Source organism: Pseudonocardia sp. KRD291 (assembly GCF_019263595.1).
GTDB lineage: Bacteria > Actinomycetota > Actinomycetes > Mycobacteriales > Pseudonocardiaceae > Pseudonocardia.
The window spans coordinates 1-55,882 of record NZ_JADQDD010000007.1 but is presented as its reverse complement, the minus strand read 5'-3'; the positions used below and the strand labels follow the sequence as shown (position 1 = coordinate 55,882).

Annotated in this window: 38 protein-coding genes; 17 read left to right on the top strand and 21 right to left on the bottom strand. The window is 73.9% G+C overall.

Translation table 11 applies throughout. From position 1 onward, the window contains the following. On the bottom strand, positions 1-349 hold a 349-nt coding region (locus tag I4I78_RS02485; protein WP_218609516.1), incomplete at its 3' end, for a type II toxin-antitoxin system VapC family toxin. Then, positions 346-600 (bottom strand): type II toxin-antitoxin system Phd/YefM family antitoxin, encoded by a 255-nt coding sequence (locus tag I4I78_RS02480; RefSeq protein WP_218609515.1) that lies wholly within the window; start codon positions 598-600, stop codon positions 346-348. The genes I4I78_RS02480 and I4I78_RS02485, both read right to left, overlap by 4 nt. A gap of 70 nt (positions 601-670) precedes the next feature. On the opposite strand from I4I78_RS02480, the gene I4I78_RS02475 reads away from it, so the two are divergent. The 6 genes from I4I78_RS02475 (at position 671) to I4I78_RS02450 (ending at position 8,047) form a co-directional block, all read left to right on the top strand. Continuing rightward, positions 671-2,110: a pyridoxal-dependent decarboxylase gene (locus I4I78_RS02475; protein ID WP_218609520.1), complete on the top strand. Its 1,440-nt coding sequence runs from the start codon at positions 671-673 to the stop codon at positions 2,108-2,110. Between the two features lie 38 nt (positions 2,111-2,148). Further along, on the top strand, positions 2,149-3,126 hold the full coding sequence (locus I4I78_RS02470) for an iron-siderophore ABC transporter substrate-binding protein (protein ID WP_218609514.1): 978 nt from the start codon (positions 2,149-2,151) through the stop codon (positions 3,124-3,126). A gap of 135 nt (positions 3,127-3,261) precedes the next feature. Next, positions 3,262-4,674 carry a uracil-xanthine permease family protein gene (locus I4I78_RS02465; protein WP_218609513.1) on the top strand — a complete coding sequence of 471 codons (1,413 nt, stop codon included), beginning with the start codon at positions 3,262-3,264 and terminating at the stop codon, positions 4,672-4,674. 106 nt (positions 4,675-4,780) lie between these two features. Further along, on the top strand, positions 4,781-5,626 hold the full coding sequence (locus tag I4I78_RS02460) for a nitrilase-related carbon-nitrogen hydrolase (protein ID WP_218609512.1): 846 nt from the start codon (positions 4,781-4,783) through the stop codon (positions 5,624-5,626). Next, positions 5,623-7,026, top strand: coding sequence for a dihydropyrimidinase (gene hydA, locus I4I78_RS02455; RefSeq protein WP_308251859.1), 1,404 nt, complete (start codon positions 5,623-5,625; stop codon positions 7,024-7,026). The genes I4I78_RS02460 and hydA overlap by 4 nt, the downstream gene beginning before the upstream one ends. A 16-nt stretch (positions 7,027-7,042) precedes the next feature. Then, complete coding sequence (locus I4I78_RS02450) at positions 7,043-8,047, top strand: TIGR03842 family LLM class F420-dependent oxidoreductase (RefSeq protein WP_218609518.1); 1,005 nt, start codon at positions 7,043-7,045, stop codon at positions 8,045-8,047. Here I4I78_RS02450 and I4I78_RS02445 read toward each other — a convergent pair. After that, a complete protein-coding gene (locus I4I78_RS02445; RefSeq protein WP_218609511.1) occupies positions 8,023-8,985 on the bottom strand; it encodes a methionyl-tRNA formyltransferase in 963 nt (320 codons plus the stop codon). The two genes, I4I78_RS02450 and I4I78_RS02445, sit on opposite strands and share 25 nt — an antisense overlap. Before the next feature lie 148 nt (positions 8,986-9,133). On the opposite strand from I4I78_RS02445, the gene I4I78_RS02440 reads away from it, so the two are divergent. From I4I78_RS02440 to I4I78_RS02430, 3 genes are all read left to right on the top strand, one after another. Continuing rightward, a complete protein-coding gene (locus I4I78_RS02440) occupies positions 9,134-10,840 on the top strand; it encodes an ABC transporter ATP-binding protein (RefSeq protein WP_218609510.1) in 1,707 nt (568 codons plus the stop codon). A gap of 47 nt (positions 10,841-10,887) precedes the next feature. After that, a complete protein-coding gene (locus I4I78_RS02435) occupies positions 10,888-12,621 on the top strand; it encodes an ABC transporter ATP-binding protein (protein WP_218609517.1) in 1,734 nt (577 codons plus the stop codon). Between the two features lie 83 nt (positions 12,622-12,704). Continuing rightward, positions 12,705-13,322 carry a GNAT family N-acetyltransferase gene (locus I4I78_RS02430; RefSeq protein ID WP_218609509.1) on the top strand — a complete coding sequence of 206 codons (618 nt, stop codon included), beginning with the start codon at positions 12,705-12,707 and terminating at the stop codon, positions 13,320-13,322. Between the two features lie 34 nt (positions 13,323-13,356). On the opposite strand, the gene I4I78_RS02425 is transcribed toward I4I78_RS02430, so the two are convergent. After that, on the bottom strand, positions 13,357-14,031 hold the full coding sequence (locus I4I78_RS02425) for a formyltransferase family protein (protein WP_218609508.1): 675 nt from the start codon (positions 14,029-14,031) through the stop codon (positions 13,357-13,359). 111 nt (positions 14,032-14,142) lie between these two features. Here I4I78_RS02425 and I4I78_RS02420 point away from each other — a divergent pair, with 111 nt between their 5' ends. The 3 genes from I4I78_RS02420 (at position 14,143) to I4I78_RS02410 (ending at position 18,943) form a co-directional block, all read left to right on the top strand. Next, entirely contained in the window at positions 14,143-15,903 is a 1,761-nt protein-coding gene (locus I4I78_RS02420) for an ABC transporter ATP-binding protein (RefSeq protein WP_218609507.1), read from the top strand. Further along, positions 15,900-17,729: an ABC transporter ATP-binding protein gene (locus I4I78_RS02415; RefSeq protein WP_218609506.1), complete on the top strand. Its 1,830-nt coding sequence runs from the start codon at positions 15,900-15,902 to the stop codon at positions 17,727-17,729. Before I4I78_RS02420 ends, I4I78_RS02415 begins: the two co-directional genes overlap by 4 nt. A 221-nt stretch (positions 17,730-17,950) precedes the next feature. Next, the gene (locus tag I4I78_RS02410; RefSeq protein ID WP_218609505.1) at positions 17,951-18,943 is read left to right on the top strand and encodes an iron-siderophore ABC transporter substrate-binding protein; all 993 of its coding nucleotides are present in this window, start codon (positions 17,951-17,953) and stop codon (positions 18,941-18,943) included. A gap of 94 nt (positions 18,944-19,037) precedes the next feature. Here the strand turns inward: I4I78_RS02410 and I4I78_RS33545 are convergent, their stop codons facing one another. The 8 genes from I4I78_RS33545 to I4I78_RS02370 form a co-directional block, all read right to left on the bottom strand. Continuing rightward, entirely contained in the window at positions 19,038-32,204 is a 13,167-nt protein-coding gene (locus I4I78_RS33545; RefSeq protein WP_218609504.1) for a non-ribosomal peptide synthetase, read from the bottom strand. 45 nt (positions 32,205-32,249) lie between these two features. Then, entirely contained in the window at positions 32,250-32,477 is a 228-nt protein-coding gene (locus I4I78_RS02400) for an MbtH family protein (RefSeq protein ID WP_218609503.1), read from the bottom strand. Positions 32,478-32,531: 54 nt separating this feature from the next. Further along, positions 32,532-33,938, bottom strand: a complete 1,407-nt coding sequence (locus tag I4I78_RS02395) for a lysine N(6)-hydroxylase/L-ornithine N(5)-oxygenase family protein (RefSeq protein WP_218609502.1) — start codon at positions 33,936-33,938, stop codon at positions 32,532-32,534. 201 nt (positions 33,939-34,139) lie between these two features. Next, positions 34,140-34,778, bottom strand: a complete 639-nt coding sequence (locus I4I78_RS02390; protein WP_218609501.1) for a TetR/AcrR family transcriptional regulator — start codon at positions 34,776-34,778, stop codon at positions 34,140-34,142. Between the two features lie 12 nt (positions 34,779-34,790). Then, positions 34,791-35,942, bottom strand: a complete 1,152-nt coding sequence (locus I4I78_RS02385) for an acyl-CoA dehydrogenase family protein (protein WP_218609500.1) — start codon at positions 35,940-35,942, stop codon at positions 34,791-34,793. Between the two features lie 10 nt (positions 35,943-35,952). After that, positions 35,953-36,714 carry a 3-hydroxyacyl-CoA dehydrogenase gene (locus tag I4I78_RS02380; RefSeq protein WP_218609499.1) on the bottom strand — a complete coding sequence of 254 codons (762 nt, stop codon included), beginning with the start codon at positions 36,712-36,714 and terminating at the stop codon, positions 35,953-35,955. Between the two features lie 35 nt (positions 36,715-36,749). Further along, positions 36,750-37,886, bottom strand: coding sequence for an acetyl-CoA C-acyltransferase (locus I4I78_RS02375; RefSeq protein ID WP_218609498.1), 1,137 nt, complete (start codon positions 37,884-37,886; stop codon positions 36,750-36,752). Positions 37,887-38,034: 148 nt separating this feature from the next. Then, on the bottom strand, positions 38,035-38,883 hold the full coding sequence (locus I4I78_RS02370; protein ID WP_218609497.1) for an oxidoreductase: 849 nt from the start codon (positions 38,881-38,883) through the stop codon (positions 38,035-38,037). Between the two features lie 175 nt (positions 38,884-39,058). Here I4I78_RS02370 and I4I78_RS02365 point away from each other — a divergent pair, with 175 nt between their 5' ends. Beyond that, positions 39,059-39,970, top strand: a complete 912-nt coding sequence (locus tag I4I78_RS02365) for an SAM-dependent methyltransferase (protein WP_218609496.1) — start codon at positions 39,059-39,061, stop codon at positions 39,968-39,970. Between the two features lie 67 nt (positions 39,971-40,037). On the opposite strand, the gene I4I78_RS02360 is transcribed toward I4I78_RS02365, so the two are convergent. Beyond that, entirely contained in the window at positions 40,038-41,390 is a 1,353-nt protein-coding gene (locus tag I4I78_RS02360) for a dicarboxylate/amino acid:cation symporter (RefSeq protein ID WP_218609495.1), read from the bottom strand. A gap of 286 nt (positions 41,391-41,676) precedes the next feature. Further along, entirely contained in the window at positions 41,677-42,429 is a 753-nt protein-coding gene (locus I4I78_RS02355; protein ID WP_218609494.1) for an SDR family NAD(P)-dependent oxidoreductase, read from the bottom strand. Positions 42,430-42,642: 213 nt separating this feature from the next. Between I4I78_RS02355 and I4I78_RS02350 the strand changes: the two genes are divergently transcribed. The 3 genes from I4I78_RS02350 (at position 42,643) to I4I78_RS02340 (ending at position 46,065) form a co-directional block, all read left to right on the top strand. Beyond that, a complete protein-coding gene (locus tag I4I78_RS02350; protein WP_218609493.1) occupies positions 42,643-43,776 on the top strand; it encodes an inorganic phosphate transporter in 1,134 nt (377 codons plus the stop codon). A 15-nt stretch (positions 43,777-43,791) separates the two neighbouring features. Next, the gene (locus I4I78_RS02345; RefSeq protein WP_218609492.1) at positions 43,792-44,040 is read left to right on the top strand and encodes a hypothetical protein; all 249 of its coding nucleotides are present in this window, start codon (positions 43,792-43,794) and stop codon (positions 44,038-44,040) included. A gap of 216 nt (positions 44,041-44,256) precedes the next feature. Further along, the gene (locus tag I4I78_RS02340; RefSeq protein ID WP_218609491.1) at positions 44,257-46,065 is read left to right on the top strand and encodes an MFS transporter; all 1,809 of its coding nucleotides are present in this window, start codon (positions 44,257-44,259) and stop codon (positions 46,063-46,065) included. Between the two features lie 98 nt (positions 46,066-46,163). Here I4I78_RS02340 and I4I78_RS02335 read toward each other — a convergent pair whose 3' ends face one another. The 5 genes from I4I78_RS02335 to I4I78_RS02315 form a co-directional block, all read right to left on the bottom strand. Beyond that, positions 46,164-47,945 carry an acyl-CoA dehydrogenase gene (locus I4I78_RS02335; protein WP_218609490.1) on the bottom strand — a complete coding sequence of 594 codons (1,782 nt, stop codon included), beginning with the start codon at positions 47,943-47,945 and terminating at the stop codon, positions 46,164-46,166. Between the two features lie 12 nt (positions 47,946-47,957). After that, positions 47,958-48,098 carry a hypothetical protein gene (locus I4I78_RS02330; RefSeq protein WP_218609489.1) on the bottom strand — a complete coding sequence of 47 codons (141 nt, stop codon included), beginning with the start codon at positions 48,096-48,098 and terminating at the stop codon, positions 47,958-47,960. Between the two features lie 78 nt (positions 48,099-48,176). Continuing rightward, positions 48,177-49,658, bottom strand: a complete 1,482-nt coding sequence (locus I4I78_RS02325; RefSeq protein ID WP_218609488.1) for an alkaline phosphatase PhoX — start codon at positions 49,656-49,658, stop codon at positions 48,177-48,179. A 207-nt stretch (positions 49,659-49,865) separates the two neighbouring features. Next, positions 49,866-51,188 carry an MFS transporter gene (locus tag I4I78_RS02320; RefSeq protein WP_218609487.1) on the bottom strand — a complete coding sequence of 441 codons (1,323 nt, stop codon included), beginning with the start codon at positions 51,186-51,188 and terminating at the stop codon, positions 49,866-49,868. Then, the gene (locus tag I4I78_RS02315; RefSeq protein WP_218609486.1) at positions 51,185-52,402 is read right to left on the bottom strand and encodes a M20 family metallopeptidase; all 1,218 of its coding nucleotides are present in this window, start codon (positions 52,400-52,402) and stop codon (positions 51,185-51,187) included. Before I4I78_RS02315 ends, I4I78_RS02320 begins: the two co-directional genes overlap by 4 nt. A gap of 131 nt (positions 52,403-52,533) precedes the next feature. On the opposite strand from I4I78_RS02315, the gene I4I78_RS02310 reads away from it, so the two are divergent. After that, positions 52,534-53,559 carry an Lrp/AsnC family transcriptional regulator gene (locus tag I4I78_RS02310; protein ID WP_218609485.1) on the top strand — a complete coding sequence of 342 codons (1,026 nt, stop codon included), beginning with the start codon at positions 52,534-52,536 and terminating at the stop codon, positions 53,557-53,559. A 10-nt stretch (positions 53,560-53,569) separates the two neighbouring features. Here the strand turns inward: I4I78_RS02310 and I4I78_RS33655 are convergent, their stop codons facing one another. Beyond that, the gene (locus I4I78_RS33655) at positions 53,570-54,745 is read right to left on the bottom strand and encodes an acyl-CoA dehydrogenase family protein (protein WP_218609484.1); all 1,176 of its coding nucleotides are present in this window, start codon (positions 54,743-54,745) and stop codon (positions 53,570-53,572) included. Beyond that, positions 54,738-55,882 (bottom strand): acyl-CoA dehydrogenase family protein (locus I4I78_RS02300; protein ID WP_218609483.1); only part of this gene is annotated, 1,145 nt, incomplete at its 5' end. The genes I4I78_RS02300 and I4I78_RS33655, both read right to left, overlap by 8 nt.

Below are 55,882 nucleotides of genomic sequence, written 5' to 3'. Positions count from 1 at the left end.
CGGCCCGGCGCGCGTCATAGGTGACCATCGTGTCCGCGTCCGCACGCAGCGCGACCGCGAGGTGCAGCGCGTCGAGGCTGCGCAGGTGCCGTCCGGGCAGCAGGCCGGCCTCGCGGTACACCGAGCGGTCGGGTTCGACGATGTCGAACCGGCCCAGCAGCTCGGTGACCGCGGACTGGTCGAGGTCCAGACGGACCGCCAGCCGACGCAGCTCCGTCTCCAGGAGCGTGCTCGACACGAGGGAGTCACCCGCGGACACCGACTCGTCCAACCGACCGGCCAGGCGGGAGGACGCGTCCTCGTCGACGACGAGCTTCGCCGCCGCGGACGTCTCGACATAGACGATCACCGCTCGGCGCGCAGCTCGTCCAGGACGTCCTGCACCGGACGGTCCATGCGGACACGGGCGAGCCCCGCGAAACCACCTCGAACGGTGGCCGGTCGGACGCGCAGCGACGCCACGCCCGCCCGCGGTGGCGGGACGAGCACGGCCACGACCTCACCGTTGTTCGTCACGTGGACGGTCTCCCCCGCCGCGACGTCGCGCAGCACCGCACTGCTGTTGTTGCGCAGCTCCCGGTGCGGGATCGTTCTCGCCATGTCGGCACCTCCGTAGCAATCGTAGCAACGCCTCTCCGGGGCCGGGGTAGCGTCAGTTTCCGTGCCCGACCTGGATCCCGAACAGTTCCGCCTGCTCGCCCACCGCTACGTCGACTGGGTCGCCGACCACCGGGCCGGGCTGGAGTCACGCCCGGTCCGCGACGACGTCGTGCCCGGTTCGGTGCGCGACCGCTTCCCGGCGGAGGCGGCCGAGGAGCCGCAGGACCTCGGGGCGCTGCTGGACCGGGTGGACGAGATCGTCGTGCCGGCCGACACCCGCTGGCAGCACCCCGGGTTCCACGCGTTCTTCCCGGCCAACGCCTCGCTCACCTCGCTGCTCGGCGAGATCGTCGCCGGCGGGCTGGGTCCGCAGGGGATGCTGTGGTCGACCTCGCCCGCCTGCACCGAGGTCGAGCAGGCGCTGACCGACCAGCTCGCCCGCGGACTCGGTCTCGGCGAGGCGTTCACCCACATCGGCGGGGGTGGCGGGGTGATCCAGGACTCGGCCTCGTCGGCGGCGCTGGTGGCGGTGCTCGCGGCCCTGCACCGGACGTCCGGCGGGCGCTGGCGCGAGACCGGGGTGACCGGCGCCGAGCGGGTGTACGTGACGGCGGAGACGCACTCGTCGCTGGCCAAGGCGGTGCGGGTGGCCGGGCTCGGGGAGCGGGGGCTGCGCACGGTTCCGTTCGCGCCGGGCACCCGCACGATGGACCCGCTGGCGCTGGCCGCGATGCTCGCGGCCGACGCGGAGCGGGGGCTGGTCCCGACACTGGTGTGCGCGACGGTCGGCACCACCGGCACCGGTGCGGTGGACCCGGTGCGCGCGGTCGCGGCGGCCGCCGCCCGGCACGGCGCCTGGGTGCACGTCGACGCCGCGTGGGCCGGGGTGGCCGCGCTGTGCCCGGAGTTCCGCCACCTCGTCGACGGCGTGGAGCTGGCCGACTCGTTCTGCACCGACGCGCACAAGTGGCTGCTCACCGCGTTCGACGCGTCGCTGCTCTGGGTGCGCGACGCCGCCGCGCTGCCGGCGGCGCTGTCGCTGACCCCGGCCTACCTGCGCGACAGCGCGTCGGACTCCGGTGCCGTCGTGGACTACCGGGACTGGCAGGTGCCGCTGGGGCGGCGGTTCCGGGCGATGAAGCTGTGGTCGGTGCTGCACGGGCAGGGACTCGAGGGGCTGCGGGCGCACCTGCGCGGGCACGTCATCCTGGCCGGCGAGCTGGCCCGCCGGGTCCGCGACCACCCCGGCCTGGAGCTCGCGGCCGAGCCGTCGCTGTCGCTGGTGTGCCTGCGCGTGCGCACCGGCGGCACCGACGCCGACGACGACGCCGCCGGGCGGGCGTTGCTGGCCGCGGTCAACGCCACCGGCCGGACCTTCCTGTCGCACACCGAGATCGACGGACGGTTCGTGATCCGTGTGGCGTTCGGCTCACCCACCACGTCCGACCAGCACCTGGAGGAGCTCTGGACGATCCTCACGAACTCGGTCCCGATCCCTACGCTTCGGTAAGGCTAACCTGTCTGCACTCAGACGAAAGGACGCCCCCGATGCCTCGCCCCCTCCTGCGCGCCGCCGCCGCGGCCGCGGTACTCCTCCTCGCCCTGACCGGCTGCAGCAGCGGATCGGAGCAGCCGGAGGCGGGCGGGACCGCGCCGACCGGCGCGTTCCCGGTCACCCTGAACCACGCGTTCGGCGCGACCACGATCCCCGCCGAGCCCCGGCGCGTGGTGGCCGTCGGCCTCAACGACTCCGACTTCCTGCTCTCGCTGGGCGTCGTCCCGGTCGGCTCCCGCGAGTTCACCGGCGGCTTCGACTGGGAGAACCGGGCCTGGGCCCAGCAGTCGCTGGGTGGACAGAAGCCGCCCGCGCTCATCGGCACCGAGGTGCCGGTCGAGCAGATCGCCTCGCTGAAGCCGGACCTGATCCTCGGCGTCTACTCCTTCCTGGACAAGACGACCTACGAGGCGCTGTCCAAGATCGCCCCGACGGTGGCCCAGTCGACCCCGGACGGCACGGACGCCGCACCCTGGCCGGAGCAGATGCGGATCACCGGGCAGGCCGTGGGCCGGACCCAGCAGGCCGATGAGGTGATCGCGGCGACCCGGACGAAGTTCGACGACGCCAAGGCCGCCCACCCGGCGTTCGCCGGCAGGTCGCTGAAGATGGACTTCGTCGTCGGCGGGACCCCGATCAACCTCGGTACCGACGACCTGCGCGCACAGCTGTTCGCGGGCCTGGGCTTCCGGGTCCCCGCGGACACCCAGAATCTCTCGCGCGAGCAGCAGGGCCAGCTCGACGCGGACGTCCTGGTCGTGATGGGACGGTCGAGGGCCGAGGCGATGGCCGACCCGGTGTTCGCGAACATCCCGGCGGTCCGGGCGGGGCGGGTGGCGTTCCTCGGTGGCTACACGACCGAGTTCGCCGGTGCGCTGGGCTTCTCCAGCCCGCTGAGCCTGCCGTACGCGATCGACTCGGTCGCGCCGAAGCTCGACGCCGCCCTGAAGGGGCAGCCGCAGGGCACCTGAGGCGACCGCGCCGGCGCGGCGTTCGTGAACGTCACGTTGCGGGCCACCGGGAACCCCTTGTCCGGCCGGTGACCACGGGCCACCCTGTGCCGGGCCTCGTACGTCGTCCGAGGCCCGGGACGAAGGGGGCCGCAGGTGGCGCGCAGGGGCTGGACGGTGGTGTACGGGGGCAGGACGCCGCCGCCGGGTGGAGTGGTCGCCCCGGACGAGCGGCTGTCCTGGCCGCGCACGGTCGGGCTCGGCGGCCAGCACGTGATCGCGATGTTCGGGGCGACGTTCGTCTTCCCGGTCCTGATGGGACTGAACCCGAACATCGCGATCCTGATGAGCGGCGTCGCCACCGCGCTGTTCCTGCTGATCGTGCGCGGGAAGGTCCCCAGCTACCTGGGCACCTCGGCGTCGTTCGTCGGCGGGGTCGCGGCGATCCGGGCCCAGGGCGGCGACAGCGCGGCGGTGACCGGCGCGATCCTCGTCGCCGGCCTGGTCCTGCTGGTGATCGGTCTCCTCGTGCACCGCCTCGGCGCGCACGTGGTCACCCGGGTCCTGCCGCCCGCGGTGACCGGCGCGGTCGTCATGCTGATCGGCTTCAACCTGGCCTCGGTCGCGGCGACCACGTACTGGCCGCAGGACCAGTGGTCGGCCCTGGTCACGATGATCGTGGTGATGGTCGCGGCGGTGCTGCTGCCGGGCTTCTGGGGCCGGATCGGCGTGCTGATCGGGCTCGTCGCCGGCTTCGCCTTCTCCTGGTTCCTGGACCTGACCGCGGGGCCGATCACCGCCCCGGACGCGAACGGCGACGTCTCGACGCACCTGCGGGTGGACCTGTCCGGCGTCGGTCAGGCGGACTGGGTCGGGCTCCCGCCTGCCACCATGACCGGCCCGGACGGCATGGAGATCGCCGGCTGGCACCTGCCGACGTTCTCGTTCGCGTTCGTGCTGCTCGTGCTGCCCTCGGTGATCGCACTCGTCGCGGAGAACACCGGGCACGTGAAGGCCGTGCAGGGCATGACCCGCGTCGACCTCGACCCCTACCTCGGACGCGCGCTGGCGGGCGACGGCGCCGGGACTGCGCTGGCCGGGCTCGTCGGCGGGTCCCCGACCACCACCTACGCCGAGAACATCGGCGTCATGGCCGCGACGCGGGTCTACTCGACGGCGGCGTACTGGGTGGCCGCGGCGTTCGCGGTGCTGCTCGGGTTCTGCCCCAAGTTCGGCGCGGTCGTGGTCGCGGTGCCCGGCGGGGTGCTCGGCGGTCTCACCGTGGTGCTCTACGGGATGGTCGGGCTGCTCGGGGCGAAGATCTGGGTGCAGAACCGGGTCGACCTCGGACACCCGGCCACGCTGATCCCGCTGGCCGCCGGCCTGATCCTGGGGATCGGCGGGGCGAGCATGACCGTCGGGAGCTTCGAGCTGTCCGGGATCGCGCTGGGCACGATCGTGGTGCTCGTCGCCTACCACGGCCTGCACCGCGCGCTGCCCGCGGACCGCCGCCCCGGCGTCGAGCACGACGCCACCGCCGGGGAGCACGCGGACCGCGCCGACACGTGACGGCCGGGTGTCGGCAGCCCACCCTCCTCCGTCGACCGGACCCGCCCTTGCGCGCGGGCCGGGTCGGCGGACAGGCTGGGGCGCTCCACGACGAGGGGAGCCCCGCATGGCCGAGCAGGTCGTCCGCGCCGCGATCGTGCAGGCGAAATGGACGGGTGACACCGCCTCGATGATCGAGGTGCACGAGTCCCGGGCCCGCAGCGCCGCCGAGCAGGGCGCGCGGATCATGGGGTTCCAGGAGGTGTTCAACGCCCCCTACTTCTGCCAGGTGCAGGAGGCCGAGCACTACCGCTGGGCCGAGCCGGTCCCGGACGGCCCGACCGTCGTCCGGATGCAGGCACTGGCCCGGGAGACCGGCATGGTGCTCGTCGTGCCCGTGTTCGAGCGCGAGAGCGCCGGCAACTTCTACAACACCGCGGTCGTGATCGACGCCGACGGCACGGTGCTGGGCTCCTACCGCAAGCACCACCTCCCGCAGGTGTACGGCTTCTGGGAGAAGTACTACTTCCGCCCCGGCAACCTCGGCTGGCCGGTGTTCGACACGAAGGTCGGCAAGGTCGGCGTCTACATCTGCTACGACCGGCACTTCCCGGAGGGCTGGCGCGCGCTCGGGCTGGCCGGGGCGCAGATCGTGTTCAACCCCAGCGCCACCAGCCGCGGGCTCTCGGCGCACCTGTGGAAGCTGGAGCAGCCGGCCGCGGCGGTGGCCAACGAGTACTTCGTGGCCGCGATCAACCGGGTCGGCGTCGAGGAGTACGGCGACAACGACTTCTACGGCACCAGCTACTTCGTGAACCCGCGCGGGGAGTTCGTCGGCGAGCCGGCCTCGGACTCCGACGAGGAGCTCGTGGTCCGCGACCTGGACCTGAACATGATCGACGAGGTTCGTGCGCAGTGGGCGTTCTACCGCGACCGCCGCCCGGACGCCTACGGCCCGCTGGTCGCCCCGTGAGCGCCCGGACCCTGGTCACCGGTGGGACCGTGCTCACCGCCGCCGACGAGATCGCCGCGGACGTGCTGGTCGACGGCGAGCAGGTGGTCGCCCTGGCCACCCCGGGATCGACGCTCGCCGCGTCGTTCACCCCGGACACCGTCGTCGACGCGACCGGCTGCTGGGTGATCCCGGGCGGGGTGGACGCGCACACCCACATGGAGATGCCCTTCGGCGGGACGTTCGCCGCGGACACGTTCGAGACCGGTACCCGGGCCGCGGCCTGGGGCGGCACGACGACGATCGTCGACTTCGCGATCCAGTCGAAGGGCGGGTCGCTGCGCGAGGGCCTGGACACCTGGCACGCGAAGGCCGAGGGCAACTGCGCCATCGACTACGCGTTCCACATGATCCTCTCCGACGTCACCGACTCCTCCCTCAAGGAGATGGAGGCGCTCGTCGGCGAGGGCGTGAGCAGCTTCAAGATGTTCATGGCCTACCCGGGCGTCTTCTACTCCGACGACGGTCAGGTCCTGCGCGCGATGCAGAAGGCGGGCGAGACCGGCGGACTGACCATGATCCACGCCGAGAACGGGATCGCGATCGACGTGCTCGTCGAGCAGGCACTGGCCCGCGGGCAGTCCGACCCGCGCTACCACGGGCAGGTGCGGCACGCGCTGCTCGAGGCCGAGGCCACGCACCGGGCGATCGCGCTGGCCCGGGTGGCCGGGGCACCCGTCTACATCGTGCACCTGTCCGCGGCCGAGGCCCTGGCCGAGGTCGCGAGCGCGCGCGAGGCCGGGGTGAACGCGTTCGCCGAGACCTGTCCGCAGTACCTGTTCCTCGACGTCGACGAGCTGTCCCGGCCGGGCTTCGAGGGCGCCAAGTACGTCTGCTCGACGCCGTTGCGCCCGGTCGAGCACCAGGCCGCGCTGTGGCGGGGGCTGCGCGGCGACGACCTGTCCGTCGTGTCCACCGACCACTGCCCGTTCTGCTTCACGGGCCAGAAGGAGCTCGGCGTCGGCGACTTCTCGAAGATCCCGAACGGGATGCCGGGCGTGGAGACGCGGATGGACCTGCTGCACCAGGCCGTCCTGGACGGCCACATCTCGCGCCGGCGCTGGATCGAGCTGGCGTGTGCCACCCCGGCCCGGATGTTCGGCCTCTACCCGCGCAAGGGCACGATCGCGCCCGGATCCGACGCCGACATCGTGATCTACGACCCGACGCGCGTGCAGACGCACTCCGCGGCGACGCACCACATGGCCGTCGACTACTCCCCCTACGAGGGCCGCACGACGACCGGGAAGGCACGCACGGTCCTGTCCCGCGGCAAGGTCGTGGTGCACCGCGACGAGTACCGGGGCCACGCCGGGCACGGCCGCTTCCTGCGCCGCGACACCTGCCAGTACCTACGATGACGGGGCACCTCCGATGATCGACATCGGGCTGGTCCTGCAGACCGATCCCCCGGCGTCGACGCTGGTCGATCGGATGGTCCGGGCCGAGGGGCTGGGCTTCTCGCACGGCTGGACGTTCGACTCGCACCTGCTCTGGCAGGAGCCGTTCGTGCTCTACGGCTCGGTGCTGGAGAGGACCTCGCGGCTCATCGTGGGGCCGATGGTGACCAACCCGGCGACCCGGGACCCGTCCGTGCTGGCGTCGATGTTCGCGACGCTGGACGCCACCTACGGGCCGCGGACGATCTGCGGGATGGGGCGCGGCGACTCCGCGCTGCGCACCCAGGGCCGACCGCCGACGACGCTTCACCGGATGGAGTCGGCCACGCACCTGATCCGCGGGCTCACCGCCGGGCGGACGCTCGACGTCGACGGCACCGCGCTGTCGCTGCCGTGGGTCGAGCCCGGCTCGGCGCCGGTCCCGGTCTGGATGGCCGGGTACGGGCCGAAGGCGCTCGCGCTGGCCGGACGGTGCGCGGACGGGTTCGTGCTGCAGCTCGCCGACCCGTTCCTGGTGCGCTGGACGTGCGAGGCCGTCCGCTCCGCCGCCCGGGACGCGGGCCGCGACCCGGGCGAGATCACGATGTGCGTCGCCGCGCCCGCCTACGTCACCGACGGGTCCGACGCAGACCTGCGGCACGCCCGCGACCAGGTCCGCTGGTTCGGCGGGATGGTCGGCAACCACGTCGCCGACCTCGTCGAGCGCTACGGCCCGGGCAGCGGCGCCCCGGCCGAGCTGACCGACTACATCGCCGGGCGGCAGGGCTACGACTACCGCCACCACGGACGGGCCGGCAACGCCTCCACCGACTTCGTGCCGGACGCCGTGGTGGACCGCTTCTGCCTGCTCGGGCCGGTGTCGGCGCAGCGCGAACGGCTCGACGAGCTGGCCGGGCTCGGCATCGACCAGTTCGCCGTCTACGCCATGCACGACGCGATCGACCCGACGATGGAGGCCTACGGCGCCGCGCTGACCGGGTAGGCGGTGAGGTAGCCGCCCATGTGCGTGAAGTACTCCGTGCCGTCGAGCTCGGTGCCGTCGTCGAGGCGGACGCGCTCGATCACCAGGCCCCGGTTGCAGCCGCGCCGGGCGTCGGCCCCGGTCACGATCGCCACGCCGGTGCCCTCCCGCAGGAAGATCCGGCCCGGGGTGCCGCCGTAGACCTTCTCCGACACGCGGGCCCGCAGGATGCGCAGCCGGCGCTCGCCGTGGAAGCAGTAGGCGTTCGGGTACGGGTCGAGCTGGGCGCGGACCAGGTTGAACACCTCCCGTGCCGAGTGATCGAAGTGGATCCGGTTCTCCTCGTCGGTGCGCCGGTGGAAGTGCGAGGCCGCGCGCCGGTCCTGCGGCGCCCAGTCCGTGCGGCCGGACGCGATCAGCTCCAGCGCGTCGACCGTGATCGGGCCGAACATGGCCAGCGTCCGGTCGAACAGGTCGCCGATCACGTCGTCGTCGGTGATCGGGGTGGTGCGCTGCAGCACGATGTCGCCGGCGTCGAACTCGGCGTTCATCATGTGCGCGGTGACGCCGACCTCGGGCTCGTCGTTGACCAGCGCCCAGTTCAGCGGCGCGAACCCGGCGTAGGCGGGCAGCGGCGCGTCGTGCACGTTCAGCGTGCCCAGGCGCGGGATCGAGAACACCTCCGGTGCGAGCCAGGTCCGCCAGTTCGACACGACCATGATGTCCCCGCCCGCGTCCGTGATCGCGGCGCGCACCTCGTCGTCGTCGGCCCGGTTGCGGACCAGGTAGGTGATGCCCCGCTCGGCGGCCAGCTCGGACACCGACTCGTTGAAGATCTTCTCGTAGGGGTTGTCGCTGCCCGGGTGGGTGACGATCAACGGCACCTCGTGCCCGGCGTCGAGGATCGCCTCGATCGTCCGGCGCCCCCATGTCATGTATCCGAACGCGACCACCCGCATGCCCGTCACCCTCCGAGATCCGCCGAACTTCCGGTTTGCTTACCCTAAGCTATGCACGGCGGGACGGTGCGGATCCCGGCGTCCGACCGTCCGGCCCCGGACGCATCCGGTCATGATCACGAACGCCGGGGGTGGCTACCCTCCACGCATGCCGAGCTCGGTGGCCCGTCCGCACACGGGCGCGTCCGTCCTGCGCGGCTCGCTCGGCGCGTTCCGCGGGCGGCTCGCGGCGGCGGCCACCCTGTTCTGCGGGCACCAGACGGGTGAGGCGCTCGTTCCGGTGCTGGTGGGCGTGGTCATCGACGAGGCGGTCGGGACCGGCGACCCGGCGGCGCTGATCGGCTGGCTGGCGCTGCTCGGTGTGGACTTCCTGTTCCTCTCGACGTGCTACCGGTTCGGCGCCCGGCAGGCCTGGCACGCCGACGTGCACGCCGACGCGCGGCTGCGGATGCAGCTCGCGGACCGGCTGCTGGACGCGCGCGGGGGTGCCGAGGCCGGGCGGCTGCCGGGCGGCCTGGCCATCCTCGCGGTCTCCGACGCCAAGCGGGTCGCGATCGTCAGCTTCATGCTGCCGCTGGGGGTGGCCGCGGTCGCGGCCGTCGCCGTGGCCGCGGTGTCGCTGCTCACCATCTCCCTGCCGCTGGGTCTGCTGATCCTGCTCGGCACGCCGCCGCTGCTGTGGCTGGTCCAGCTCGTGGGCAAGCCGCTGGAGAGACGCAGCGGGGCCGAACAGGAACGGGCCGCCCAGGCCTCCGGGGTGGCGGCGGACCTGGTGACCGGGATCCGGGTGCTCAAGGGCATCGGCGCGGAGAAGGCGGCGATGGCGGCGTACGTGGGCACCAGCCGTACCGCGCTCGGCGCGACGCTGCGCGCGACCCGTGCCGAGGCCGGGTTCCTCGGATCGGTCCAGCTGGGCAACGGCCTGTTCCTGGCCCTGATCGCACTGATCGGCGGGCGTCTCGCGGCCGACGGCGAGATCAGCGTCGGTGGGCTCGTGGCCGCGGTCGGGCTCGCCCAGTTTTTGGTCGGCCCGCTGCAGGTCTTCGGGTTCGTCAGCGCGCGGCTCGCGCAGGGCCGGGCGTCGGCGGCCCGGATCGCCGAGGTGCTCGGCGCCGGCCACACGGTGGGCGAGGGCGACGCCGCCACCCCGCACCGGACGCCCGGCGGAGCGCTCACCCTGCGGGGGATCGGCGGCGGTGGCCTCGACCGGCTCGACCTCGACGTCCCGGCCGGGCAGCTGCTCGGTGTGGTGGTCCCGGACCCGGCCCAGGCCTCGACGCTGTTGCGCTACCTGGCCCGCGAGGCCGAGCCCGGGTCCGGCCGCGTCGAGCTCGACGGCACGCCGCTGGGCGCCTACCCGCCGGACCTCGCGCGGACCCACGTCCTCGTCGCCGCGCACGACGCACACCTGTTCGCCGGCACCCTGGTCGACAACGTGCTGGCCGGCGGGCCCGGCGACCGCGACCTCGACCGGGTGATGGCCGCCGCCCAGGCCGACCAGGCCGCGGACTCGCTCCCGGCGGGGCGCGACACCGAGATCACCGCACGGGGCAGCTCGCTGTCCGGTGGCCAGCGCCAGCGGGTCGCACTGGCCCGGGCACTGGCGGCGGACCCGGCGGTGCTGGTGCTGCACGACCCCACCACCGCCGTCGACGCCGTCACCGAGACCCGGATCGCCGACGGGCTGCGCGAGGTCCGCCGCGGCCGCACGACCGTGCTGGTGACCACCAGCCCGGCCCTGCTCGCGGTCACCGAACGGGTCGTCGTGCTGGAGTCCGGCCGGATCCGGGCCGAGGGCACACACGCCGACCTGCTCCGCGACGACGCCGCCTACCGGGCGCTGGTGACCGGGTGACCCGTCCGGAGAACGACCACCTGCTCCCGGTCGCCGACGGCGCCCGGATGCGCGCCGTGCTGCGCGAGCTCGTCGCGCCGCAGCGGTCACGGGCCGTGCTCGCCCTCGTCATGCTGGTCGGCGGCGCCGCGGTCAGCCTGCTGACCGCGCCGCTGCTCGGCCGGATCGTCGACATCGTGGCCCAGCGGCGCGGCGCGGACGCCGTGACCGGCCCGGTGCTCGGTCTGGTCGGGGTCGCTCTCGGCCAGGGACTGCTGGCCGTCCTCGGTGTCGCGCTGGTCGCCCGGGTCGGCGAGACGATGCTGGCCCGGCTGCGCGAGCGGTTCGTCGACCGGGCGCTGCACCTGCCGCTGGAACGGCTCGAGCGTGCCGGGTCCGGTGACCTCACCTCGCGGGTCACCGACGACGTGTCGGTGGTCGGCGAGGCGGTGCGCGAGGCGTTGCCGGAGTTCGCCCGCGCCGCGCTGCTCATCGCGCTGACCCTCGTCGGGCTGGCCGCCCTGGACTGGCGGTTCCTCGTCGGCGCGCTGCTGGCCGTCCCGATCCAGGCCTGGACCGCACGCTGGTTCCTGACCCGCTCGGCCCCGATCTACGCCGAGCAGCGCATCGCAGGCGGCGCCCAGCAGCAGCAGCTGCTCGATACCACCGCGGGCCTGGCCACGGTCCGGGCCTTCCGGCTGCGCGCGCAGCACTCCGCGCGGGTCCGCGCCCGCGCCGAGCACGTGGTCGCGCTGGCCATGCGCGTCGTGCGCCTGCAGACGCGGTTCTTCGGACGGCTCAACGCCGCCGAGTACGTCGGCGTGGCCGGGGTGCTGGTGGCCGGCTTCCTGCTCGTACGCGGCGGCGGCGCCACGATCGGTACGGCCAGCGCCGCGGCGCTGTACTTCATCAACCTGTTCACCCCGATCAACATCGTGCTCTTCCAGCTGGATGCGGCCCAGTCCGCGATCGCCGGCCTGCGCCGCATCGTCGGGGTGGCCGACCTGCCGGACGAGGACCGCCCGGCCGATCCGGCCCGGCCGGCTGACTCCCGGGTGCGCGCCCGCGGCCTGGGCCACGCCTACGTCGCGGACCACCCGGTACTGCGCGACATCCACCTCGACGTCGAGCCCGGGTCGCGGGTCGCGCTGGTCGGGGCCAGCGGGGCCGGCAAGACCACCCTGGCCAAGCTGGTGGCCGGCATGCACCGCCCGAGCACCGGGTGGGTCGACATCGGCGGCGCCCGGCTCGAGGACCAGGACCCGGAGGTGACCCGGGGCACCGTCTCACTGGTGACCCAGGAGGTGCACGTCTTCGCCGGTCCACTGGCCGCGGACCTGCGCCTGGCCCGGCCGGCGGCGACCGACGACGAGCTGCGCGCGGCTCTCGACGCGGTCGGCGCACTGGGCTGGACCGCCGCGCTGCCGGACGGGCTGGACACCGTCGTCGGTGCCGGCGGGCACGAGCTGACGGTGGTGGCGTCGCAGCAGCTCGCGCTGGCCCGGCTCTTTCTGGCCGACCGCCCGGTCGTCATCCTGGACGAGGCCACGGCCGAGGCAGGCAGCTCCGGCGCCCGGGTCCTGGAGAGCGCCGCCGATGCCGCACTGCGCGGCCGGACGGCCCTGGTCGTGGCGCACCGGCTCACCCAGGCATCGAGCGCGGACGTCGTCGTCGTACTGGACGCCGGGCGGATCGTCGAGCAGGGATCGCACGAGGACCTCGTGGCGGCCGGCGGCCCGTACGCCCGGCTGTGGTCGGCCTGGTCCGGGTTGCGCGGCCCGGGCACCGGCGAGACGCGCTGACGATCACGCCGGCCCGCTCGGCAAGATCAGGTTAGACTACCCTTACTAACGGATCTGTCGCTTTTGTGACGACGTGAGGAGGCATGACAGTGGTACGGAACGGGACCCCGTTCGGGCACCGCCCCCCGCTGCCCCGGTCCACCGGATCCTGGACGTTCCGCACGGCACGCCCGGTGGCCCCGGATCTCGACCTGGTGCACCGCTGGATGAACGACCCGGACGTGGCGCGCTTCTGGGACCAGGCGTGGTCGCGGGCCGACTGGCGCGAGGAGCTCTCCGCCCAGCTCGAGCACGGTCCGGCGCACCCCTGCATCGTGGAGCGGGGCGGGCGCCCGTTCGCCTACCTGGAGCTCTACTGGAGCAGCCGGCACGCGATCGCCCGGCACTACCCGGCACGCGAGGGCGACGTCGGCGTGCACATCGCGCTCGGCGACCCGGGGTCCCGCGGCGGCGGGCGGGGCACCGAGCTCCTGCGCGACACCGCGCACGGCATGTACGAGGTGACGCCGGGGTGCACCCGGGTGCTGGCCGAGCCGGCCGCGGACAACGGTGCCGCCCGGGCCGCGTTCGGCCGGGCCGGGTTCCACGAGCTGGGCGAGATCGAGCTGGCGCACAAACGGGCCGCGCTCGTCGTGCACACCGCAGGCACCGACGACGTGCCCGCACTGCGGCGCGAGGTCACCGCGCACGCGAGCCGCTGACGCGTGGCCGCCTGCCGCGCGCGGTGACGTCCGCTCAGCGCCAGGCGGCCGCCGCGTCGGGGTAGAAGTCCTCGAACATCCCGAGGTCGGTCGCCCGCTCGTAGTTCGGGTTGTCGCGGTGCTCCGGGACCGCGGCCACCGCCTTCGAGCCGTAGTAGGCCGACCGGCCCTCCGGCTGCGGTTCCGCCACCAGCCTGCCCTCGACCGCGGCGTCGAGGTTGTCGGTGAACAGCCCGTGGCAGGCCTCCATCAGCTCCACCATCACGTCCTCGAAGACGTCCTCGGGGTCGATCGGGAACCGCCGCACCTCCACCACCGGCCCGGTGTCGATACCCGGGTCGACCCGGTGCAGGGTCGCGCCGAACTCGCGCTCGTCGTTCAGGATCGCGTGCGCCACGGTGGCCAGCGGCACCCCGCGGTACCCGGGCAGCGGCCCGCCGTGGATGTTGTAGACCGTCAGGTCGCCGTCGAGCACCTCCGGCCCGAACAGGAACCGGTTGTCGATCGACCACACGATCCCGTCCGAGCAGGCGCGGTGGATCTCCGGACCCAGCGGGCCGATCGCGTCCACGGTCCGCACGTCGAGGTCCGCGACGGCGGCCGGTGCGGCCGAGCGCCCTCCGGTGCAGACCATGTCGACCGTCCGGCCGCCGTCGACGGCGTGCCGGACCGCCCGCCAGAGCAAAGCCCCGTCGCCCACGAAGATCACTGCTGCTCCTCCCTCCGGCGCACCGCGCCTGTGACCGGGCCGGTCGGAACCCGGCGATCTCGGGTCCGGCCCGCAGATGATCGATCGCTCCGGTGAGGTTAGCCTGCGTTCATGGATGCTCCCACCGGCGCTGTGAACCGGACGTCGGTGCTCCGCACGTCGGTCCGCGCCTTCCGCGGCCGGCTGATCGGCGGCACGGTGCTGCTCTGCAGCCACCAGGCCGGCGAGGCGCTGGTCCCGGTCCTGGTCGGGGTGGTGATCGACACCGCGATCGCGACCGGCGACGTCACCGCGCTGATCGGCTGGCTGCTGGTGCTCGCTCTCGACTTCGTGTGGCTGTCCTACAGCTACCGCTTCGGCGCCCGCCTGGTCCTGCACGCCGACCTGCACGCCGACGCGCGACTGCGCCTGGAGGTGGCGCGCCGGCTGCTCGACCAGCGCGGCGGCGCCGAGGCCGGACGCCTGCCGGGCGGCATCACCTCGGTCGCGGTGGCGGACGCCAAGCGGGTCGCGGTGGTCAACTTCTGGGTGCCGACCGGGCTGGCCGCGCTCGCCGCCGTCGCGGTGGCCGCGGTCTCGCTGCTGCGGATCTCGGTCCCGCTCGGGCTGCTGATCCTGCTCGGGACGCCGCCGCTGCTCTGGCTGGTCCAGCTCGTGGGCCGGCCGCTGGAGCGGCGCAGCGGCGCCGAGCAGGAGCGGGCCGCCCGCGCGGCCGGCACCGCAGGCGACCTGGTGTCCGGAATCCGGGTGCTCAAGGGCATCGGCGCGGAACGGGCCGCGGCCGAGCGGTACGCCCGGACCAGCGGGACCGCGCTGAGCGCGACGCTGCGGGCCACCCGCGCCGAGGCCGGGTTCCTCGGGACCGTCGAGCTCGCCAACGGCCTGTTCCTGGCGGTGATCGCGTTCGTCGGCGGCGGGCTGGCGCTGTCCGGGTCGATCACCGTGGGCGGGCTGGTCGCCGCCGTCGGGCTGGCCCAGTTCCTGGTCGGCCCGCTGCAGACCACCGGCCTGGCCGGCGCCCGTCTGGCCCAGGCCCGGGCCTCCGCGGGCCGGATCGCCGACCTGCTCGACGCCGCCCCCGCGATCGGGCCGGGGCGCGAGCAGGCGGAACCGGCCGGCCCGGTGGGCAGGGCGGCGGACGGGTCGACCAGCGGGGCGGCGGACGGCGACGGGGCACGACCGGTCGGCGGGCTGGGGCTGCGCGAGCTGCGGCACGGCACCCTGGACGGCCTGAGCCTCGAGATCACCGCAGGCCAGATGCTCGGGGTCGTCGCGACGGACCCGGCGGACGCCTCCGCGCTGGCCGCCTGCCTGGCCCGCGAGGTCGAACCGGACGGCGGGCGGATCGCGGTGGACGGTTCCGCCCTGCACGACCTGGCCCCGGACGTCGCCCGCGGCCGCGTCCTGGTGGCGGCGCACGACTCGCACCTGTTCACCGGGACGCTGCTCGACAACGTGCTGGCCGGGCGGGCCGCGAGCACCCACACCGATACGGCGATGCGCGCCGCGCGGGCCGACCAGGCCGCCGACACGCTGCCCGACGGGCAGGACACCGAGGTCGCCTCCCGGGGCAGCTCGCTCTCCGGCGGGCAGCGCCAGCGTGTCGCGCTCGCCCGTGCGCTGGCCGCCGACCCGCCGGTGCTGGTCCTGCACGACCCGACGACGGCCGTCGACGCGGTCACCGAGGCCGAGATCGCCGCCGGCATCGCCGCGATGCGCCGGGGCCGCACCACGGTCCTGCTCACCACGAGCCCGGCGCTGCTCGGGGTCACCGACCGGGTGGTCGTGCTGAGCTCCGGGCGGGTGCACGCCGACGGCACGCACGCGTCCCTGATGGACGACCCCGACTACCGGGCGATGGTGACCGGATGAGCGCCCCGGCGACCACCGGACCCGCCGGCGACCGCGCGTCCTCCGGGCCGGACCGGCTCCTGCCGATCGCCGACGGCGCCCGGGTCCGGGCCGTGCTCCGCGAGCTGGTGCGTCCGCGCCGGCGGGTCGCGGTGCTCGCGGTCGCCGCGCTGGTGGCCGGCTCGGCGGTGAGCCTGCTGGCCGCTCCCCTGCTCGGCCGGATCGTCGACACCGTGGCCGCGCAGGGGTCGGCACCCCGCGACGAGGGCACCGGCGTCCTGCTCGGCCCGGTGCTCGGCCTGGCCGGGATCGCGCTGGGCCAGGGCCTGCTCGCGTTCGTCGGGGTCGCGCTGATCGCCCGGGTCGGCGAGACGATGCTCGCGCGGCTGCGCGAGCGGTTCGTCGAGCGCGCGCTGGTCCTGCCGCTGGCCCGCCTGGAACGGGCCGGGTCCGGCGACCTGACGTCGCGGGTCACCGACGACGTCAAGGTCGTCGGAACCGCGGTCCGCCAGGCACTGCCGCAGTTCGCCCGGGCGGCGTTCCTCATCGTGCTGACACTGGTCGGCCTGGCCGTGCTGGACTGGCGGTTCCTGCTCGGTGCGCTGCTCGCGGTCCCGATCCAGGTGGCGACCGCGCGCTGGTTCCTGAACTGGTCCGGCCCGCTCTACACCGAGCAGCGGATCGCCGGCGGCGCGCAGCAGCAGCAGCTGCTCGACACCGCGGGCGGGGTGGCCACGGTGCGCGCGTTCCGGCTGCACGACGAGCACCTCGGACGGGTCCGGGAACGCGCCCAGGCCCTGGTCACCATCGGGCTGCGGCTGGTGCGGCTGCAGACCCGCTTCTTCGGACGGCTCAACGCGGGCGAGCTGGTCGGGCTCGTCGGCGTGCTGGTGGCCGGGTTCCTGCTGGTCCGCAGCGGCACCGCGACGATCGGGGTGGCCAGCGCCGCGGCGCTGTACTTCATCAACCTGTTCACCCCGATCAACATCGTGCTGTTCCAGCTGGACGCGGCCCAGTCCGCGATCGCGGGCCTGCGCCGCATCGTCGGGGTGGCCGACCTGCCGGACGAGGACCGCCCGGCCGATCCGGCCGTCCCGGCCGGCGGCGGCGTCCGCGCCGGCGACCTCACCTACTCCTACGTCGACGGCCACCCGGCGCTGTCCGGCGTGGACCTCGACGTCGCGGCGGGGACCCGGGTGGCCCTGGTCGGCACCAGCGGGGCGGGCAAGTCGACGCTGGCGAAGCTGGTCGCCGGCATGCACGACCCGTCCGGCGGGTCGGTGGCGATCGGCGGCGCCGCGCTGGCGGAGCAGAGCCCGGACGGGCGGCGGCGCACGGTCGCCCTGGTGACCCAGGAGGTGCACGTGTTCGCCGGGTCGCTCGCCGACGACCTGCGCCTGGCCCGCCCGGACGCCACCGATGAGCGGCTGCGCGACGCGCTGGACACCGTCGGGGCGCTGGGCTGGGCGAGCGCCCTGTCCGACGGGCTCGACACCGTCGTCGGCGACGGCGGGCACACCCTCACCGTCGTGCAGTCCCAGCAGCTGGCCCTGGCCCGGCTCGTGCTGGCCGACCCGCCGGTCGCGATCCTCGACGAGGCGACCGCGGAGGCGGGCAGCGCGGGCGCCCGCGTGCTGGAGGTGGCCGCGGCGGCCGCCCTGCGGGGCCGGACCGGTCTCGTCGTCGCGCACCGGCTCACCCAGGCCTGCGACGCCGACCTGGTCGTGGTGCTCGACGCCGGCCGGGTCGCGGAGCAGGGCCGGCACGAGGACCTGGTGCAGGCCGGTGGTCGCTACGCCGACCTGTGGGGCGCGTGGTCCGGGGTGCGCCGCGACCGGGACGGCTGAGCGGTTCGCCCCCGTTCGCCCGCTTCGTCGTGTGACGTAGGCGTTACTTGACGGTTGATTGAGGGTAGGCGAACCTGACCTCGACAACATCGTCTTCCGCACGATGGATGGCGACGCGGTGCGGGGTCGACCCACCCGCCGAGAACTCCATCATCGAGAACAGGGAGCTCATGCACCCGACGCCACACCCACCCCGGCGCCGCACAGGCCACCGCCTCCGCGTGCTGCTCACCGCAGTCACCGCGACCGTCGCGCTCGCCGCGTGCGGGTCCCCCTCCGGAGGCGAGGCGCCACCCGCGTCCGGCGGGCAGGCCGACGGCGCGTTCCCGGTCACCGTCGAGCACGCCTACGGCAGCACCGAGATCCCCGCGGCGCCGAAGCGGGTGATCACGCTGGGCTACACCGACCCCGACCCGCTGCTGGCCGTGGGCGTCGCCCCGATCGGGATCGTCAACTGGTTCCTCACGCCGCCGCCGAACAACAAGTGGCCGTGGCAGGAGGCCGGGTACGGCGCCACCGTGCCGGAGGAGGTCGGCAAGCGTGACGAGTACAACCTGGAGAAGATCGCGGCGCTGCAGCCGGACCTGATCATCGCCGGATACTCCGGTATGACCCAGGCCCAGTACGACCAGGTCTCGAAGATCGCCCCGACGGTGGCCCAGCCGAAGGACTACGAGCAGTTCACCGCGCCCTGGCAGGTACTGACCCGGCACATCACGAAGGCGGTCGGGCAGGAGCAGCGCGGCAACGAACTCGTCACCCAGACCGAGGCCCGGATCGCCCAGGTCAAGTCGGCACACCCGGAGTGGGCGCAGCAGACCGCGGCGGTCATGCAGTTCCAGGCCCCGGACTACCGCGTGTTCTCCAAGGGCGACCTCAAGGCCGACCTGATGAGCGCGCTCGGCTTCCAGGCCCCGCCGGAGGTCACCCAGCTCGCCGCGGGCAAGAGCGACGCCTCGGTCAGCCCGGAGCGCGTCGACCTGCTCAACGTGGACAAGCTGCTCGTGTTCGCCCGGAACCCGCAGGTGCAGGCGGAGATCTCGGCGCGGCCGGAGTTCGCGGCGCTGCCGGTCGCACAGCAGAAACGGGTCCGGTTCCTGAGCACCACGGAGCCGACGTCCGCCGCGATCAGCTACGGCAGCCCGATCAGCTTCCCGTACGCGCTGGACAAGCTGGTCCCCCTGCTGGAGGGCATTCCCGCCCCCACGCAGTGATCCCCCTTCGCACACGCTGAACGAGCGGCGCCCCCGTCGGAACCTTTCCGACGGGGGCGCCGCTCGTTCGACGGGTGGAGGCGCGGGGAGGCGCTCAGGTGCGGGTCAGGCCCCGCAGGACCCTCGACCAGGTGGCGGCCAGGTCGGCCACCTGCTCGTCGTCGAGCACCGCCGCCGGGCGGATCCAGTCCGCGTGCAGCACCGGCCCGTCCGGCCCGTCCACCGTGCGGACGATCACCGCGAGCGGGAAGCGCTGGCGCATCCCCGGCTCGACGGCGATGTCGAGCGCGTCGGACTCGTCGGCGAAGCCCCAGTCCCGGCGCTCCCGGCGGTCGAACCGGCCCAGGTAGTTGAACTCGATCTCGGGTAGCGCCAGCCCGGTCAGCGCGGGCGCCGTGTCCGGGTTGAGGTGGCGCAGCAGCCCGAAGCCCAGCCCGTGGTCCGGCTCGCCGGCCAGGTACTCGCGCAGCCGCTGCAGCACGGTCGCCGCGGCCGTGCCACCGGCCGCCGCGTCCCCGGCGTCGGGTCCCGAGAGGTCGGACCCCGAGACGTCGAACCCGGGAACGTCGAACCCGGGAACGTCGAACCCGGAGACGTCGAGCCCGGAGGTGTCCACCGGCACCGGACGCAACGAGGTGAACCACCCGACCGTGCGGGACAGGTCCGCTCGCGAGCCGACCGCCTCCTCCTCCCGGCCGTGTCCCTCGACCGCCACCGGCAGCACACCCGGGCCCTGCGCCTGCCCGTCGGGAACCTCGGACCCGCGGCTGCGGCGGGCCCAGGCCGTCACGGCGACGCCCAGCGCGGCGAGCAGCACTTGGTCCACGCTCGCCCCGGACGCGCGCGGCACCGCGTGCAGCACCGCGTCCGAGACGTCCACCGGCAGCGCCACCGAGTGCACCCGGTTCGTGCCGTGCACGTCGCGTTCCGGGTCGAACGGCACCCGCAGCGGCAGCGTCTCCCGCGCGCCGCCGAGCACCTGTTCCCAGCGCGGCAGCTCGGCCACCCGCTGCGGTCGCGCGGCCTCGGCGGCCAGCAGCTCCGCCCACGTCCGGTAGGACGTCGGCACCGGCGCCGGGTCCGGCTCGGCCCCGGCCCGGACGGCGGCGACCGCACCCGCCAGGTCGTCGAGCAGGATCCGCCACGTCACCCAGTCCACGGCCACGTGGTGCACGACCAGCAGCAGCCGGCCGGGCTCGTCGTCGCCGAGGTCGAACAGCACCGCCGAGAGCAGCACCCCGGCCCGCGGGTCGAGCCGGTCCCGCGCGGGTATCGCCCGCGCCGCCACCTGCCCGCGCAGGTCCTGTCCCGTGGCCGGGACGCGCGTCAGCGCGATCCCGGCCGGGTCGACGGACTCCTCCGGGATCTCGAGCACCGCCCCGGACCCGGCGGGTGCGGTGCGGGCGCGCAGCATCGCGTGCCGGTCGACCAGGGCCGCGAGCGCGGTCCGCAACGTCGCCTCGTCCAGGCCGGCCGGGGTGTCGACCAGGACCGCCTGGTTGAAGCCGTCGGTCCCGCCGCCGAGCTCGCCGAGCCACTGCAGGATCGGGGTGCCGGGCACCGGGCCGGTTCCCGGGTCGTGGGTCACCGCATCCACCGCGGGCTCGGCGACGGCGGCCAGCGCCGCGACCGTGCGCCTGGTGAACACGGTGCGCGGGGTGATCACGAACCCGGCGGCGCGGGCCGCGGACACCAGCCGGATCGCGATGATCGAGTCACCGCCGAGGGCGAAGAAGTCGTCGTCCACTCCGACCTCCGCCAGCCCCAGCAGGTCGGCGACGACGGCGGCGAGCACCCGCTCCGGCTCGGTCTGCGGCCCGCGCCCGGACGTCCCCGGCTCCTCCGGTTCGGGCAGCGCGGCCCGGTCGATCTTGTTGTTCGGGGTGCGCGGCAGTGGCCGGTCCAGCACCACCAGCGCCGCGGGCACCATGTGCTCGGGCAGCCGCTCGCGCAGGTAGGCGTCCAGGTCGTCGGGGGCGCGCAGCCGGTCGTCACCGTCGGCGCGGGAGTCCGCGACCGGCACCACGTACCCGATCAGGCGGGTCACCGGCCCGCGCCGGCGCACCACGACCGCGGCCTGCGCGACGCCCGGGTGCCCGGAGAGCACGGCCTCGATCTCGCCCGGCTCGACCCGGTACCCGCGGATCTTCACCTGCCCGTCGGCGCGGCCGAGGAACTCCAGGGCGGGCCTCCCCGATGACCCGGCCCCGCCGTCGCCCGGGTGCAGCCGGACCCGGTCCCCGGTGCGGTACATCCGCTCCCCCGCAGGCCCGAACGGGCAGGCGACGAACCGCTCGGCGGTCAGCGCGTGCCGCCCGAGGTAGCCGCGGGCCAGCCCGGCACCGGCGATGTAGAGCTCGCCGGGCACACCCGGCGGGACCGGGACGAGCGCGTCGTCGAGCACGAACATCCGGGTCCCCGGGTCCGGCTGACCGATCGGCGACCGGAACGGTGTGCCGGGCCCGGCGCGCCACAGCGTGGAGTTGACCGTGGTCTCGGTGAGCCCGTAGGCCACGAACAGGTTCAGCCGCTCCGACCACCGCTCGATCAGGTCCGGGGGCACCTGCTCGGTGCCCGCCAGCACGGTCATCCCCTCCGGCAGCTCCGCGCCCTCGGGCAGCGCCGTGACCAGCGACGGCGGCAGCGCCCCGACGTCCACGCGGTGCTCGGTGAGGAAGTCGGTCAGCGCCCGGTCCGGGCGCCGGACCTTGTCCGGGGCCACGACCAGGGTGCCGCCGAGGCCGACGGCCATGACCACCTCGAACACCATCACGTCGAACCCGGGCGAGGAGAACTGCAGCACCCGGCTGTCCTCGTGAACACCGAGCGTTCCCTCGGCGAGCACCGCCAGCTCGGCCAGGCCGGCGTGGGTGAGCACGGTCCCCTTCGGCAGGCCGGTCGAGCCGGACGTGTAGATCACGTAGGCGGCCCGGGCCGGGTCCGTGGGGTCGGCCGGAGCACTCCCGTTCCCGGCCCCGGACACGGCGGACTCCCACGACAGGTGCTCGACGCCGTCCACGGCCGGCAGCGTCGCCGCCGGGCCGCCGGTCAGCACGAGCGCCGTCCCGGAGTCGGTCAGCTGGTGGCGGAGCCGTTCCTGCGGCAGCGCGATGTCCAGCGGCAGGAACGCCGCACCGGCGCGCACCACGCCGAGCAGCGCGGTCACCATCGCGGCCGAGCGCGGCATCGCGACGCCGACGATCGAGTCCGGCCCGACCCCGCGCGCGGCGAGCAGGCCGGCCAGCGCCGCCGAGCGCCGGTCGAGCTCGGCGTAGGTGACCTCGCCGACCGCGTCGGACAGGGCGACGACGTCCGGGCGCCGGGCCACCTGCTCGGCGAGCATCCCGGGCAGCGTGCGCGGGCGCGGCGCCGCGCCACCGGCGTCGAGGGCGCCGGTCACCAGGTCCCGCTCGGCCGCGGAGGCGACCTCGATCCGGCGCACCGGCGCCACCGGATCGGCGACGACGGCGCGCAGCACCGCCGTCAGCCGCTGCCCGAGCCGCTCGACGGTGGCCGCGTCGAACAGCTCCGTGCGGTACATCAGCCGGCACACGAGCGGCTCGCCCTGCGCCCCGTCCTGGAACTCGAAGACCAGCTCGAACCGGGCCCGCCCGACGTCGGCCGGCTCGTCGGTGACCTCGAGGCCGGGCATTCGCAGCGCAGGCGCCCCGGCCGCCTCGGTCCGGCCGCGGTAGGCGACGACGGCCTGCACCAGCGGCGTCGTGTCCAGCGTCCGTTCCGGGTTGACGGCGCGCACCACCGCGTCGAAGGGCACGTCGGCGTTCGCGAACGCGGACAGGTCGGTGCCGCGGACCCGGCCCAGCAGGTCGGCGAAGCCGGGGTCACCGGAGAGGTCGGTGCGCAGCACGAGCGTGTTGACGAAGAACCCGACGACGTCGTCGAGGGCCTCGTCGGTGCGCCCGCTGATCGGCGCGCCGAGCGGGATGTCGGTCCCGGCGCCGAGCCGGTGCAGCAGCACCGCGACCGCGGCCCGGGTGAGCATGAACATGGTGGCGCCGTTCGCCCGGGCGAGCCGCCGCAGGTCCTCGGTCAGCTCCGGGTCGATGTCCATCTCGACCTCGGCGGCCGCCATCGTCGGGCTCGCCTGCTCCACGCGGTCGGTGGGCAGGTCGATCCGCTCCGGGACGCCGGCGAGCGCGCCGGTCCAGTAGGCCAGCTGACGCGCGGCGAGGCTCGCCGGGTCCGCCGGGTCGCCGAGCAGCCGCTGTTGCCACACCGAGTAGTCCGCGTACTGCACGGGCAGGGCGGGCAGCTCCGGCGCCCGCCCCGCGACGCGGGCCGCGTAGGCGGTGGACAGGTCGCGCAGGAACGGCCGGTCGGAGCGCTCGTCGGTGGTGATGTGGTGCAGCAGCAGCACCAGGACGTGATCCGGCGTGCCGGTCACGTCCAGGACGGTGGCCCGCAGCGGGATCTCGGTGCCCAGGTCGAACGGGCGGCGTACCGCATCGGTGACGGCGCCCGCGACGTCGCCCTCGGCGACCGCGCGCCGCACGAACGGCACGACGACCTCGTCGGCCGGCGCCACGACCTGCACCGGCGCTCCGTCGACGTCGGGGAACACCGTGCGCAGCGCCTCGTGCCGGGTGACGACGTCGCCCAGCGCGGCCTGTAGCGCGTCCGTGTCGAGGTCGCCGCGCAGGCGCAGCGTGAGCGGGAAGTTGTAGGACCCGCTGCGGCCCGCCTCGCCCTCGAGGCGCTCGACGATCCACAGCCGCTGTTGTGCCGGTGAGACCGGCAGCGGGTCCGGGCGCGGCATCGGCTCCAGGACCGGGCGCGCCGGGCCCTGGTCCTCCTCGTCCGGTCCGGCGAGCACGCGGGCCAGGGAGGCGACGCTCGGGTGGTCGAAGAGCTGGCGCGGGGTGAGCCGCACGCCCTTCTTCCGGGAGCGCCGGGCCACCTGGATCGAGCTGATCGAGTCGCCGCCGAGGTCGAAGAAGTCGTCGTCGACGCCGACCTCGTCGAGCCCGAGCACCTGCGCGAAGATCTCGCACAGCGCCCGCTCGACGTCGCCCTCCGGCGCCCGCGACGGCGCCGCACCGGCCTGGGCGTCCGGCTCCGGCAGCGCGCGGACGTCGAGCTTGCCGTTCGCGGTCAGCGGCAGCGCGTCCACCACGACGAACGCGGACGGGACCAGGTAGTCCGGCAGCGCGACCCGCAGGTCGTCCCGGACGGCGGCCACCACGTCGGTGTCCACCACGTCGGGGTCCTGCGGTGAGGCGGGCACGAGGTAGGCGACCAGGCGGGTCGCGCCACCGTCCGGGCCCTTCGCCGGGATGACGGCGGAGTGCGCCACCCGCGGGTGCTCGTTGAGCTTCGCGGTCACCTCGCCCGGCTCGACCCGGTGCCCGCGGATCTTCACCTGGTCGTCGGTGCGGCCGAGGAAGTCCAGCACGCCGCTGCCGTCGGTGCGCCGGCACACGAGGTCCCCGGTGCGGTACATCCGGCCCGCGCCCGTCCACGGGTCGGCGACGAAGCGTTCCGCGGTCTGCCCGAACCGGCCCGCGTAGCCGCGGGCCAGGCCGGCACCGGCGATGTAGAGCTCGCCGGGCACGCCGTCCGGGACCGGGCGCAGCCACGCGTCGAGCACGTGCGCGACGGTGTTCGTGATCGGGCGCCCGACGGTGGGGGTGGCCGAGTCGTCGGTGCCCGCGCCGAGGGTGTTGATCGTGTACTCGGTGGGCCCGTAGAGGTTGTAGCCGAGCACGCCGGGGGTCTCGCGCAGCGCGGCCCACACCGCGTCGGAGACCGCCTCGCCTCCGAGCAGCACCAGCGGCGGCGGGTGCGGGCCGTCCAGCAGACCGGTCTCGAACAGCACCGTGGCGTAGGTCGGGGTCACGTTGACCACGTCGACGGCGTGCTCGGCGCAGTAGGCGACCAGGGCGTCCGCGTCGCGGCGCAGCTCCTCGTCGCAGACGTGCACCTCGTGGCCCTCGACGAGCCAGAGCAGCTCCTCCCAGGACATGTCGAACGCGAACGAGACGGTGTGCGCGATCCGCAGCCGCCGGTTCCCGGCCGCCGCGATGACCGGGTCGAAGATCTCCCGGCGGTGGTTGAGCTGCATGTTCGTCAGGCCCCGGTACGGGGTCACGACGCCCTTCGGCTTCCCGGTCGAGCCGGAGGTGTAGATCAGGTAGGCGGGCCGGTCGAGGCGGTCCGGGGCGTCGCGGGCGAACGCGCCCAGCTCGTCGTCGCCCAGCGGGGCGGGGTCGAGCGCCGCGCGCTCCCGCGCGGTCGCCGGGTCGTCGAGCACCAGCGCCCCGACCCCGGACGGGGCCAGCGACGGCGCCATGTCGGCCACCGTCACCAGGCACACCGGTGCCGCGTCGGCGAGCGTGCCGAGCAGCCGCTCCGCGGGGTGGTCGAGCTCCAGCGGCAGGTACGCCGCACCGGTGCGCAGCACCGCGAACAGTGCGACGACGGTCTCCACCGACCGCGGCACGGCCAGTGCGACGACCGTCTCCGGCGCGGCCCCGTGGCCGATCAGGAGGCGGGCGGTGCGGTTCACCGCGGCGTCGAGCTCAGCGTAGGTCAGGCGGTCGTCGCCGCAGACCAGCGCGAGCTCGTCGGGGACCATGCCGGCCCGGTCGGCGAGCATGTCGGCGACGGTCTCGGTGCCGATCTCGATCTCGTCCCCGCCGCGGACGGCGGCCAGCGCGGCGCGCTCGGTCTCCGGCATCGGGTCGAGGCCCGCGGTCGGGCGGTCCGCGTCGTCGAGGACCTGGCCCAGCAGCGCGAGGTAGCGGTCCATGACCGCGGCGGCCGCGGCGTCGTCCAGGGCGTGCGAGAGCATCAGCTCGATCCGCTCGCCGGGGGTCACGATCATGTTCAGCGGGTAGTGCGTGCGGTCGACGACGTTCAGCGACGCGACGCCGTGCTCGGCGCGCAGCGCGTCGGTCCGCTCGTCACCGCCCTCGAGCCGGTAGACGAACAGCGTGTCGAACAGCCGCCGGTGCCCGGAGACCCGCTGGATCTCGCCGAGCCCGACGAACTCGTAGGCCACCGTGCGCAGGCGCTCGTCCTGCAGCCGGGCGAGCGCGTCACGCACCCGCTCGCCGGCCCGGAACTGCATCCGGACCGGCACCGTGTTCATGAACAGCCCGACCGCGGACTCCACCTCGGGCACCTCGGACGTGCGCCCGGCCACGACGGTGCCGAACACGACGTCGGTCCTCCCCGTGAGCACGCCGAGGGTCATCCCCCACACGGCGCTGAGCACGCCGTTCGCCGTGACGCCGTGCGCGCGGGTGAACTCGCGCAGCCGCGCGGCGTCGGCCGCGGAAAGCTCGACGTGCCGTTCGGAGGTGGCGGCGACGGCCGGCGCGTCCGACGTCGTGTCGCCGACCAGGGTGGCCCCGTCCAGGCCGGACAGCGCGTCCCGCCAGGCGTTGGCCGCGCTCTCCCGGTCCTGGCACGCCAGCCAGCCCAGGTAGTCGCGGTAGGTGCCGACCGGGCCGATCCCGCGCCCGGCGTAGGCGGCGAGCAGCTGCTCGATCACCAGCCAGCCGGACCAGCCGTCCCAGAGGAGCTGGTGCCGGTTGATCACCAGCCGGTCGCCGCCGGGGACGCGGACCACCATGATCCGGAACAGCGGCGGGCGGGCGATGTCGAACGGCGTGGCACGGTCCGCGGCGAGGACCTCCTCGATGCGGCCGTGCACCTCGTCCGCGGGCACGTCGCCCAGGTCGACCTCGGTGACCGGCGGGTCGAGCCGGCCGGCCACGATCTGCACCGGCCGGTCCAGGCCCTCGCTCGGGAACCCGGCCCGCACGGCCGGGTTGGCCTCGATCACCTGCGCACAGGCGGCGCGCAGCCGGTCGATGTCGACCGCCTCGGAGAGCTCGATCGTCTCCTGGATCGTGTAGACGTCCTCACCGGCGTCCATCGAGGCGTGGAAGTACAGCCCGTCCTGCAGCGGGGACAGCGGCCACACCTCGGCCACCGGCACCGGGGACTCCCGCCGGAGCCTCTCGATCTGCTCGTCCGGAAGGTCGACCACGGGCGCGGGGACCGTCACCGCGTCCGCGCCGGAGAGGTCCCCGGCCACGGCGGCGATCCCGGCCGGGGTCCGGCCGGTCAGCACGTCCTGCGGGCCGACACGAAGCCCGGCCCGACGGGCCCGGGTGGACACCGAGATCGAGGAGATGCTGTCGCCGCCGAGGGCGAAGAAGTCGTCGTCCGGCCCGCAGTCGTCGCGGCCGAGGACCTCGGCGAACGCCGCGCACAGCGCACGCTCGGCGTCGTTCGCCGGCTCCCGGGCGGGCCCCGTGCGGGCCTGGTCCGGGGCGGGCAGCGCGGACCGGTCGAGCTTGCCGCTGGGGCCCAGCGGCAGCGCGTCCAGCAGCACGACCGCGGACGGGACCATCGGCGCGGGCAGCCGCTCGGCCAGCGCCGCACGCAGCCCTTCCGGGTCGGTTCCCGCCCCGGTCCCGTCCGGGACCACGTAGGCGACGAGCACGTGCCCGGCGCCCTCGCGGCGCGCGACGACCGCCGAGCCCGCGACGCCGGGCAGCCCCGCGAGCACGGCGTCGATCTCGCCCGGCTCGACCCGGTTGCCGCGGATCTTGATCTGGTCGTCGCTGCGGCCGAGGTATTCCAGCACCCCGTCCGCGGTCCGGCGCACGACGTCGCCGGTCCGGTACATCCGCTCCCCCGGCCCGCCCAGCGGGTCGGCGACGAAGCGGTCCGCGGTGAGCCCCGCGCGTCCGTGGTAGCCGCGGGCGAGCTGGACCCCGGCCAGGTACAGCTCCCCGGGAACCCCGTCCGGGACCGGGCGCAGGCACGGGTCGAGCACCTGCACGCGGGTGTTCGCGACCGGCCTGCCGATCGGGACCGGCTCCCGCGGGATCTCCGGCACCGGGTGGTGGGTGACGTCCACGGCGGCCTCGGTCGGGCCGTAGAGGTTGTGCAGCACCACCCCGGTCAGCTCGCGCCAGCGCGCCGCCGCGGTCGCGGGCAGCGCCTCGCCGCTGCAGAACACGCGGGTCAGGTCGCGTGCCCACGACACGTCGGAGGTCACCGCGTCGGCGGCGAGGAAGCCCTGCAGCATCGAGGGCACGAAGTGCATGGTGGTGATCCGCTCGCGCCCGATGAGCCCGGCCAGGTACTCCGGGTCGCGGTGCCCGTCCGGGCGGGCCAGCACCACGCGCGCGCCGTGGATGAGCGGCCAGAAGAACTCCCAGACCGACACGTCGAAGCTCGCCGGGGTCTTCTGCAGGACCCGGTCGTCGGCACCGAGCCGGTAGGTGTCCTGCATCCAGGCCAGCCGGTTCACGATCGCCCGGTGGCCGACCAGCACGCCCTTCGGGCGCCCGGTCGAGCCGGAGGTGTAGATGAGGTAGGCGGCGTCGTCCGGGTCCGGCTCGTCCGTACCCACTTCGGAGGCCGGGGCCGGGCCCTGCGCCGCGGTGGGGACGAGCTCGATCCCGTCGGCCTGCGGCAGGGCGGGGCCCGGCGCCGCGAGGTCGACGAGGACCGTGTCCACCCGGGCGTCGGCGACCATGAACGCGAGCCGCTCCGGCGGGTAGTCCAGGTCCAGCGGCAGGTAGGCGGCGCCGCTGCGCAGCACTCCGACCAGCGCGACCATCAGCTCTGCCGAGCGCGGCACGGCCACCCCGACGACCCGGCCCGGGCCGGCGCCGCGGGCACGCAGCCGCGCGGCCAGCTCCGCGGTCCGCGACTCCAGCTCGGCGTAGGTGAGTGTGGCGTCGTCGGCGACGACCGCCGTCGCGTCCGGGGTGCGCGCGGCCTGCGCGGTGATCAGGCCGGGCAGCGTCGCCTCCGGCACGTCCAGCTCGGCGCCCCGGTCCGGCCCGGCCGTGTCCCGCAGCGGGACCGACCCGACGGTGGCGCCGGGGGTCCGGGCGAAGGTGTCCAGGTGTCGGTCGAGCAGTCCCAGGAGCAGCTCGGCCGCCCCGGCGGAGACCCGGTCCGCGTCGTACTTGAGCGTCAGCCCCAGCCTCGGGCCGGTGGCCGCGAGCAGCGCGACGGGGTAGTGCACGGCGTCGCGCACGTCCTCGCCGTGCAGCGCCAGCCCGCCCTCGAAGGCGGTGTCGGCCGCGCGGGGGTAGTTCTCCACCACCACCAGGGTGTCGAACGGCTCGTCGCCGCCGGTCAGGCGCGCCAGCTCGCCGAGCCCGACCTGCTGGTGGTCGAGCAGCGCGGAGCGTGCGGCCTGCAGCCGGCGCAGCGTCGCCGACAACGGCTCGCCGACCCGCCACCGCACCCGGACCGGGAGGGTGTTGATGAACAGGCCGACCGCCTCGTCGATGCCGGCGACCGGCGCGTCGCGGCCGGACACGGTGCTGCCGAGGAGCACGTCGGCGGACCCGGTCAGCGCGCCGACGACCATCCCCCACGCGCCGTGCAGCAGCGTGGACAGCGTGAGCCCGTGCGCGCGGGCCTGCTCGGCGAGGGCGGCGGTGCGGCGCTCGTCGAGCTCCAGCTCCCGCTGCTCGTGCAGGCCCTCGCCCCGGCGCGGTTCCTGCGCGTCGCCCGCGTCGCCCGCGTCGGACGGCGGAGGCAGCGCGGGTAGGAGCCGGGTGGGCTCGTCGATCCCGGCCAGCTCGTCGGCCCAGGCCCGCAGCGCGGCCGGGCGCTCGGCGTCGACGACGCCGAGCTGGGTGAACCAGTCGCGCAGGCGCTGCGCGGGGGCGTCCCCGGTGGGCGCGGCGCCGGCGTAGCGCTGAAGGATCTCGCGGACCACCAGCGCGACCGACCAGCCGTCCAGCACGGCGTGCTGGAACGTCAGCGCCAGCTCCGCGCGCCCGGCGCCGGTGTGGATCAGCGCGGCGCGCAGCAGCGGCGGCTGCGCCAGGTCGAAGCGCCGGACGCGCTCGGCGTCGAGCACGGCGGCCCGCTCCTTCCCGGCCCGCTCCGGGGGCAGCCCGGCCAGGTCCCGCTCGGTCCAGGGCAGCTCGGCGCGGGCGGCGATCGCCTGGACGATCCGCCCGTCGGCGCGCTGGGCGAAACCGGCGCGCAGCTGCGGGTGGCGGTCCAGCACGGCCTGCACCGCGGCGCGCACCGCGGAGGCGTCGACCGGGCGTCCGTCGCCGGTGCCGACGTCGAAGACCTTCTGCACGGTGTAGACGTCCGGCCCGGACGTGCCCTGACCGGAGGCGCCCAGCGCGGCGTGGAAGAAGAAGCCCTCCTGCAGCGGCGACACCGGTCCGACCGCGGCGATCTCGCCGAGACCGGACAGCGCCGCCCGTGCGGTGTCGTCGAGCTCGACAGGGCCTACGGGGTCTACCGGGTCGGGGGTGCCGTCGGTGTCGACGGGACCGTCGCCGGACTCGGCGGCCGTGGTCTCCTCCGCGGTCGCCTCGCCCGCCGCGGGCGCGCCGTCCGGTCGGGCCGCGCCCGCCCGGCCGGCCTTGCGGGCGGTGGCGACGCCGGCCAGCTCCTGCACGGTCGGGTGCTCGAACAGCTGGCGCGGGGTGATCCGCAGGCCCGCCTCACGGGCACGCCGGGCGAGCTGGATCGAACTGATCGAGTCCCCGCCGAGGGCGAAGAAGTCGTCGTCGACGCCGATCCCGGGGACGTCGAGCACCTCGGAGAACAGCGTGCACAGCAGCTCCTCGCGCGGCGAGCCCGGCCGCCGCCCGCGCACGAGGGACGACAGGTCCGGCTCCGGCAGCGCGGCGCGGTCGATCTTGCCGTTGGCCAGCACGGGCAGCGCGTGCAGCGCCACGACCGCCGCGGGCACCATGTGCTCGGGCAGCCGCTCGCGCAGGTGCTCGCGCAGCGCACCGGTGAGGTCGTCGGCGCCAGCTCCTGCGCCCGCTCCTGCTCCTGGGCGCGGCACGACGTAGGCGACCAGCCGGCGTTCCCCCGGCCGCGGCTCCCGTACCTGCACCGTGACCTGGTCGACGTCGGTGTGCCCGGCCAGCACGGACTCGATCTCCCCGGGCTCGATCCGGAACCCGCGGATCTTGACCTGGTCGTCGGTGCGTCCGAGGTACTCCAGCGACCCGCCCTCGTCGCAACGCACGACGTCGCCGGTGCGGTAGAGGCGCCCGCCGGGCGGGCCGAACGGGTCGGCGACGAACCGCTCCGCGGTCAGGTCCGGGCGTCCCAGGTAGCCGCGGGCCAGCCCGGTCCCGCCCAGGTAGAGCTCGCCCTCCTCGCCGGCCGGGACCGGGCGCAGGCGCTCGTCGAGCACGTGGGCCTCGGTCTGCGGGTCGGCCACGCCGATCGGGACCGTCGGCCCACGCCGGTTCGGGTCGCACACGCCGAGCGTGGAGTTCACCGTCGCCTCGGTCGGCCCGTAGGCGTTGAGCATGCGGCGGCCGTGACCCCATCGCGCCACCAGCTCCGGTGACACCCGCTCGGTGCCGGCGAGCAGCGTCGCCGGCGGCAGCGTCACGTCGTCGGGCATCGCGGCCAGCAGCGCGGGCGGCAGCGCCATCACCGTGATCGCGTGCGCGCTGATGTAGTCGGCGAGCTCCGGGCCCGGCGCCCGCAGCTCCGCCGGCACCATCACCAGCCGCCCGCCGGAGAGCAGCGCCATGCACAGCTCCCAGAACGCCAGGTCGAACCCGGTCGCCGCGAACGCCAGCACCCGGGCGTCCGGCCCCACCCCGAGGCGCTCGGTCTGGGTGGCGACGAGCTTGGCCACCCCGGTGTGGGTCAGCACGACGCCCTTCGGACGGCCGGTGGACCCGGAGGTGTGGATCACGTACGCCGCGTTGCGGACGTCGATCTCCGGGCTCGGGTGCGGGTCGGCGGCGGCGATCCCGGCCGCGTCGTCCGGGTCGTCGAGGCGGAGGGTGGCGGTGCCGGCGACGAGTCCGCCCAGCGCGTCCACCGTCCGTGTGGTCCCGACCAGCACCGCGGGCCGGGCGTCGTCGAGGACCAGGCCCGTCCTCGCGGCCGGCTGGTCCGGGTCCACCGGCAGGTAGGCCGCGCCGGTCCGCAGCACCGCGACGAGCGCCACCACCAGGTCGATCCCGCGCGGCACGGCCAGTGCCACCATCTGCTCCGGCCCGGCACCCCGGGCGGCGAGCACGGAGGCCAGCCGGGCGGTCCGGTCGTCGAGCTCGGCGTAGGTCAGCTCGGCGTAGGGCAGCTCGGCCGGGGGCTGATCAGCCGCTGGCTGGTCGGCCCGTGGCTGGTCGGCGGGCGCCGGTGTGCCGACGCACACCGCGATCGCGTCCGGTGTCGCGGCGACCTGTTCGGCGAACAGCCGGGGCCACGTGGCGACGTCCGTACCGGGATCCGACGATGTGGGCAGGGTGCGGGTCACGACAGTGCTCCTGGAATGGATCGGGGGCCTGGGGCGGCGGGTGGCTCAGCCGGCCCGGTGGCCGGCCTCGGTGCGCTCGACCAGGCTGCGCGGCCGCAGGTCGGTCCAGTTCTGCTCGACGAACTCCAGGCAGGACGCCTTGTCCGCCGGGCCGTGCGCGACCGTCCAGCCGGCCGGCACGTCGGCGAACGTCGGCCACAGCGAGTACTGGCCCTCGTCGTTGACCAGTGCGTGGAACGTGCCGTTGTCGTCGTCGAAGGGGTTCGTGGACACGGGTCCTCCCGGGGTGTCGTTCGGTGATGGTGGGTCGGGTCGGTGCGCGGGGCCTCAGCCGGCGGTGCGCGCCACGCCCGGCAGCTCGGCGGCGACGCCCTCGGCCGGCGCACCGGCCGGGCGGCCCGAGGCCGACGCACCGCCGGTGACGATCGACCCGGCGATCTCGCCGGAGCGCACGGCCACGTTGGACAGCAGCGTCGAGGAGATGCCGTGGGTGTGCTCGGTGGGCCCCTGCAGGTAGATGCCTGCGGTGACCTGGGTGCCGTCGGCCAGCGCCTCGGTGCCCACCCGGTAGTCGCGGCGGACGTCCAGGCGCCCGGCCACGTCGCGCCCGCAGGCCTCGGGCAGTCCCCCGCCGAGCAGCCAGAGCGGGTCCCCCGCCCGGTACCCGGTCGCGTAGACGACGACGTCGGCGGTGATCACCTCACGTTCGCCGTCGATCAGCGACTCCACGGCCAGCTCGACCCGGTCGTCGACCTCGACGACGTCGGCCACCCGGGAGACGTTGCAGAACTTCAGACGCTCGTTGCCGGCCACCCGCTCGTGGTAGTGCGTCCGGTAGAGACCGTCGATCAGCTCCGGGTCGACGACCGAGTAGTTCGTGTTCCCGTGGTAGCCCATGATCATCTCTTTGACACCGTCCGGTGCGGTGTAGAAGTCGTCCACCGCGCCCGGGTCGAAGATCCGGTTGGCGAACGAGCTGTCGTCGGCCGGGCTGTAGCCGTAGCGGGCGAACACGGCGTAGACCTCGGCGCCGGGGAACGTCCGGTGCAGGTACTCGACCGTCTCGGCCGCACTCTGTCCGGCGCCGATCACGGCCATCCGCTTGGGCGCGGTCCCGACCAGGTGCGGGGCGCGGTGCAGGAGGTCCTTGTTGTGCCAGATCCGGGCGCCCGCGCTGATCCCGCGCGGCAGCGCCGGGCTCAGGCCGGTGGCCAGCACGACGTTGCGGGCGCGCAGCCGGACCGTCTCGCCGTCGCGGCGGTAGACGACCTCGACCTGCTCGACGGGCCCGCCGTCGGTGCCCTCGCCCCGCACCGGCACGATCTCGTCGACCTCGGCGCCGTAGTCGACCCGGTCGGTGAACCGCGACGCGGCCCACTCGAGGTAGTCGTGGAACTCCAGGCGGGTCGGGAAGTTGCTGCCGTAGTTGATGAAGTCGACCAGGCGCTCGCGCTCCTTGAGGTAGGACAGGAACGTGAACTCGCTGTTCGGGTTGCGGATGGTGACCAGGTCCTTGAGGAACGAGACCTGCATCGTCGCGTCCTCGAGGAGCATCCCCCGGTGCCAGCCGAACTTCTCCTGGCGCTCGACGAACCGGGCTGTGATCCTCTCCTCGGCCGGCGCGGTGGCGTTGAGCTCCTCCAGCGCGATGGCCAGGCCGAGGTTCGACGGTCCGAACCCGACGCCGATCACGTCGAGGACCTCGTGCTCGGGCCGGGTGGTCGCGTTCGCCATCGTCATCCTCTCGAGCGCCGGCGTGTCGGCGCATGGTCGGCATGCCTTTGTTAAGGCCAGGCTAACTGGATCATGCCGACGGTCGTCCCGCCTAGAGGGTGATACGCACGCGACCGGACGGAGTACACATCGCTGCTGGTGAGCGCACTGAACGGTCGGGTACGTCACAGTTTCGTGACCTGGGGCGGCCGCGCGGACCGTTCAGTGACCGAGAAGGACCCGCGCGAGGTCCTTCCACTGCGCCAGCATCGCGTCGCCCGCGGGGTCGCGCGGGTCGAAGGTGTAGGTCAGTGCGGTGCCGCGCATGGACGTCAGCAGCAGGTCCCGCAGTTGCTTGAAACGCGGCCGCGCGGCGAGCTCGTCGCCGAACATGCGGGCCATCGAGGCCCGGATCGCCGCACCGAGGCGGCGCTCCTCGGGCCGCAGCGCCTCGGCGATCTCGCTGTTCGCCCGCGCCGCGGTCCACAGCTCGACCGAGGCCCAGAAGTGCGGTTCGGAGAAGCTCTCCCAGAGCAGCTCGATCACCCGGTCCGCGCGCTCCCAGGGGCCGCCCACGGGGACCGGGCCGCCGTCGAGCAACCGGGTGATGCGCTCCTCGGTGTCGGCCACCCGTTTGACGGCCAGGTGCTGCGCCGCGGCGACGAGCAGGCGGTCCCGGGACGGGAAGTGGTGCAGCAGGCGGCCGCGGGACACCCCGGCGGCACCCTGGATGGTCAGGGTGGTCGCGCCGGAGTAGCCGCCGTCGATCAGGCAGGCGACGGCGGCGTCGAGGATCCGGGCGCGGCTGTCCTCGGAGCGCTGCGCCCGGGTCCTGGACACCGGCAGGTGGTTCGTCGCCATCGCGGAGACCGGTCAGAGCCCGAGGCCCCGGCCGATCACCTCTTTCATGATCTCGGTGGTGCCACCGTAGATCCGGGTGATGCGCGCGTCGGCGTAGGCCTTCGCGATCGGGTACTCGTTCATGTAGCCGTACCCGCCGTGCAGCTGCAGGCAGCGGTCGACGACCCTGCCCTGCAGCTCGGTGCACCAGTACTTCGCCTTCGACGCGTCCACCGCGGTCAGCTCGCCGGCGTTGAGCGCGCGCACGCAGTCGTCCGTGTAGTGCTCGGCGATGTCTATCTCGGTGTCGATCTCGGCCAGGACGAACTTGGAGTTCTGGAACGAGCCGACCGGCTTGCCGAACGCCTTGCGCTCCTTGACGTAGTCCAGCGTGTGGTTCAGCGCCGTGCGCGCCGCCGCCACGGCCGCGACCGCGATCGAGAGGCGCTCCTGGGGCAGGTTCGAGACCAGCTGCGTGAAGCCCTGGCCCTCCTCGGTGCCCAGCAGGTTCTCCACCGGCACCTTCACGTCGGTGAACGAGAGCTCGGCGGTGTCCTGGGCGTGCTGGCCGAGCTTGTCCAGGTTGCGACCCCGCTCGAAGCCCTCCATCCCGCGCTCGAGCACGAGCAGGCTCATGCCCTTGTGCTTCTGCGACGGGTCGGTCTTCACCGCGGTGATCACCAGGTCGGCGTTGACCCCGTTGGTGATGAACGTCTTCGCGCCGTTGACGACGTAGTGGTCGCCGTCGCGGATCGCCGTGGTCGACATCGACGCCAGGTCCGAGCCGATGCCGGGCTCGGTCATCGCGATCGCGGTGATCAGCTCACCGGAGGCGATGCCGGGCAGCCAGCGCGCGGCCTGCTCGTCGTTGCAGTACGCGAGGAAGTAGGGCAGGCAGATGTCGTTGTGCAGGGTCAGGCCCAGCCCGGCCGCCGCGGCGCCGGCGCGCATCAGCTCCTCGGAGATGACGGCATTGAACCGGAAGTCCTTCACTCCCCCGCCGCCGTGCTCCTCGGGGATGTCGATGCCGAGGAAGCCCGACTTGCCCGCGGTGGTGAACAGCGCGCGCGGGACGATGCCGTCGGAGTCCCACGACTCCTGGTACGGGACGATCTCCTTCTCCACGAAGGCGCGGAACGCCTCCCGGAAGTCGGAGTGGTCGGACTCGTAGAGCGTGCGCTTCATGGGTGCCTCCCTACCTCGGCGTCATCCGGATGGCGCCGTCGAGACGGATCGTCTCGCCGTTGAGCATCGGGTTGGCGACGATGTGCGCCGCGAGCTGGCCGTACTCCGAGGGCTGCCCCAGGCGCGACGGGTGCGGCACCTGCTTGCCCAGCGACTCCTTGACGTCGTCCGGGAGCCCGCCGAGCAGCGGGGTCTCGAACAGGCCCGGCGCGATCGTCACCACGCGGATGCCGATGCTCGCCAGGTCGCGTGCGATCGGCAGCGTCATGCCGACGATGCCGCCCTTGGACGCCGAGTAGGCGGCCTGCCCGATCTGGCCCTCGAACGCGGCCACCGACGCGGTGTTGATGATGACGCCGCGCTCGCCCTCGACCGGGTCGGACTGCGAGATCCGCTCCGCGGCGAGCCGGATCACGTTGAACGTGCCGATCAGGTTGACGCCGATGACCTTCTGGAACGCGTCCAGCGGGAACGGGCCGTTCTTGCCGACGGTCTTGTGCGCGTTGCCGATGCCGGCGCAGTTCACCGCGACACGCAGCGTGCCCAGCTCGGCCGCGACGTCGAGCGCGGCGGAGATCTGGGCCTCGTCGGTGACGTCGGCCGGGGCGAAGCGCACGGCGTCACCCAGCTTGTCGGCGACGGCCTCACCGGCCGAGGACGGCAGGTCGACGATCACGACCTTGGCGCCGGCCTCGACGAGCTTCTCGGTGGTGGCCAGGCCCAGGCCGGACGCGCCACCGGTGACGAGCGCGACGGCTCCGTTGATGTCCATGTGTGCGGGTTACCTCCGTGGTCGTAGGGGGAAGATCAGAGCAGCTCGAGGATGGTGGCGTTGGCCTGGCCGCCGCCCTCGCACATCGTCTGCAGGCCGTAGCGGATGCCGGTGTCGCGCATGTGGTGCACCAGCGTGGTCATGATCCGCGCACCGGAGCCGCCGAGCGGGTGGCCCAGCGCGATCGCGCCGCCGTTCGGGTTCAACAGGGACGCATCGGCACCGATGTCGGACAGCCACGCGAGCGGGACGGGCGCGAACGCCTCGTTGACCTCGAACGCGCCGATCTCGCCGAGCGGGAGCCCGGACTTCTTCAGCGCCTTCTCCGTCGCCGGGATCGGCGCGGTCAGCATGATCACCGGGTCGGCGCCGGCGAGCACCGCGGTGTGGATGCGCGCGATCGGGGTCAGGCCCAGGGCCTTCGCCTTCTCGCTCGTCATCATCAGCAGCGCGCCGGAGCCGTCGGAGATCTGCGAGGAGTTGCCGGCGTGGATGACGCCGCCCTGGTCCGCGTCCTTGAACACGGTCTTGAGGCCGGCCAGGCCCTCCAGCGTGCCGCCGCGGCGGACACCCTCGTCGGCGGTGACGCCGGCGAGCGGGGCGATCTGGCCGTCGAAGCGGCCGTCGTCCTGCGCGGCGGCGGCCTTGGCGTGCGACTCGAGTGCGAACTCGTCGAGCTGCGTGCGCGAGTGGCCCCACTTCTCGGCGATCATCTCCGCACCGACGCCCTGGTTCGGGAACGCGCCGTAGCGCTCCATGAACGCCTCACCGAACGGGTTCTGGTCCATCAGCGCGGCGCCCATCGGCACCCGGGTCATCGACTCGACGCCACCGGCGACGGCGACGTCGTACTGCCCGGCGATCAGGCCGGCGGCGGCGAAGTGCACGCTCTGCTGGCTCGACCCGCACTGGCGGTCCACGCTCACGCCGGTCACCGTCTCCGGGAACCCGGCGGCGAGTGCGGCGTTGCGGGCGATGTCGAAGGTCTGCTCGCCGGCCTGGGACACGCAGCCCCAGATGACGTCCTCGATCTCGGCCGGGTCGATCCCGGACCGCTCGACCAGCGACCTCAGGACGTGCGCGGACAGGTCCACCGGGTGCGTCCCGGCCAGTCCGCCCTTGCGCTTGCCCACCGGGCTCCGCACCGCTTCCACGATGACTGCGTCTCGCACGGCCCACGCTCCTTCGCGACGGGTGCGGCGCTCGGACAGCGCCGCCGACTCGCCGCGACGGTATCACCGAAACAGTCAGGACTGACTGTCACGGCGGGTGCGAGCCGCATCACGGTCCGCGGGACCCCGACCGCGGGCCGACGCGGGTTCAGCCCGCGATCGCGTCCAGCTCGGCGACGACCTCGGGCGAGAGCTCCAGGTCCGCCGCGGCGACGTTCTCCCGCAGGTGCGCGACCGAGGACGTGCCCGGGATCAGCAGCATCGTCGGCGAGCGCTGCAGCAGCCAGGCCAGCGCGACCTGCTGCGGCGACGCGCCGACCCGCGCCGCGACGTCGTCGAGCACGCTCGACTGGACCGGGGTGAACCCGCCGAGCGGGAAGTAGGAGACGTAGGCGATCCCCTCGCGCGCGCAGCGGTCGACCAGGGCGTCGTCGGCGCGGTGGACGAGGTTGTAGTGGTTCTGCACGCAGACCACCGGGGCGATGGCCTGCGCCTCGGTGAGCTGGGCGTCGGAGACGGTGCTGACGCCGAGGTGGCGGATCAGCCCCTTCCGCTGCAGCTCGGCCAGCGCGCCGAACGGCTCGGCGAGCGAGGAGTCGGCCTCCTCCATGATCCGCAGGTTGACGACGTCGAGGACGTCCACGCCGAGGCGGTCCAGGTTCGCGTGGACGGCGTCGGTCAGGTCCTCCGGTGACAGCGCCGGGTCCCACGAGCCGTCCTCACCGCGGACGGCGCCGACCTTGGTGACGATCCGCAGGTCCGACGGGTAGGGGTGCAGCGCCTCGCGGATCAGCTCGTTGACGACGTGCGGGCCGTAGAAGTCGCTGGTGTCGATGTGGGTGAGGCCGAGCTCGACGGCCGTGCGCAGCACCGCGACCGCCCCGTCGCGGTCGCGGGGCGGGCCGAACACGCCGGGTCCGGCGAGCTGCATGGCGCCGAACCCCATCCGGGTCACGGTGAGGTCGTCGGCGAGCGTGAGCGTCCGTGTCGTGGTCATGGACCCACTCTGATCCCGTCCGCTCCCCCGCGGCAGCGACAACCGGTCCTGGGACCGGCGGTCCCGGTCCGGGACCCGGGTCACGTGACCGGTCACACCGGGCGCGACCCCGTGCGTAATCGATTTCGCGATGCAACACTGATCTTGAGCATTGCTCACGATGTGGAGGTGCACGATGACAGCCGGGACGACAGGACACACACCGACCGGCGGGAACTCCGTCGCAGGCCCGTGGGACATCACGACCAGCGTCGGGCTGACCGCGCTCGCGGTCGCGGCGGCCCGCGCGGTGGAGAACGACCGCGACGACGCCCTGGTTCGCGACGGGTACGCGGCCGCGTTCGTCCGCGCCGCCGACCCCGACCACCCGATGCCGACCACCCGGGCGGAGCTCGACAGCCCGGCCTGGTCGTCGATGACCGACTTCATGGCGATCCGCTCGCGGGTGCTCGACGACCTGCTCCTGCACGCGACGGCGAGCGGGATCGGGCAGGTCGTCGTGCTCGCCGCCGGCCTCGACGTCCGCGCCCACCGCCTGGACTGGCCCTCCGGCACCACGGTGTTCGAGATCGACCAGGAGCAGGTGCTCGACTTCAAGCAGCAGGTGCTCGACGCCGAGGGCGCGCAGCCGTCCTGCACGCGGCGGGCTGTCCCGTGCGACCTGCGCGACGACTGGCCGGCCGCGCTGACCGGGGCCGGCTTCGACCCCGGGCGGCCGACGGTGTGGCTGGCCGAGGGCCTGCTGCCCTACCTGCCGGCCCGGGCCGAGGCGGACCTGTTCGCCGCCGCCGACGCGCTGTCCGCCCCGGGGAGCCGGATAGCGGTCGAGGCTCTCGGGACCGACATCGCCGACCGCTTCCTGGACAGCGCCGAGGTCCGGGAGATGGGCGAGTCGATGGGCTGCGACATGCGGGCGCTGTGGAACACCGAGCGCCGGACCGACGCCCCCGACGCGTTGCGGGAGCTCGGATGGACCCCGCGCGTGCGCACCCTCGGCGAGCTGGGGACGATGCTGGGCCGCCGGCTCGGCGGGTCCATGGGCCAGATCATGGTCGAGAACCGGATCATCGACGCCCACCGCTCCTGAACGTGCCCTTCGGCCGACGGCGGGTGGCCGGGCGGGCGGGGAACCTCGCACGCCCGGCCGGCCGGCATCAGCGGTCGACGAGCTCGCGCTCCGGCTCCCGGACCGGGGCCGCGTCGAGGTCGACCGGCTCCACCTCTCCGCGCGCGACCCGCTCGTCGAGCAGGCCCTCCTGCTTCGCCACGACGACCGGGACGGTGATCTGGCCGGCGACGTTCGTCGCGGTACGCATCATGTCCATGATCGGGTCGATGCCGTAGACGACCGCGATCCCGACCGCGATCACCTGCGGCGGCATGCCGATCGCGCCCAGGGTCAGCGTGAGCATGGTGAACCAACCGGTGGTCCCGGCCGTCGCGAGCGCGCCGAACACGGCCACCGCGACGATCACCAGGTACTGCCAGAGTGCGAGCTGCACGCCGGTGACGTGCGCGATGAAGATGGTGGCCAGCGCCGGGTAGACCGCGGCGCAGCCGTCCATCTTCGTGGTGCTGCCCAGCGGGACGGCGAAACCGGCGTAGCCCGGGTCCACCCCGAGGTCGACGGCGGCCTTGCGGGACAACGGCAGCGACGCACTCGACGAGCGGGACACGAACGCGAACTGCAGCGTCGGCCAGGTGACGGAGAAGAATCGCCGCGGGCTGACCCCGGCGACGTAGCGCAGCAGGATCGGGTACACGACGAACAGCACCAGCGCGCAGCCGACGTAGACGGTGACGACCAGGCTCAGCAGCGACTGGACGAACCCGGTGCCGTAGCTGGCGAACGCGTTGCCGATCAGGCCGAGCACGCCGATCGGGGCCAGCTTCACGATCCAGCCGATGATCTTCTGGATGATCTCGAACGCGGAGCGGGTGAACGCCACGAACGGCTCCGCCCGGTCCCCGAGCGCGTAGGCGGCGACGCCGATCAGCAGCGCGAGGAACACGACCTGCAGGATCTCGCCCTCGGAGAAGGCGCTGAAGAAGTTCTCCGGGATCAGCCCGGAGAGCACCGAGTCCCAGGAGCCCTGGGTCTTGCCCTGCACGGTGGCCAGCGAGTCCGGGTCCGCGGCGGCGGTGATGCCCTGACCGGGACGGGCGATCAGGCCGATCGCGAGCCCGATCAGTACCGCGACCAGCGAGGTACCGGCGAACCAGGCCACTGTCCGCCCGCCCAGCCGCGCGGCCGTGCGACCGCCCCCGAGGTTGCGCAGGCTGACGATGCCGACGACGATCGCGGCGAACACCAGCGGGATGACGGTGAGCTGCAGCAACCCGGTGAACAGGGTGCCGATCGTGTCCAGTGTGGAGGCGAGCCACTCGGCACCGGTGGTGCGCGCGACCAGCCCGAGGACGGCGCCGAGGACGAGCCCGCCCAGGGTGAGCAGGGCGAAGGTGCGCGGCCGGGACCAGGCTCGGGCCGCGCGGGTGATCACAGACATGGGGTGCTCCGGGAGTTCAGGGACGGGCGGGTCGACGGGCCGGTGACCCCGGACAGCCGCTCGACCGCCGTCGTCCGTAGTCGATGACCCGGCGACGCGTCAGACCCTCACCCACAGCCACGCTCCCCCCGCACCCCGTCTGCAACGCACCACACGCGCGGACCCATTCCACTCCGACCCTGTAACGAGCGGCACTGTCGTCGCAAGAGGGCGCCGAGACCCGCAACGACCGGCGCTCTCGTCGGACCGGTTGCGACGAGAGCGCCGGTCGCTCAGAAGGGGTGGGTCACCGGGCGAGGAAGCCGCCGTCGACCGGGTAGTAGGCGCCCGTGACGAACGAGGCGGCGTCGCTGGCCAGGAACGTCGTCACCGCGGCCACCTCCTCCGGGCGGCCCAGGCGCCCCGGCGCGTGCCGCTGCTCGATCTCGGCACGCTGCGCGTCGTCGATCCGCGCGGCCAGCAGCGGGGTGTCGATGTAGCCGGGCCCGACGGCGTTCACCCGGATCCCGTCCGCGGCGTGCTCCCACGCCGCGGCCCGGGTGAGCCCGACGACGCCGTGCTTGGCCGCGACGTAGGCGCCGCTGTTCGGCGACCCGACCTGCCCCAGCACCGAGGCGATCGCCACGATCGACCCGCCGGACCGGTGCGCGCGCATCGCCTGCACCGCGGAGCGCATGGTGTGGAACACCCCGTCCAGGTTCACCCCCATCACGTGCCGCCAGTTCTCGTCCGGGTAGTCACCGGTCGGGGCCGGTACGCCCGCCACCCCGGCGTTGAGCACGGCCACGTCGAGGCGGCCCAGATCCGCGGAGACCGCCTGCATCGCGGCCTGGACCGCGCCCGGGTCGGCGACGTCGACGACGGCTCCGTGGTGCCTCTCGCCCAGGGCGGCGCGCACGCTCTCGACCCGGCCGGCGTCGAGGTCCCACACCGACACCGTCGCCCCGGAGTGCGCGAGTGCCTGCGCGCACGCCAGCCCGATCCCGGACGCTCCCCCGGTGACGACCGCCACCCGTCCGCCGAGCTGAAAGTCGATCATTTGTGGTCCCCGTTCCCGGGCAACGCCGCCCGACTGATTCCGGAACATTCCTCGAATGCCTTGTGGTCCGTTTCGTCCCGTGCCGGATGCCGCCCCGGACATGCATCCCGTCGATCTCGCGTCCACTCCGCGTTCACGGTATCGACCTAGCGTTCCCGTGGTCGGTCCCGTCCGGGATTCCGCTCACCGCCGGCGCCCTCTGGAGCGCACCTCATGGATCTCTCCCTCATCGTGGTCGCGGTCGTCGTGACCGCACTCGTGTTCGACTTCACCAACGGTTTCCACGACACGGCCAATGCGATGGCCACGTCGATCGCGACGAAGGCGATGTCGCCCAAGGTGGCGGTCACCGTCGCCGGGGCGCTGAACCTGGTCGGCGCGTTCCTGTCGGTCGAGGTCGCCAGGACCATCTCCAGTGGACTCGTCGACGAGACCCGCATCAGCCCCGTCGTGATCTTCGCCGGTCTCGTCGGTGCGATCATGTGGAACCTGCTCACCTGGCTTCTCGGGCTCCCGTCCAGCTCCTCGCACGCCCTGTTCGGCGGCCTGATCGGTGCCACCCTCGTGGCCGCCGGGACGGGTGCGGTCCAGTTCGGCGCCGTGTTCACCAAGGTCGTCCTGCCCGCGGTGATCTCGCCGATCCTGGCCGGTGTGATCGCGATGCTGGCGACCTACCTGGCCTACCGCACCACGGCCAGGGCCGACGACGGCACCGTGAAGAAGGGCTTCAAGGCCGGGCAGATCCTGTCCGCGTCCATGGTCGCGCTCGCGCACGGCACGAACGACGCGCAGAAGACGATGGGCGTCATCACCCTGACCCTGATCACCGCCGGCGCGCTGCCGACCGGCTCCGGCCCGCCGTTCTGGGTGATCTTCTCGGCCGGTCTGGCGATCGCGCTGGGGACCTACATCGGCGGCTGGCGGATCATCCGGACCCTCGGCAAGCGGGTCAGCGAGATCGAGACCCCGCAGGGCTTCGCGGCCGAGACCAGCGCCGCGACCATCATCCTCGCCTCGTCGCACCTGGGGTTCGCGCTCTCGACGACGCAGGTCGCCACCGGTGCGATCTTCGGCGCCGGGGCCGGGAAGCGGGCCGCGGGCGTGCAGTGGGGCGTGGCGGGCCGGATGGCGCTGGCCTGGATCGTCACACTGCCCGCCGCGGCCGCGGTCGGCGCCGTCGCGGCCTGGGTCGCCTCCCGGGGCACCGCCGGCACGATCGTCGTGGCGGTCGTCGCGATCGCCCTGGCGGCCGGGATCTACGCGGCCTCGCGCCGCAACCCGGTCACCGCGGACAACGTCAACGACGTCCCGTCGCCGGCCCCGGTGCCGGCCGGCGCACCGGCCTGAGGGAGAGCATCCGAGATGAAGATCGATTGGGCATCTCTGGGCACGGTCGCCCTGGTCTCGCTGGCCGTCTCGGTGGCGGTCGTCGCGCTGGTCTCGTTCGCGCTGGTCGGGCTCTCGGCCCGGGCGAGGGCGAACGCGGTGGGCGGGCCGGACGACGGCGCACCGCCGCCGATGAACCCGGCGCTCGGAACGGCGGTGTCCGGGGTCTGCCTGCTCGCCGTCGCCGCGATCGTCGTCTACGGGTTGTACGTGATCGTGGCCTGAACGGGCACCGGATCCTGCGGGGTCCGGCTGCGGATCCGACTCCGGAGAATCGTGCGCACCCGGGGGAATTCCCGCGGGTGCGTGCGCCGTTGTGAACGTCGGGACCGAAATGTACTGGACCTGAACCGCGGTCGAGGTCATACGGTCGTCCCCACCCGGGCGACATCGCCGTCGTCCTTCCCGAGCACGTCCGATCGTGAAGGACCTCCTCTTCCCATGCCCTCATCGGTCCGCCGCTGGTGGATTCTCGCCGTGATCGGGATCGCCCAGCTCATGGTGATCCTGGACAACACCATCGTGAACATCGCGCTGCCCTCGGCGCAGCTCGACCTGGGTTTCACCGACCCGCAGCGGCAGTGGATCGTCACCGCCTACGCGCTGTCGTTCGGCAGCCTGCTGCTGCTCGGCGGGCGTCTCTCGGACGTGTTCGGACGCCGCGGCGCCTTCGTGGTCGGCCTGGTCGGCTTCGCCGTCGCCTCGATCCTCGGCGGCCTGAGCCCCAGCTTCGAGGTGCTGGTCGCGGCACGGGTGCTGCAGGGCGTGTTCGGTGCGCTGCTCGCGCCGGCCGCGCTGTCGCTGCTCACCACGACGTTCCCGAGCGGGAAGGACCGGGCCACCGCGTTCGGCGTGTTCAGTGCCGTGGCCGGCTCCGGAGCCGCGCTCGGGCTGCTGCTCGGTGGCGCGCTCACCCAGTTCGTGGACTGGCGCTGGTGCCTCTACGTCAACGCGGTGTTCGCCGTGGCCGCGATCATCGGGGCGTTGCTGTTCATGCCGGCCGTACCGGCGCCCGAGAACCGGCCCCGGCTCGACGTCGTCGGCACGGTCCTGGCCAGCGCCGGGCTGTTCTGCCTGGTCTACGGGCTGGGCAGCGCGGAGAGCGACGGCTGGTCGTCGCCGTCGGTGTACGTGTTCCTCGCCGCCGGGCTGGTGCTGCTGGTCGCGTTCGTGATCGTGCAACGCCGCGTCGCCTCGCCGCTGCTGCCGCTGCGGGTCCTGCTCGACCGCTACCGCGGCGGGTCGTTCCTGACGATCCTGACGCTGACGCTGGGCATGTTCTCGGTGTCGCTGTTCCTGACGTTCGTGCTGCAGCAGAACCTCGGCTTCTCCCCGCTGCTCTCCGGTCTCGCGTTCCTGCCGATGGTCGCGAGCATCGTGACCACCTCCACGACGATCCCCTCGACCGTGCTGCCCCGGATCGGTCCCAAGCCGCTGATCTTCACCGGTCTGCTGCTCGGGTCGGGCGCGATGTTCTGGCTCTCCTTCCTGGACTCGGGGTCCAGCTACGCGGGTTCGATCGTCGGGCCGATGATCCTGATGGGCCTGGGCATGGGTACCGCCATGTCCACCTCGATCAACACCGCGACCCTCGGCGTGCAGCCGCGCGACGCCGGTGTCGCCTCGGCCACGGTCAACACGATGCAGCAGGTGGGCGGCTCGGTCGGCACGGCGCTACTGTCCAGTGTGGCCGGCACGGCGGGTGCGGCGTTCGTCGTCTCGACCGGGTCGTCGCCGCTGGACGGCACGCTGCACGGCTACGCGGTCGCGTTCCTGGTGGCCTCCGCGGTCTTCCTGGTCGCGGCCGTGGTGTGCGGGGCGATCGTCCCGTTCGGCCGCCCGCACCGCATCCGCAGCGACGCGGAGGAGGCGGCCGCCGTCACCACGCCCGCCGGGGGCGACGACTTCTCGCAGGCCCCGGGCGGGGATCCGGAGCACGAACCGGCTCTCCCCGGACACGGCGGGCGCGTCCCGGGGCCCGGCCCGGCGCTGGTCGGACAGGTGCACGGGGTGGACGACGCCGCCCCTGGCACCGTGCTGACGCTGATCGACGCCACGAACGGCCGTCAGGTCGCCCGCGCCGTCACCGACGCCCACGGCCGCTACCGCCTCGACGCGCCGCGGCCGGGCAGCTACACGGTCGTCGCCAACGCGCCCGGGCACCGGCCGGTGGCTGAGCGGCACTCGCTGACCGCCGAGGCCCGCGAGGCCGCCGTCCACCTGCAGCCGCTGGCGACGCTCCCGGCCTGACCGCACCGATCCGCACCCCGTACGGCGATCCGCACCCGCTGTAGGGGGTGCGGATCGCAGCGGGAGGTGCGGATCGGCCAGGAGTGATCAGGGCCGGGTCAGAACCACTCGTCGCGCATGTCGAGGGTGGTGCGGTCGAGGGAGGCGAGCAGGTCCAGCTGCGGGTACACCTTCGGGAGCTCGTAGCGCAGGAAGTAGCGGGCGGCGGAGCGCTTGCCGTCGTAGAAGTCGCCCTCGCGACCGGCGGCGGCCAGGACCTGCTCCACCCACATCCACGCGACGACGACGTGCCCGACGGCCTCCAGGTAGACCGAGGAGTTCGCCAGCGTGACGGCCGGGTCCCCGGCCGCCCCCAGCGCCGCGGTCACCTCGCCGACCCGCCTCACCGCGGCGTCGAGGTCCTCGGCCGGCTCGGCGGCCTCCCCGCCGGCGGCGCGCGCCTTCTCGACGGTCTCACCGATGGTCGAGGTGAGCAGCTCCAGCCCCGCGCCGCCGGACATGACGACCTTGCGGCCCAGCAGGTCCATGCCCTGGATGCCGTGTGTGCCCTCGTGGATCGCGTTGAGCCGGTTGTCCCGGTAGAGCTGCTCGACGTCGTACTCGCGGGTGTAGCCGTAGCCGCCGTGGATCTGGATGGCCAGGTCGTTCGCGGCCAGGCACCACTGCGACGGCCAGCTCTTCGCGATCGGGGTGAGCACCTCGAGCAGCAGCGTCGCCCGCGCCCGGTCGTCGGCGGTCGCGCCGGTGGACTCCTCGTCGAGCAGCCTTCCGCAGTACAGGTTCAGCGCGAGCGCGCCCTCCACGTAGGACTTCGCGGCCAGCAGCATCCGACGGACATCGGCGTGGGCGATGATCGGCACCTGCGGCGCGGCCGGGTCCTTCGCCCCGGCCGGGCGACCCTGTGGGCGGCTGCGGGCGTAGTCCAGGGCGTGCAGGTACCCGGCGTAGCCCAGCGCCGTCGCGCCCGCCCCGACCCCGACGCGGGCCTCGTTCATCATGTGGAACATGTAGGTCAGCCCGCGGTGCGCCTCACCGACCAGGTACCCGACCGCGCCCGGCTCGCCGCCGGGCCTCGAGCGCCCCTCGCCGAAGTTGAGCAGCGTGTTCACGGTGCCGCGGTAGCCCATCTTGTGGTTGAGCCCGGCCAGCGCGACGTCGTTGCGCTCTCCGTTCTGCAGGATGCGCGGGACGACGAACAGCGAGATCCCCTTCACCCCCGGCGGGCCGCCGGGGATCTTGGCCAGCACCAGGTGCACGATGTTCTCGCTCAGGTCGTGCTCGCCGCCGGAGATCCACATCTTGTTGCCGGTCAGGCGGTACGTGCCGTCGTCACGCGGCTCGGCGCGGGTGGTGACGTCGGCCAGCGACGACCCGGCCTGCGGCTCGGACAGGCACATCGTCCCGAAGTAGCGGCCCTCGACCATGGGCGTCACCCAGGTCTCGATCTGCTCGGGCGTCCCGTGCGCGCGCAGCAGGTTCGCCGCGGCGATCGTCAGGAACGGGTAGGCCGCGGTGCCGACGTTGGCGGCGTGGAACCAGGCGAAGCACGCCTGTGCGACGACGGCGGGCATCTGCATGCCGCCGACATCGGCGTCCATCCCGGCGCCGACGATCCCGGTCCCGGCGAACACGTCGAGCGCGGCCTTCACCTCGTCCGGGATCGTCACCGACCCGCCGTCGAACGTCGGCTCGGCCGAGTCGGAGATCTTGCGGTGGGTGGCGAAGTGCTCGGTGGCGACGTCGGTGGCCAGGTCCAACGCCGCGTCGAACGTGTCGCGGCCGTGCTCGGCGTAGCGCTCCCGCCCGGTCAGCGACTCGACGTCGAGCCACTCGTAGAGCAGGAAGTCCAGGTCACGGCGGGACAGCAGCAGCGAGCGCACCCCGCCACGATGTCACGGCGGCGCCGGGATCGCCTCGCCACACCGCTCGCACACCGTCGGCGGGTCCTCGACGGCGAACAGGCCGCACTCCGGGCAGACCCGGCTCATCCAGCAGGCCGGGTCGCCGCCCTCGTCACCACCCGCGGTATCCATGCCCGCCACGGTAGGGCGCCCGGCCCGGTCGTGCGCGGACATCGCTGCCGGGGCGGCGACATCCGCGCACGGGCGGTGTCAGCGCGGACCGCGGCGCCAGGGGCCGGTGATCGCCAGCACGTGGCCGGGCGACTGGATCCCGGCGAACAGGAACCTGCCGTTCGGGCTGAACGTCGGCCCGGCGAACTCGCTGCCGTTGAGGTCGTTGCGGGCCAGCGCGTAGGAGGTCCCCTCGTCGCTGACCCCGATCAGGTGCTGGACACCCTCGCCGTCCTCGGCGACCACGACCCCGCCGTAGGGCGAGACGGTGATGTTGTCCGGGCCGTCGAAGTTGGTGCCGTCCTCGTCCGGGCTCTCGTTCACCGTGAAGATCGTCTTCAGGGTGATCTGCTTGCGGCCGGGCTCGTAGAACCAGATCTGGCCGTCGTGGGCGTTGGCGCTGCCGTCGTCGACGCGGGCGTAGCTGGCGACGATGTACGCGCCGCCGTCGCCCCACCACGCGCCCTCGAACTTGCGGCTGCGGGTGACCCGGTCGGCCGGCAGCTGCTTGCGGGTGGAGGTGTCGGCGGCGAGCCGGTCCGGGACGTCGACCCACTCGACCGAGTACCGGGTCCCCGGCTGGGTGGCCTCGGACAGGTCCCGGACGTGCTGGCTGCCCCGCGTGCAGCGCATCGCCTGCAGGCCGCCCGCGGCGTCACCGACGGTCTCGGCGAGCTTCTTGAGCTCCCACTTGCGTCCCTTGAAGCCCTTCGGCGGGGTCCAGCGGTAGAGGAGCCCGTTCGGGTCCGAGGCGTCCTCGGTGAGGTAGATGTCCTTCGTCCGCGGGTCCACCGCGACGGCCTCGTGGGCGAAGCGCCCGAGGAACGTCAGCGGGACGGGGCTGTTGCCGGGGTTCTCCGAGCCGACCGGGCTGACCTCGAAGACGAAGCCGTGGTCCTTCGTCAGCGGGCCGCCGGCCTTGGACTCGGTCTCCTCGCAGGTCAGCCACGTGTCCCACGGGGTGATCCCGCCGGCGCAGTTGACCGCGGTGCCGGCCACGCTGACGTACTCGGCGAGGCGCTCCCCGTCCGGGCCCACGCTGATGTTGGTGGTGCCGCCCGCGGCGCCCGGGTCGTAGGTCAGCCCGGGCCGGGTGGGCACCCGGTGGGCCTCGCTGCCGTCGAGCTCGTGGTTGTTGACCAGCGTGACGTTGCGACCGTCGCGGAAGCAGCCGGTGCCGTCGGTGTCGCTCGGGGTGGGCTCCCCGCCGTCGGTCAGCGTCGTGACGCCCGCCTCGGCGACGATCTTGTAGGAGAAGCCCTTCGGCAGCGCCAGGACCTTGCGCGGGTCGGCGACCACCGGCCCGTAGCCGGACGCGGCGCGGGTGGGGGCGGCCGACGCGGTGGTCCCGGCGATCGCGTCGATGCTGCCGGCGAAGGCGATGCCCAGACCGGTGACGGCCGAGGCGCGCAGGACGGTACGGCGCGTCGCGGTGCGGGATGCGCCGTTGGCGGGGGTGGTGCCAGGGGTGGTGGTGTCGTCCGCGGTGGTGCCGGACGAGTGCTCGTGCAGCGAGGTCATGCGTCCCTCTTTCGGGTGTTGCGGGGGGCCGACGGGTGACTCAATCCCGCCGAACCGAACACCGGACCTCCCACCGATGAACCCGCGGTACGGATGATGATGAACAACTGGGGCCGGACCGGTCGGATCGGACACTCCCGCGCCACTCTCGTGACCCACCCGTTCACGCTCCGGAGTGACACCCGTCGGCGCGGCGGCCCGTCATGATCATCCGCGCGTCGGGACGGACTTCTCCCCGACGGTGTTCAGGTCGCATCCCTTCGTCTCCGGCAGCAACCACACGGTCACCCCGGACACCAGCAGCAACGCGATCGCGTAGCCGGTGAACAGCCCGGGATCGCCCTGCTCGGTGAACAGGCTCTGCAGGTAGGGCGCGGTGCCGCCGAACAACGCGACCGCGACCGAGTACGGCACGCCCACTCCCGCCGCACGGATCCCGGTCGGGAAGAGCTCCGCGTAGAGCGCGGGCCCGATCGCCGACCCGGCCGCGATCAGGACCAGTGCGATCGACATGGCCAGGAACAGCGACCAGGCGCTGTCGCCGATCATCGCGTCCAGGGGGTAGAGCAGGACCACCAGCACGGCCAGCGGGCCCAACAGCACCGGTCGGCGTCCGAACCGGTCCGAGAGCGCACCCCACGCCGGCAACGCCAGCACGAACACGACCGTCGCGGCCGACCCCGCCCAGAGGGCCTGCGACGGGTCGATGCCGCGGGAGGCGATCGCGAAGGCGGGCGCCGAGACCGCCCACACGTAGTAGACGACGGTCAGCCCGCATGTCAGCAACACGACCCGGACCATGGCCACCGGCTGCGCCGCCATCCGCCGCCAGATCGGCTCCGCCGGCGCGGCGTCGGCGGCGCGCGTCGCCTCCTCCCGCTCGAACGTCTCGGACTCGCGCATGCGCAGCCGCATCACCAGCGCGTAGAGCCCGAACACACCGCCGATCAGGAACGGGATCCGCCATCCGAAGGCGGCCATCTGGGCCGGGGCCAGCACACCGGCCAGCACGGCGCCGAGAACGGACCCGGCGAGCACCCCGGCCGAGCCGGAGACGTAGATCAGGCTCGACCACAGCCCGCGCCTGCGGGGCGGGGCCATCTCGGCCAGGTACGTCTGTGCGGCCGGGAGCTCACCGCCGTGCGCGAGACCCTGGGCGAGCCGCGCGATCAGCAGCACCGCGGGTGCCGCGATCCCGATCGTGGCGTAGGTCGGGACGAACGCGATCACCAGGCTGCCCCCCGCGGCCGTCGCCACACAGGCGGCCATCGACGCCTTGCGGCCGCGCCGGTCGGCGACCCAGCCGAACAGGAACCCTCCGAACGGGCGGGCCAGGAAGCCCACCGCGAACACCGCGAGCGTCTTGAGCAGCGCGGCGCCCGGGTCGTCCCCGGCGAAGAACTGCGAGGCGAAGAACGCCGAGAACGTCGCGTAGATGTTCCAGTCGAACCACTCCATGGCGTTGCCGGCTCCCACCCCGACGATCGTGCGACGGCGCTCGCGCCGCTGGTCGGGGACGGCGGCGCTCATCGGGCACCGCCGGCCGGCGCCAGGCGGGCGGCGGCCAGGCCGGCGTAGAGCGCTGCGGCGTCGCCGAGCACGGCGTCGTCGAAGCGGGCCAGCGGGGAGTGGTTCATCGGAGCCTGCTGCGGGTCCCGTCCGGCCGGGCACGCCCCCATTCCGAGGAACGCGCCGGGCACCTGCAGCAGGACCTTGGAGAAGTCCTCGGAGCCGCTGACCGGGTTCGGCGCCAGGGCGAAGCGCTCCTCACCGAACAGCCCGGTCGTGACGTCGCGGGCGAAGTCGACCTCGTCGCCGTCGTTGACGGTGCGCGGGTACTCGTCGCGGAACCCGATCTCGACCCCGACGCCGTGCGACGCGGCCACGCCGCGCAGCACCTCCGCGATCACCTCCGGCAGCCGGACCGCGTTCTCGTCCGAGAAGCTGCGTACCGTCGCCTCGAACCGCGCGGTGTCCGGGATGACGTTGCGACGGGTGCCGGCCGAGAGCACGCCCACCGTGAGCACGACCGGGTCGAACATGTCGAACCGGCGGGTGACCATCGTCTGCAACGAGGTGATCATCTCGGCGGCGGCGGTGATCGGGTCGCGGGCGGTGTGCGGGTTCGAGCCGTGCCCGCCGGCGCCGAGCACCGTCACGTCGAGGGCGTGCGAGGCGGACAGGAACACGCCGGGACGGGTGATGACCTGCCCACCGGGGGTCCGGTTCGCGAACACGTGCAGGCCGTAGGCGTGGTCCGGCGTTCGCCCGGCCGCGTCCAGCACACCTTCGTCGAGCATCCGCCCGGCGCCGTCCCAGCCCTCCTCGCCGGGCTGGAACATGAACACGACGTCGCCTGCGAGGTGGTCGCGGTGCCCGGCGAGCAGGCGGGCCGCCCCGAGGAGCGCGCTGGTGTGCAGGTCGTGCCCGCAGGCGTGCATCGTGCCGGTCCGGGCCGCGAAGTCCTCGCCGGAGGCCTCGGCGACCGGCAGCCCGTCCATGTCGCCGCGCAGCAGCACCGACGGCGCCGCGGGCCCGGCACCGGCACCGGTCCCCCGCAGGACCGCGGTCACCGAGGTCGTCGCGGCACCGGTGGAGATCTCCAGGGGCAGCCCGGCCAGGGCGTCGAGGACGCGTTCCTGGGTGCGCGGCAACATCAGGCCGACCTCGGGGTCGCGGTGCAGATCGCGGCGAAGCGCCACCAGGTCCGGGTGCAGTGATCGGGCATCGTCGAGCAGGTCCACGCCGCAGCTCCTCGGTCTCGGCCGGTCCGCGACAGCTCTGTCACGGGGCTGCGGAGAGTGTCCGCACGCCCGCCGCCACGACGCTAGGATCGTCGGTTCCGCTCGTCTCGTCGCAGTGAAGGAGCAGAATCGTGCAGTACGGGCTGACCGAGGACGATCTCGCGCTCGTACACGCGCTGCAGCTGCACCCGCGCGCCGGCTGGGCGTCGCTGGGCCCGGTGCTGGGCTGCCGGCCGGCTGCCCTGGCCCGGCGGTGGCTGCGGTTGCGCTCGCACGGCCTGGCCTGGGTGACGAGCTACCCGGCGGTCACCGGCTCCGCCGCCCCGGTCCAGATCGCGCTGGTGGAGGTGGACTGCGCCCCGGGCAGGCTGGACGAGGTCGCGGCCCGGCTGGACGCGGAACCGGCCGTGATGACCTCCGAGCACGCCGACCGCGGCCGCGACCTGGTCCTGACGGTGAACGCGGGCAGCTTCGCGCAGATGTCCGCGCTGCTGCTGGACCGGATCGGGCAGGTCCCCGGCGTCGTCTCCACGAGAGCGCACCTGAGCGCGGGCATCCATCTGGAAGGTAGCCGCTGGCGTCTGGACGCGCTCGACGCGGCCCAGATCGACGCCGTGCGCGCGTTGCACGCCGCCGACCGGGTGCCTGCCGGACCGCGCCCGGACCCGTTCTCCGCCACCTTCGCCCCGCTGACCCGCGAGCTGAGCCGCGACGGTCGGGTCGGCGCGACCGAGATCGCCCGACGGATCGGGCGCCCGTCCTCGACCGTGCGCCGTCAGCTCGCCGCGCTGCTCCGCTCCGGGGCGCTGGTGTTCCGTTGCGAGGTGGCGCAGCTGCTCACCCGCTGGCCGGTCTGCGTCACCTGGTGGATGCGCATGCCCACCGCCTCGGTCGAGGCGGCGGTGCTCCGGTTGCGCCAGGACGCCCGGGTACGGCTGTGCCTGTCCCTGACCGGGCCGGCGAACCTGCTGGTCACGGCGTGGGCCGGCTCGATGGCAGACCTGGTCCGGATGCAGCACCAGCTCGAGGCGCTGCTCCCGGACGCCCAGATCGTCGATGCCTCGGTCATCCTGCGCACCCGCAAGCGGATGGGGTGGCTGCTGCACCCGGACGGCCGTTGCACCGGCGAGGTGGTCCCGCTGACGGCCCCGGCCTGAGCGCCCGCCCTCAGCCGGTCGCCACCACGGGCGCGCGGAGGCCGCCGAGGGCGTCGAGCACCCGCACCGAGACGACCTCGCGGTAGGCCTCGGCGCTCCCCAGCAACGCGGCGTCGGCGACGGCGCGCTTGTAGTAGAGGTGCGCCGGGTGCTCCCAGGTGAACCCGATGCCGCCGTGCATCTGGATCGCGTCGGCGGCGATCCGGTAGCAGGCGTCCGAGCAGGTCGACTGCGCGATCGCGACGGCGAGCTCCGGGTCGTCGAGCGACGGGTCGGACACCGCCCACGCCGCGTGGTAGGCCGTGGACCGGGCGTGCTCGAGGGCGACCAGCATGTCCGCGCAGCGGTGCTTGACCGCCTGGAACGAGCCGATCGGCCGGCCGAACTGCAGCCGCTCCTTCGCGTAGGCGACGGTGCGGTCGAGCAGGTGCTGGGCCACCCCGACCTGCTCGGCGGCCAGTAGCGCCCCGGCCACGGCGTGGGCGTGCCGGATCGCGCGGTCGGCGTCGGCGCCGGTGGCGACCACCCGACCCTGCGCCCCGTCGAGGTTCACGCGGGCGTGGCGGCGGGTCAGGTCCAGCGACCCGCGGACGGTGATCCGCGCGTCGGCGGCCTCCACCACGACCAGCACCGGGCCGTCCGGGCCCGACGCGGCGACCAGCAGGACGTCGGCCGCCCCGGCGTCCGGGACCTGCTCGACCGTGCCCGAGAGCGTCGTCCGCTCCCCTGCCCCGCTGTGCTGTCCGGAGCCGCCGGCGGCGACCGTCGTCGCGGACGGGTCGTAGGGCGCGAACAGCGCCCCGACGAACGCGGCGGTGCGGGTCCCCTCGGCCAGCGCGGGCAGCAGCTCGTCGCGCACCGGGCCCGCCGGCGACGCGACCAGCGCCGGGATCGCCAACCCGACCGTGCCCAGCAGCGGGCCGCAGAACAACGCCGCACCCAGCTCCTCGGCCGCGATCGCCTGGTCCACCAGCCCGGCCCCGGCACCGCCGAGGTCCTCCGGCACGGCCAGCGCGAGCGCCCCCAGCTCGGAACCGAGCCGGCCCCACAGCACGCGGTCGTAACCGGCGTCGGACTCCATCAGGCGACGCACGGTCGCCTCGTCGCTCTGCCGCTCGCAGAACCGGCGCAGGCCGGCGCGCAGCTCCTCCTGCTCGGGGGAGAAGTCGAACTCGTTCTCAGCCACGGGGCACCTCGCGCCAGGGTCGGTCGGAGTCGGCGCGCATGTCGCCGGGCAGTCCCAGCACGCGTTCGCCCAGGATGTTGCGCATCACCTCGGACGTGCCGCCCTCGATGGTGTTCGCGCGCGAGCGCAGGAACCGCTGCTGCAGCGTGGCGCCCGGGTCGTGCCCTATCCGGTCGGCCCGCCGCATGGTGTAGTCGTCGTAGAGCAGCGCCTCCGGGCCGAGCAGGTCCATGCAGAACTCGTAGACGTCCTGGTTCAGCTCGGCCGCGACCAGCTTGGACACCGAGCCCTCCGGCCCGGGCTGTCCCATGGTGGCGGTGCGGCGGGCGCGGGCCAGGGTCAGACGGTGCGCCTCGGTCTTGGTCCACAGCGCGGCCAGGCGGTCGCGCAGCACCGGGGTGCGCCGCTCCGGCATCGTCGACCACAGGCCGAGCGCCTCGGCGATCGGGCCGGTCCCGCGCTTGCCGGCGGCACCGCCGATCGCGGTGCGCTCGTTCATCAGCGTGGTGATCGCGACCTTCCAGCCGGCCCCGACCTCGCCGAGCCGGTTCGCGTCCGGGATGCGGGCGTCGTTGAGGTAGACCTCGTTGAACTCGGCCTGCCCGGTCATCTGCCGCAGCGGGCGCACGTCGACGCCGGGCTGTGCCATGTCGAGCACGAAGTAGGTCAGCCCACGGTGCTTGGGCTGATCCGGGTCGGTCCGGGCGACGATCATGCCCCAGCGCGAGACGTGCGCCAGCGTCGTCCAGACCTTCTGCCCGTTGAGCACCCACTCGTCGCCGTCGCGCACGGCGGTGGTCGCGAGTCCCGCGACGTCGGAGCCCGCGCCCGGTTCGCTGAACAGCTGGCACCAGATGTCCTCGCAGGTCGCGAGCGGCCGCAGCCAGTCGCGGGCCTGCTGCTCGCTCTGCGCGTACTCGACGACGGTCGGTGCGCCCATGCCGTAGCCGATCGGGTTCAGCGCGAAGCCGCGCGGCCCACCGGCGTCGGTGACGATCCCGTCCACGACGGACTGCAGCCCGCGCGAGAGCCCCAGCCCACCCCGGCCCTCCGGGAAGTTCACCCAGGCCAGGCCCGCGTCGTAGAGCGCGCCGAGCAGCTCCTCGCGGGGTACCGACCGGGGGTCGTGCTCGGCGA

What these genes read in the sequence shown, in the direction of transcription:
- I4I78_RS02480 (WP_218609515.1), bottom strand. Translation starts at nt 600, where the DNA reads ATGGCGAGAACGATCCCGCACCGGGAGCTGCGCAACAACAGCAGTGCG.
- I4I78_RS02470 (WP_218609514.1), top strand. Translation starts at nt 2,149, where the DNA reads ATGCCTCGCCCCCTCCTGCGCGCCGCCGCCGCGGCCGCGGTACTCCTC.
- I4I78_RS02460 (WP_218609512.1), top strand. Translation starts at nt 4,781, where the DNA reads ATGGCCGAGCAGGTCGTCCGCGCCGCGATCGTGCAGGCGAAATGGACG.
- I4I78_RS02445 (WP_218609511.1), bottom strand. Translation starts at nt 8,985, where the DNA reads ATGCGGGTGGTCGCGTTCGGATACATGACATGGGGGCGCCGGACGATC.
- I4I78_RS02440 (WP_218609510.1), top strand. Translation starts at nt 9,134, where the DNA reads ATGCCGAGCTCGGTGGCCCGTCCGCACACGGGCGCGTCCGTCCTGCGC.
- I4I78_RS02435 (WP_218609517.1), top strand. Translation starts at nt 10,888, where the DNA reads ATGCGCGCCGTGCTGCGCGAGCTCGTCGCGCCGCAGCGGTCACGGGCC.
- I4I78_RS02430 (WP_218609509.1), top strand. Translation starts at nt 12,705, where the DNA reads ATGACAGTGGTACGGAACGGGACCCCGTTCGGGCACCGCCCCCCGCTG.
- I4I78_RS02420 (WP_218609507.1), top strand. Translation starts at nt 14,143, where the DNA reads ATGGATGCTCCCACCGGCGCTGTGAACCGGACGTCGGTGCTCCGCACG.
- I4I78_RS02415 (WP_218609506.1), top strand. Translation starts at nt 15,900, where the DNA reads ATGAGCGCCCCGGCGACCACCGGACCCGCCGGCGACCGCGCGTCCTCC.
- I4I78_RS02395 (WP_218609502.1), bottom strand. Translation starts at nt 33,938, where the DNA reads ATGGCGAACGCGACCACCCGGCCCGAGCACGAGGTCCTCGACGTGATC.
- I4I78_RS02390 (WP_218609501.1), bottom strand. Translation starts at nt 34,778, where the DNA reads ATGGCGACGAACCACCTGCCGGTGTCCAGGACCCGGGCGCAGCGCTCC.
- I4I78_RS02385 (WP_218609500.1), bottom strand. Translation starts at nt 35,942, where the DNA reads ATGAAGCGCACGCTCTACGAGTCCGACCACTCCGACTTCCGGGAGGCG.
- I4I78_RS02380 (WP_218609499.1), bottom strand. Translation starts at nt 36,714, where the DNA reads ATGGACATCAACGGAGCCGTCGCGCTCGTCACCGGTGGCGCGTCCGGC.
- I4I78_RS02370 (WP_218609497.1), bottom strand. Translation starts at nt 38,883, where the DNA reads ATGACCACGACACGGACGCTCACGCTCGCCGACGACCTCACCGTGACC.
- I4I78_RS02365 (WP_218609496.1), top strand. Translation starts at nt 39,059, where the DNA reads ATGACAGCCGGGACGACAGGACACACACCGACCGGCGGGAACTCCGTC.
- I4I78_RS02360 (WP_218609495.1), bottom strand. Translation starts at nt 41,390, where the DNA reads ATGTCTGTGATCACCCGCGCGGCCCGAGCCTGGTCCCGGCCGCGCACC.
- I4I78_RS02355 (WP_218609494.1), bottom strand. Translation starts at nt 42,429, where the DNA reads ATGATCGACTTTCAGCTCGGCGGACGGGTGGCGGTCGTCACCGGGGGA.
- I4I78_RS02350 (WP_218609493.1), top strand. Translation starts at nt 42,643, where the DNA reads ATGGATCTCTCCCTCATCGTGGTCGCGGTCGTCGTGACCGCACTCGTG.
- I4I78_RS02345 (WP_218609492.1), top strand. Translation starts at nt 43,792, where the DNA reads ATGAAGATCGATTGGGCATCTCTGGGCACGGTCGCCCTGGTCTCGCTG.
- I4I78_RS02340 (WP_218609491.1), top strand. Translation starts at nt 44,257, where the DNA reads ATGCCCTCATCGGTCCGCCGCTGGTGGATTCTCGCCGTGATCGGGATC.
- I4I78_RS02330 (WP_218609489.1), bottom strand. Translation starts at nt 48,098, where the DNA reads ATGGATACCGCGGGTGGTGACGAGGGCGGCGACCCGGCCTGCTGGATG.
- I4I78_RS02325 (WP_218609488.1), bottom strand. Translation starts at nt 49,658, where the DNA reads ATGACCTCGCTGCACGAGCACTCGTCCGGCACCACCGCGGACGACACC.
- I4I78_RS02320 (WP_218609487.1), bottom strand. Translation starts at nt 51,188, where the DNA reads ATGAGCGCCGCCGTCCCCGACCAGCGGCGCGAGCGCCGTCGCACGATC.